General features: G+C 66.5%; 57 protein-coding genes and 1 other RNA gene (1 of these 58 running past the window's edge). 38 read left to right on the top strand and 20 right to left on the bottom strand.

The window, feature by feature from the left end; translation table 11 throughout:
* The 4 genes from lpxC to IP69_RS16135 form a co-directional block, all read left to right on the top strand.
* Positions 1–940, top strand: the 3' portion of a protein-coding gene (lpxC, locus tag IP69_RS16150; RefSeq protein WP_054143861.1) for a UDP-3-O-acyl-N-acetylglucosamine deacetylase. It extends 8 nt beyond the left edge of the window; the window shows 940 of its 948 coding nt (coding positions 9–948); its start codon lies beyond the left edge, outside the window; it ends in the stop codon at positions 938–940.
* Positions 941–1,180: 240 nt separating this feature from the next.
* Positions 1,181–2,059, top strand: a complete 879-nt coding sequence (locus IP69_RS16145) for an outer membrane protein assembly factor BamD (RefSeq protein ID WP_054143891.1) — start codon at positions 1,181–1,183, stop codon at positions 2,057–2,059.
* Positions 2,060–2,119: 60 nt separating this feature from the next.
* The gene (gene recN, locus IP69_RS16140; RefSeq protein ID WP_054143860.1) at positions 2,120–3,805 is read left to right on the top strand and encodes a DNA repair protein RecN; all 1,686 of its coding nucleotides are present in this window, start codon (positions 2,120–2,122) and stop codon (positions 3,803–3,805) included.
* Positions 3,806–3,980: 175 nt separating this feature from the next.
* Positions 3,981–6,188: a DEAD/DEAH box helicase gene (locus IP69_RS16135; RefSeq protein ID WP_082359388.1), complete on the top strand. Its 2,208-nt coding sequence runs from the start codon at positions 3,981–3,983 to the stop codon at positions 6,186–6,188.
* Between the two features lie 237 nt (positions 6,189–6,425).
* Here the strand turns inward: IP69_RS16135 and IP69_RS16130 are convergent, their stop codons facing one another.
* Positions 6,426–7,229, bottom strand: a complete 804-nt coding sequence (locus IP69_RS16130) for a DUF2189 domain-containing protein (RefSeq protein ID WP_054143859.1) — start codon at positions 7,227–7,229, stop codon at positions 6,426–6,428.
* 218 nt (positions 7,230–7,447) lie between these two features.
* Between IP69_RS16130 and ligA the strand changes: the two genes are divergently transcribed.
* Genes ligA through IP69_RS16110 form a run of 4 tightly spaced genes read left to right on the top strand, consistent with a single transcriptional unit; the run spans position 7,448 to position 11,588 of the window.
* Positions 7,448–9,637, top strand: a complete 2,190-nt coding sequence (gene ligA, locus IP69_RS16125; RefSeq protein ID WP_054143858.1) for an NAD-dependent DNA ligase LigA — start codon at positions 7,448–7,450, stop codon at positions 9,635–9,637.
* Positions 9,638–9,695: 58 nt separating this feature from the next.
* Positions 9,696–10,559, top strand: a complete 864-nt coding sequence (locus IP69_RS16120; protein WP_054143857.1) for an AraC family transcriptional regulator — start codon at positions 9,696–9,698, stop codon at positions 10,557–10,559.
* Between the two features lie 13 nt (positions 10,560–10,572).
* On the top strand, positions 10,573–11,292 hold the full coding sequence (locus IP69_RS16115) for an AzlC family ABC transporter permease (protein WP_054143856.1): 720 nt from the start codon (positions 10,573–10,575) through the stop codon (positions 11,290–11,292).
* Positions 11,289–11,588 carry an AzlD domain-containing protein gene (locus tag IP69_RS16110; protein WP_054143855.1) on the top strand — a complete coding sequence of 100 codons (300 nt, stop codon included), beginning with the start codon at positions 11,289–11,291 and terminating at the stop codon, positions 11,586–11,588. Before IP69_RS16115 ends, IP69_RS16110 begins: the two co-directional genes overlap by 4 nt.
* 233 nt (positions 11,589–11,821) lie before the next feature.
* On the opposite strand, the gene IP69_RS16105 is transcribed toward IP69_RS16110, so the two are convergent.
* Positions 11,822–13,663 carry an aminopeptidase P family protein gene (locus IP69_RS16105; RefSeq protein WP_054143854.1) on the bottom strand — a complete coding sequence of 614 codons (1,842 nt, stop codon included), beginning with the start codon at positions 13,661–13,663 and terminating at the stop codon, positions 11,822–11,824.
* A gap of 284 nt (positions 13,664–13,947) precedes the next feature.
* On the opposite strand from IP69_RS16105, the gene IP69_RS16100 reads away from it, so the two are divergent.
* Together IP69_RS16100 and IP69_RS22530 are read left to right on the top strand one after the other, a co-directional pair.
* Positions 13,948–14,190 (top strand): hypothetical protein, encoded by a 243-nt coding sequence (locus IP69_RS16100; RefSeq protein WP_054143853.1) that lies wholly within the window; start codon positions 13,948–13,950, stop codon positions 14,188–14,190.
* Positions 14,191–14,276: 86 nt separating this feature from the next.
* Positions 14,277–14,405 carry a hypothetical protein gene (locus IP69_RS22530; protein WP_282568244.1) on the top strand — a complete coding sequence of 43 codons (129 nt, stop codon included), beginning with the start codon at positions 14,277–14,279 and terminating at the stop codon, positions 14,403–14,405.
* Positions 14,406–14,572: 167 nt separating this feature from the next.
* On the opposite strand, the gene IP69_RS16095 is transcribed toward IP69_RS22530, so the two are convergent.
* Both IP69_RS16095 and IP69_RS16090 read right to left on the bottom strand, forming a co-directional pair.
* Complete coding sequence (locus IP69_RS16095) at positions 14,573–15,520, bottom strand: 50S ribosomal protein L11 methyltransferase (RefSeq protein WP_054143852.1); 948 nt, start codon at positions 15,518–15,520, stop codon at positions 14,573–14,575.
* Between the two features lie 155 nt (positions 15,521–15,675).
* Positions 15,676–16,419 carry an SDR family oxidoreductase gene (locus tag IP69_RS16090; RefSeq protein WP_054143851.1) on the bottom strand — a complete coding sequence of 248 codons (744 nt, stop codon included), beginning with the start codon at positions 16,417–16,419 and terminating at the stop codon, positions 15,676–15,678.
* Positions 16,420–16,569: 150 nt separating this feature from the next.
* On the opposite strand from IP69_RS16090, the gene IP69_RS16085 reads away from it, so the two are divergent.
* The gene (locus IP69_RS16085) at positions 16,570–16,959 is read left to right on the top strand and encodes a helix-turn-helix domain-containing protein (protein WP_054143890.1); all 390 of its coding nucleotides are present in this window, start codon (positions 16,570–16,572) and stop codon (positions 16,957–16,959) included.
* Between the two features lie 160 nt (positions 16,960–17,119).
* Here IP69_RS16085 and IP69_RS16080 read toward each other — a convergent pair whose 3' ends face one another.
* The 4 genes from IP69_RS16080 to msrB form a co-directional block, all read right to left on the bottom strand.
* A complete protein-coding gene (locus IP69_RS16080) occupies positions 17,120–17,413 on the bottom strand; it encodes a type II toxin-antitoxin system HicB family antitoxin (RefSeq protein ID WP_054143850.1) in 294 nt (97 codons plus the stop codon).
* 1 nt (position 17,414) lies between these two features.
* The gene (locus tag IP69_RS16075) at positions 17,415–17,609 is read right to left on the bottom strand and encodes a type II toxin-antitoxin system HicA family toxin (protein ID WP_054143849.1); all 195 of its coding nucleotides are present in this window, start codon (positions 17,607–17,609) and stop codon (positions 17,415–17,417) included.
* 235 nt (positions 17,610–17,844) lie between these two features.
* Entirely contained in the window at positions 17,845–20,226 is a 2,382-nt protein-coding gene (locus IP69_RS16070; RefSeq protein ID WP_054143848.1) for a UvrD-helicase domain-containing protein, read from the bottom strand.
* Positions 20,227–20,426: 200 nt separating this feature from the next.
* Positions 20,427–20,858 (bottom strand): peptide-methionine (R)-S-oxide reductase MsrB, encoded by a 432-nt coding sequence (gene msrB, locus IP69_RS16065; RefSeq protein ID WP_248306865.1) that lies wholly within the window; start codon positions 20,856–20,858, stop codon positions 20,427–20,429.
* Positions 20,859–21,093: 235 nt separating this feature from the next.
* Here msrB and IP69_RS16060 point away from each other — a divergent pair, with 235 nt between their 5' ends.
* Positions 21,094–22,362, top strand: a complete 1,269-nt coding sequence (locus IP69_RS16060) for a DUF3419 family protein (RefSeq protein WP_248306862.1) — start codon at positions 21,094–21,096, stop codon at positions 22,360–22,362.
* 44 nt (positions 22,363–22,406) lie between these two features.
* Positions 22,407–23,024 (top strand): class I SAM-dependent methyltransferase, encoded by a 618-nt coding sequence (locus tag IP69_RS16055; protein ID WP_082359391.1) that lies wholly within the window; start codon positions 22,407–22,409, stop codon positions 23,022–23,024.
* 6 nt (positions 23,025–23,030) lie between these two features.
* Here the strand turns inward: IP69_RS16055 and IP69_RS16050 are convergent, their stop codons facing one another.
* The gene (locus tag IP69_RS16050; protein WP_054143846.1) at positions 23,031–23,312 is read right to left on the bottom strand and encodes a DUF427 domain-containing protein; all 282 of its coding nucleotides are present in this window, start codon (positions 23,310–23,312) and stop codon (positions 23,031–23,033) included.
* Positions 23,313–23,421: 109 nt separating this feature from the next.
* Here IP69_RS16050 and IP69_RS16045 point away from each other — a divergent pair, with 109 nt between their 5' ends.
* On the top strand, positions 23,422–24,216 hold the full coding sequence (locus tag IP69_RS16045; protein WP_054143845.1) for an ion channel: 795 nt from the start codon (positions 23,422–23,424) through the stop codon (positions 24,214–24,216).
* 15 nt (positions 24,217–24,231) lie between these two features.
* Here the strand turns inward: IP69_RS16045 and IP69_RS16040 are convergent, their stop codons facing one another.
* A complete protein-coding gene (locus IP69_RS16040) occupies positions 24,232–24,735 on the bottom strand; it encodes a thioesterase family protein (RefSeq protein ID WP_054143887.1) in 504 nt (167 codons plus the stop codon).
* A gap of 287 nt (positions 24,736–25,022) precedes the next feature.
* Between IP69_RS16040 and IP69_RS16035 the strand changes: the two genes are divergently transcribed.
* Entirely contained in the window at positions 25,023–26,462 is a 1,440-nt protein-coding gene (locus tag IP69_RS16035; RefSeq protein ID WP_054143844.1) for an FAD-linked oxidase C-terminal domain-containing protein, read from the top strand.
* A 118-nt stretch (positions 26,463–26,580) separates the two neighbouring features.
* Positions 26,581–30,201: an AsmA family protein gene (locus tag IP69_RS16030; protein ID WP_054143843.1), complete on the top strand. Its 3,621-nt coding sequence runs from the start codon at positions 26,581–26,583 to the stop codon at positions 30,199–30,201.
* A gap of 212 nt (positions 30,202–30,413) precedes the next feature.
* Here the strand turns inward: IP69_RS16030 and IP69_RS16025 are convergent, their stop codons facing one another.
* From IP69_RS16025 to IP69_RS16000, 7 genes are all read right to left on the bottom strand, one after another.
* A complete protein-coding gene (locus IP69_RS16025) occupies positions 30,414–30,638 on the bottom strand; it encodes a ribbon-helix-helix domain-containing protein (RefSeq protein WP_054143842.1) in 225 nt (74 codons plus the stop codon).
* Positions 30,635–30,832 (bottom strand): DUF4169 family protein, encoded by a 198-nt coding sequence (locus IP69_RS16020; RefSeq protein WP_054143841.1) that lies wholly within the window; start codon positions 30,830–30,832, stop codon positions 30,635–30,637. The genes IP69_RS16025 and IP69_RS16020 overlap by 4 nt, the downstream gene beginning before the upstream one ends.
* Positions 30,833–30,847: 15 nt before the next feature.
* The gene (gene fumC, locus IP69_RS16015; protein WP_054143840.1) at positions 30,848–32,242 is read right to left on the bottom strand and encodes a class II fumarate hydratase; all 1,395 of its coding nucleotides are present in this window, start codon (positions 32,240–32,242) and stop codon (positions 30,848–30,850) included.
* A 54-nt stretch (positions 32,243–32,296) separates the two neighbouring features.
* The gene (locus IP69_RS16010) at positions 32,297–32,950 is read right to left on the bottom strand and encodes a ClpXP protease specificity-enhancing factor SspB (protein WP_054143839.1); all 654 of its coding nucleotides are present in this window, start codon (positions 32,948–32,950) and stop codon (positions 32,297–32,299) included.
* A gap of 60 nt (positions 32,951–33,010) precedes the next feature.
* Positions 33,011–33,421, bottom strand: a transfer-messenger RNA (tmRNA) gene (gene ssrA / locus IP69_RS21530).
* A 39-nt stretch (positions 33,422–33,460) separates the two neighbouring features.
* Positions 33,461–33,757 carry a hypothetical protein gene (locus tag IP69_RS16005; RefSeq protein ID WP_156323498.1) on the bottom strand — a complete coding sequence of 99 codons (297 nt, stop codon included), beginning with the start codon at positions 33,755–33,757 and terminating at the stop codon, positions 33,461–33,463.
* Between the two features lie 107 nt (positions 33,758–33,864).
* Entirely contained in the window at positions 33,865–34,182 is a 318-nt protein-coding gene (locus tag IP69_RS16000) for a PepSY domain-containing protein (RefSeq protein ID WP_054143837.1), read from the bottom strand.
* 226 nt (positions 34,183–34,408) lie between these two features.
* On the opposite strand from IP69_RS16000, the gene IP69_RS15995 reads away from it, so the two are divergent.
* The 8 genes from IP69_RS15995 (at position 34,409) to IP69_RS15960 (ending at position 40,932) form a co-directional block, all read left to right on the top strand.
* Positions 34,409–35,218, top strand: a complete 810-nt coding sequence (locus IP69_RS15995; RefSeq protein ID WP_054143836.1) for a thymidylate synthase — start codon at positions 34,409–34,411, stop codon at positions 35,216–35,218.
* A complete protein-coding gene (locus IP69_RS15990; RefSeq protein ID WP_054143835.1) occupies positions 35,215–35,697 on the top strand; it encodes a GNAT family N-acetyltransferase in 483 nt (160 codons plus the stop codon). The genes IP69_RS15995 and IP69_RS15990 overlap by 4 nt, the downstream gene beginning before the upstream one ends.
* 3 nt (positions 35,698–35,700) lie before the next feature.
* A complete protein-coding gene (locus IP69_RS15985; RefSeq protein WP_054143834.1) occupies positions 35,701–36,216 on the top strand; it encodes a dihydrofolate reductase in 516 nt (171 codons plus the stop codon).
* A gap of 152 nt (positions 36,217–36,368) precedes the next feature.
* Positions 36,369–37,547, top strand: coding sequence for an FtsH protease activity modulator HflK (gene hflK, locus IP69_RS15980; RefSeq protein ID WP_054143833.1), 1,179 nt, complete (start codon positions 36,369–36,371; stop codon positions 37,545–37,547).
* Positions 37,544–38,506 (top strand): protease modulator HflC, encoded by a 963-nt coding sequence (locus IP69_RS15975; RefSeq protein WP_054143832.1) that lies wholly within the window; start codon positions 37,544–37,546, stop codon positions 38,504–38,506. Before hflK ends, IP69_RS15975 begins: the two co-directional genes overlap by 4 nt.
* Positions 38,507–38,527: 21 nt before the next feature.
* The gene (locus IP69_RS15970; RefSeq protein WP_054143831.1) at positions 38,528–38,713 is read left to right on the top strand and encodes a DUF2065 domain-containing protein; all 186 of its coding nucleotides are present in this window, start codon (positions 38,528–38,530) and stop codon (positions 38,711–38,713) included.
* Between the two features lie 137 nt (positions 38,714–38,850).
* Positions 38,851–40,440 (top strand): Do family serine endopeptidase, encoded by a 1,590-nt coding sequence (locus tag IP69_RS15965; RefSeq protein ID WP_054143830.1) that lies wholly within the window; start codon positions 38,851–38,853, stop codon positions 40,438–40,440.
* A gap of 150 nt (positions 40,441–40,590) precedes the next feature.
* Complete coding sequence (locus tag IP69_RS15960) at positions 40,591–40,932, top strand: DHCW motif cupin fold protein (RefSeq protein WP_054143829.1); 342 nt, start codon at positions 40,591–40,593, stop codon at positions 40,930–40,932.
* Positions 40,933–41,080: 148 nt separating this feature from the next.
* Here IP69_RS15960 and serB read toward each other — a convergent pair whose 3' ends face one another.
* A complete protein-coding gene (serB, locus tag IP69_RS15955; protein WP_054143886.1) occupies positions 41,081–41,968 on the bottom strand; it encodes a phosphoserine phosphatase SerB in 888 nt (295 codons plus the stop codon).
* A gap of 17 nt (positions 41,969–41,985) precedes the next feature.
* Here serB and miaA point away from each other — a divergent pair, with 17 nt between their 5' ends.
* Positions 41,986–42,924: a tRNA (adenosine(37)-N6)-dimethylallyltransferase MiaA gene (miaA, locus tag IP69_RS15950; protein ID WP_156323497.1), complete on the top strand. Its 939-nt coding sequence runs from the start codon at positions 41,986–41,988 to the stop codon at positions 42,922–42,924.
* Positions 42,925–42,927: 3 nt separating this feature from the next.
* On the opposite strand, the gene IP69_RS15945 is transcribed toward miaA, so the two are convergent.
* On the bottom strand, positions 42,928–44,388 hold the full coding sequence (locus tag IP69_RS15945; protein WP_054143828.1) for a sensor domain-containing diguanylate cyclase: 1,461 nt from the start codon (positions 44,386–44,388) through the stop codon (positions 42,928–42,930).
* A 324-nt stretch (positions 44,389–44,712) separates the two neighbouring features.
* Between IP69_RS15945 and IP69_RS15940 the strand changes: the two genes are divergently transcribed.
* From IP69_RS15940 to IP69_RS15885, 12 genes are all read left to right on the top strand, one after another.
* Positions 44,713–46,479, top strand: coding sequence for an acetolactate synthase 3 large subunit (locus tag IP69_RS15940; RefSeq protein ID WP_054143827.1), 1,767 nt, complete (start codon positions 44,713–44,715; stop codon positions 46,477–46,479).
* A 161-nt stretch (positions 46,480–46,640) separates the two neighbouring features.
* A complete protein-coding gene (locus tag IP69_RS15935; RefSeq protein WP_054143826.1) occupies positions 46,641–47,351 on the top strand; it encodes an aspartate/glutamate racemase family protein in 711 nt (236 codons plus the stop codon).
* Positions 47,352–47,417: 66 nt separating this feature from the next.
* On the top strand, positions 47,418–47,684 hold the full coding sequence (locus IP69_RS15930) for an AbrB/MazE/SpoVT family DNA-binding domain-containing protein (protein WP_054143825.1): 267 nt from the start codon (positions 47,418–47,420) through the stop codon (positions 47,682–47,684).
* A complete protein-coding gene (locus tag IP69_RS15925; RefSeq protein ID WP_054143824.1) occupies positions 47,681–48,073 on the top strand; it encodes a type II toxin-antitoxin system VapC family toxin in 393 nt (130 codons plus the stop codon). Before IP69_RS15930 ends, IP69_RS15925 begins: the two co-directional genes overlap by 4 nt.
* 13 nt (positions 48,074–48,086) lie before the next feature.
* On the top strand, positions 48,087–48,800 hold the full coding sequence (locus IP69_RS15920) for a glutathione S-transferase family protein (RefSeq protein WP_054143823.1): 714 nt from the start codon (positions 48,087–48,089) through the stop codon (positions 48,798–48,800).
* Complete coding sequence (gene ilvN, locus IP69_RS15915; protein ID WP_054143822.1) at positions 48,797–49,336, top strand: acetolactate synthase small subunit; 540 nt, start codon at positions 48,797–48,799, stop codon at positions 49,334–49,336. Before IP69_RS15920 ends, ilvN begins: the two co-directional genes overlap by 4 nt.
* Before the next feature lie 53 nt (positions 49,337–49,389).
* Positions 49,390–49,710 (top strand): AbrB/MazE/SpoVT family DNA-binding domain-containing protein, encoded by a 321-nt coding sequence (locus tag IP69_RS15910; protein WP_082359390.1) that lies wholly within the window; start codon positions 49,390–49,392, stop codon positions 49,708–49,710.
* Between the two features lie 339 nt (positions 49,711–50,049).
* A complete protein-coding gene (locus IP69_RS15905; protein ID WP_054143820.1) occupies positions 50,050–50,271 on the top strand; it encodes a hypothetical protein in 222 nt (73 codons plus the stop codon).
* Positions 50,272–50,404: 133 nt separating this feature from the next.
* Entirely contained in the window at positions 50,405–51,055 is a 651-nt protein-coding gene (locus IP69_RS15900; protein ID WP_054143819.1) for a TetR/AcrR family transcriptional regulator C-terminal domain-containing protein, read from the top strand.
* Between the two features lie 45 nt (positions 51,056–51,100).
* Positions 51,101–52,120: a ketol-acid reductoisomerase gene (gene ilvC, locus IP69_RS15895; protein ID WP_054143818.1), complete on the top strand. Its 1,020-nt coding sequence runs from the start codon at positions 51,101–51,103 to the stop codon at positions 52,118–52,120.
* Between the two features lie 339 nt (positions 52,121–52,459).
* Positions 52,460–52,642 carry a hypothetical protein gene (locus tag IP69_RS15890; protein WP_054143817.1) on the top strand — a complete coding sequence of 61 codons (183 nt, stop codon included), beginning with the start codon at positions 52,460–52,462 and terminating at the stop codon, positions 52,640–52,642.
* Positions 52,643–52,667: 25 nt separating this feature from the next.
* A complete protein-coding gene (locus tag IP69_RS15885; protein ID WP_054143816.1) occupies positions 52,668–52,892 on the top strand; it encodes a hypothetical protein in 225 nt (74 codons plus the stop codon).
* Between the two features lie 161 nt (positions 52,893–53,053).
* Here IP69_RS15885 and IP69_RS15880 read toward each other — a convergent pair whose 3' ends face one another.
* The gene (locus IP69_RS15880) at positions 53,054–53,596 is read right to left on the bottom strand and encodes a DedA family protein (protein ID WP_054143815.1); all 543 of its coding nucleotides are present in this window, start codon (positions 53,594–53,596) and stop codon (positions 53,054–53,056) included.
* Positions 53,597–53,818: 222 nt separating this feature from the next.
* Between IP69_RS15880 and IP69_RS15875 the strand changes: the two genes are divergently transcribed.
* Positions 53,819–54,715 carry an ABC transporter ATP-binding protein gene (locus tag IP69_RS15875; RefSeq protein WP_082359384.1) on the top strand — a complete coding sequence of 299 codons (897 nt, stop codon included), beginning with the start codon at positions 53,819–53,821 and terminating at the stop codon, positions 54,713–54,715.
* The last annotated feature ends 64 nt before the right edge of the window (positions 54,716–54,779 follow it).

Raw genomic sequence — 54,779 nt, 5'->3', positions numbered from 1 at the left:
CGATCGCCAGACGACCCTGCGCGCGCCTGTAACCCTGACCGGGATCGGCGTTCACTCCGGGGCTCCCGCGACGATCTGCCTGAAGCCGTCCAGTGCCAATTCCGGGATCGTGTTTCTCCGCAAAGGGCTCGATGACGCTCCCGCCCAGCTGATCCATGCCAAGCACACCAAGGTCAGCGCGACCGAGCTTTGCACCGTGATCGGGGACAAAGAATCCGCCTCGGTGGCCACCATCGAGCATCTGATGTCGGCCTGCGCGGGGCTGGGCCTCGACAATGCGCTTGTCGAGATCGACGGGCCGGAAATGCCGATCATGGACGGCAGCGCCGCCGAATTCGTCACGGCGATCGAGGCGACCGGGATCGTCAGCCTGTCAGCGGCGCGCCGCTATCTCAAGGTCCTTCAGCCGGTGCGCGTCGAGCATGGCCGTGCCTTCGCCGAGTTGGTTCCGGCCGAGAGCGGCTTCCGCCTCGATGTCGAGATCGATTTCGACACGACGGTGATCGGTCGCCAGCGCAAGGTCTTCGATCTCGAGGCTTCGGCCTATGCCCAGGATATCTCACGCGCCCGCACCTTCGGTTTCATGCGCGATGTCGAGCAGCTCTGGAAGGCCGGTTTTGCGCTCGGCGCCTCGCTCGACAACACCGTCGCGGTCGGCGACGACAAGGTGATCAATCCAGAGGGCCTGCGCTTCGGCGACGAGTTCGTGCGTCACAAGGTGCTCGACGCGATCGGCGATCTGGCGCTGGCCGGCTACCCGATCATCGGCGAATTCCGCTCCTATTGCGGCGGTCACCGCATGAATGTGCGCATTCTCGAGGCGCTGTTCGCCGATCGCGCCAATTACGCAATCGTCGAGGCGCAGCCGGTCTATGCCGCGGCGCGCGCCGTGCAGATGGGCGCGGCGGCGCCAGCTGCGTTTGCCCCCGACGTTCACTGAACGATATGTGTGCGGCCTTGGCGATCTAGGCTGCCTGCTGCGCCTTCCTGTTGCCAGGTTTTTGTCGAATAGACGCGGTTGCGGTCGGGAGCTTGTGCTTTCGGCAGTGGCGCGTCTTCGGCGTCTGAGTTAAGGCATGCATCCCCACGAAGCGGGGGCGATGACAAGAGGACGGACGACGTGAGCGTCATGCGGCTGAACCACCCGGCATCCAAGCGCGCCGATTCGAAGAGCCGATCGATGGCCAAGGGCCCAGCCCTGGCGCTTGGAGCGGCCCTGCTTCTCGGCGGCTGCGACACGGTCTCGTCGCTCAATCCATTCGACCGGCCTGAGGTTTACAAGCCCGAGGTCACCGCGGTCGTCCCGGCCGACAAGCTCTATAATGAGGGACTGGCGCGGCTGCAGAACGGCGACAGCGAAGGTGCGTCAAAGAAGTTCGACGAGATCGACAAGAGCGCGCCGTTCTCGCCCTACGCCCGGCGTGGCCTGATCCTGGCCGCCTACACGAATTACCAGGCGTCGAAATGGGAGGAGACGATCACCGCCTCCAAGCGTTTCATCGCGCAAAATCCTGCAAGCCCGGACGCGGCTTACGCGCAGTATCTGATGGCGATGTCCTATTTCAACCAGATCCCGGACGCGACGCGCGACCAGGAGCGCACCCAGCTCGCCATCGCCGCCTTCGAGCAGCTGATCCAGAAGTATCCGAATTCCGAATATGTGCTCGACGCCAGGGAGAAGCTCCTGGTGGCGCGCGACCAGCTCGCCGGCAAGGAGATGAATGTCGGGCGCTTCTATCTCGAGAAGCGCAACTACACGGGCGCGGTGAACCGCTTCCGCGACGTCATCATCAAGTATCAGACCACTCGCCACGTTGAAGAGGCGCTGATGCGCCTGACCGAGGCATATATGGCGCTGGGCATCACCAACGAGGCGCAGACGGCCGCCGCCGTGCTGGGGCACAACTTCCCCGACAGCCCGTGGTACAAGGACGCCTATGTCCTGCTCGAAAGCGGCGGCCTCCAGCCGCGCGAGGATCGCGGTTCCTATATCAGCCGCGCCTTCCAGGGCTTCCAGCGGGCGGTCGTCGGCATTGTCGGGTTCGGCGGCCGGATCTGATTTCGCCTGACATGAGGGTGGCTCGCGCATGCCCTGCCTCTTGAGTTTGCGCTGAGTGCCATGCTGGTCCAGTTGTCGATACGCGACATCGTCCTGATCGACCGTCTCGACCTGACGTTTCGCGATGGCCTGAGCGTGCTCACCGGCGAGACCGGCGCCGGCAAGTCGATCCTGCTGGACGGGTTTGCGCTGGCGCTTGGCGGGCGCGGCGATGGCGGGCTGGTGCGCCATGGCGAAGCGCAGGGGCAGGTCAGCGCCGTCTTCGACCTGCCGCAGGAGCATGGCGCCCGCAAGCTCGCGCAGGCCCAGGAAATCGACACCGACGGCGACCTCATCCTGCGGCGGGTGCAGTATGCCGACGGGCGCACGCGCGCCTTCGTCAACGACCAACCGGTCAGTGTGCAAATCCTCAGGATGATCGGGGCAGCAATTGTCGAGATCCATGGTCAGCATGACGACCGGGCGCTGACCGACCCCGCCCAGCACCGCATGATCCTCGACGGGTTCGGCGGCTTCGAGGCGCAGGCTGACGGCGTCGCGGCCGCCAGCGAGACGCTGAAGCGCGCCCGGCAGGCCCTGCAGGCGCAGCGCATCCGGGTCGAGGCAGCGCGCAAGGAGGCCGATTTCCTGCGCCATGCCGTCGCCGAACTCGGCAAGCTTTCGCCCAAGCCAGGCGAGGAAGAGGCGCTCGCCGCCCAGCGCCAGGGTATGATGCAGGCCGAGAAGGTCGCGCGCGACCTGATCGACGCCTATGAGGCGGTGGGTGGGCAGGGCTCGCCGATCGCCGCGCTGTCTGCCGTGCTGCGCCGGCTGGAGCGCCGGGCCGGGCAGGCGCCGGCGTTGATCGATCCGTCATTGGCGGCGCTGAACACCGCGATCGTGGCGCTGGAGGAGGCGGGCGAGACCCTGGCGGTCGGCATGCGCGCCGCCGAATATGATCCGCGCGAGCAGGAGCGCGTCGAGGAGCGGCTGTTTGCCCTGCGCGGCGCTGCCCGCAAATACGACGTCCCCGTCGATGGTTTGGTGCCACTCGCCGACAGCATGACGGCCGATCTCGCCGCGCTGGACGACAGCGAGATCTCGCTGGGGCGGCTCGAAGATTCACTCAAGAAGGCCGAGGCGAGCTTTGTTGGGCTTGCCGGCAGGCTTTCCGCCGCGCGCCAGAAGGCGGCAGCGAAGCTCGATGCCGCGGTCAAGGCCGAATTGCCGCCGCTCAAGCTGGAGCGGGCCCGCTTCATCACGCGCATCGACAGCGACGAGACGGCGCGGGGCCCGGAGGGCTTCGACCGCGTCGAATTCTGGGTCGAGACCAATCCGGGCACGCGGCCTGGCCCGATGATGAAGGTCGCGTCCGGCGGCGAGCTCTCGCGTTTCATGCTGGCGCTGAAGGTCGTGCTGGCCGAACGCGGCTCGGCGCCGACGCTGGTCTTCGACGAGATCGACACCGGCGTCGGCGGCGCGGTCGCGGACGCTATCGGCGAGCGGCTGGCGCGGCTTGCCGGCAAGGTCCAGGTGATCTCGGTGACTCATGCCCCGCAGGTCGCGGCCAAGGCGGCCCAGCATTTCCTGATCGCCAAATCGGCGCTCCCGGGCGACGTTGCCTCGCGCACGGTGACGCGGGTGACGGCTCTGGAAGATCAGGCGCGGCGCGAGGAGATCGCGCGGATGCTGGCTGGTGCGAGCATCACGGAAGAGGCGAGGGCAGCCGCCGGGCGGCTGCTGGAGGCGGCGGGGGTGAGGGGGTAGATCGGCTTGTCGCCTGTCGCCGGAAGGCGTTCTCGCCTCCACTTGCCGCAACGGTTTCTTTCCGTCGCCATTTGCGCTATGAGCCGCTGCAGTCGATGGCTGCGCTTCACGCCCATCGCCGACCTCTTGCGCCGTCATTCCGATTCTGCGCCGTAACCTTTAGGCCCTGCTTCTCATGTCCTTTCTGACTTCGAGCCCGCCGCTCGCGCGCGCGCTCGCCGAACGCAATTATTCCGATCCCACGCCGGTGCAGAGCGCCGTGCTGGAGGCCGCAGCCGCCGGCCGCGACCTGCTGGTCTCCTCGCAGACCGGCTCGGGCAAGACCGTCGCCTATGGCCTGGCCATCGGCTCGACGCTGCTCGGCGAAGCGGAAGCCTTCGGGCGCGCCGCCAAGCCTCTCGCCCTGATCATCGCGCCGACGCGTGAACTGGCCCTCCAGGTCCAGCGCGAGCTCGCCTGGCTCTACAAACACGCCAATGCCCGCATCATCGCCTGCGTCGGCGGCATGGACCCGCGCCGCGAGGCTGCGCTTCTGGACGAGGGCGCCCATATCGTCGTCGGCACGCCCGGCCGTCTGCGCGACCATATCGAGCGCCATCGCCTTGATGTGTCGGCGCTGAAGGCCGTCGTGCTCGACGAGGCCGACGAGATGCTCGATCTCGGCTTCCGCGACGATCTCGAATTCATCCTGAAGACGACGCCGGCCGAGCGCCAGAGCCTGCTGTTCTCGGCGACGCTGCCCAAGGCGATCATCCAGCTCGCCAAGAGCTACCAGAACGATGCGCTGCGCATCGAGGTTGCCGCCACGCCGGGCGGCCATGCCGATATCGAGTATCGCGCCATCCGGTGCTACCCGAAGGAAGCCGAGCTCGCGGTCGTCAACCTGCTGCGCTTCCATGATTCGCCGTGCTCGCTGGTGTTCTGCAACACCCGCAACTCGGTGCGCCATCTCGAGGCGATCCTGCTCGAGCGCGGCTTCTCGGCCGTGGCGCTCTCGGGCGAACTCTCGCAGAGCGAGCGCAATTCGGCGCTGCAGGCGCTGCGCGATGGCCGTGCGCGCGTCTGCGTCGCCACCGACGTCGCCGCCCGCGGCATCGATCTGCCGGGCCTGACGCTGGTCATCCATGCCGAGCTGCCCAACGATCCCGAGGTGATGCAGCATCGCTCCGGCCGCACCGGGCGCGCCGGCAACAAGGGCACGAGCGTGCTGCTGGTGCCGCCGTCGCGCCGCCGCAAGGCCGAGATGCTGCTGGCCGAGGCCAAGGTCGAGGCGGTCTGGGCCGGCCCGCCGACGCAGGACGAAATCCGCGAACTCGACAAGGAGCGGCTGCTCAGCGACCCGATTCTGACCGGCGAGCCCGGCGAGGTCGATGCCGCGATGGTCGAGGCGCTGATCGCCGGCCGCACGGTCAACGAGATCGCGGCTGCGCTGGTGCGGATCTATCGCGCCAGACTGCCGGCCTCCGAGGAGGTCGGCGACCCGAACTTCGCCCGCGACGAGCGTCGCCCGGCTCGCGCCCGCGAGGATTACGCGCCGCGCGATGGCGCGCGTTTCGGCGAGAACCGCGACGATAGCCCGCGCTCGGATGCGCCGCGTCACAAGTCCGGTCCGCGTGGCGACACCGTCTGGTTCCGGCTGAACATCGGCCGCAAGGACGGCGCCGATCCGCGCCAGCTGCTGCCGATGATCTGCCGTCGCGGCAAGATCACCCGCGACGAGGTCGGCGCGATCCGCATCTTCGACAAGGAGACCAAGGTCGAGATCGATGCCGATGTCGCCGAGCGCTTCTATGAGCTCGCCAAGGCGGTCGACCGCGACAAGATCGTGATCGAGCCGGTGACCGGCGAGGAGGAGCGCCGCCCGGCCAAGCCCTTCGCGGAGAAGGCGAACCATGCGCCCGCGCCTTACGCCAAGCCGGAGCGCGACGGTGACGAGCGGCCGGCCAGATCGTTCGAGAAGAAGCCTTACGAGAAGAAGCCCTACGAAGGTGGAGACAAGAGGCCTTACACCAAAAAGCCGTATGAGCCAAAGCCCCATGGGGGCGGCGAGGCCAAGCCGTATGAGGGCAAGAAAAAGGCCTATGAGGGCAAGTCGAAGCCCTTCGGCGCGGCCAAGCCCTATGATCCGGTGCGCAGCGAGCGCGATGCGCTGTCGGACCCCAATGTCTCGTTCAGGGACGGTCCGAGGCCGCAGGGCGAACGCCCCGCTGGCGACAAGCCCTATGCGGGCAAGAAGCCTTATGCGGCCAAGCCTTTCGGCGCGGGCAAGTCAGGGGCTGGTAAACCGTTCGCGAGCAAGCCCTTCGCGGGCAAGCCGGCGGGCGAGGGTCGCCCTGCCGGCAAGGCGCCCTTCAAGGGCAAGAAGCCGCGCGATCGCGGCTGACGCAGTCCGTCACCGGCGTCCTGGCCGTTCTCAGCGCAGGCCGAGGAAGGACAGGATGGCCAGGACGACCACGATCAGTCCGATAATGTAAATGATGTTGTTCATGGCAAGGAGCCCCCACAAAAATGGCGGGCCCCCAAGGCCCGCGCGCCGATGAGCCGTTTGCTCACGCCCGAAGAACCGTCTTTTCCGGCGATTGTTCCCGGGGCGCGTCGGGGCGGGACGCGGCTGGTCCTGTCAGCCGTCGACGACCTTGCGGTAGAGATGCCAGGAGGCGTGGCCCAGGACCGGCATGACGACGACGAGCCCGACCAGCAGGGGCAGGCAGCCCAGCACCAGCAGACCGCTCACCAGCAGCCCCCAGATCATCATCACGCGCGGATTGTGCTGGACAGCAGCGATCGAGGTGCGGATGGCAGTGGCGACATCGACTCGCCGGTCGATGATCAGCGGGAAGGCGACGACCGAGATCGAGAAGGCGGCAACGGCGAAGACAAGCCCGACCGCATTGCCCAGGACGATCATCAGCCACCCTTGCGAGGTGGTGAAGACGGCGCGCAGGAAGTCAGCCGTAGGAATATCCGCCGGTAGGCCGAGCAGGCCGCGATAGATCAGCCAGGCCGACAGCAGCCAGGCCACGAAAAGCCCGGTCAGCATCGCGCCCAGAAGCGCGATCTGGCCGATGGCAGGCGAGCGCAGCAGGGCGAAGGCGTGCTCCCAGGAGGAGTCGAGGCCGCGCTCGCGGCGGCGGCTGATCTCGTAGAGCAGGATCGCGGCGAAGGGCCCCAGCAATGCAAAGCCGCCAAGCAGCGGAAACAGCAGCGGAAAGATGTTGAAGCTCACCGTGACCTGCGTCAGCAGCACGCCGATGACCGGGTAAATCAGCGCGACGAAGACGAGATGGCTGGGCTGGGCCTTGAAATCATCCCAGCCGCGGGCGAGCGCCGCGCGCAAATCCTCGACGGTGATGCTGTTGATGCGGGGCAGGCCCAGGGCCGTGTTCCGTTTGCGGGTATCAAGCGAGGTATCGAGATTGGACATGGCGAATCTCCCGGTTGAGGCCCGGTTCGCCTTCGCCCCTTGACGCGATCCTTGGGTCAACGGCCGAAAGGCGTCGAGCTTCCAATTCCCAGCTGGACTGAGGTTAGCCCAAAAGCCGCCGCCTGTCGCTCCGGGCGCGAACACGAATGCGGGAGAGCGCCGTTGAAGGCGCCGCTCCTGCCCTTTTTCGGCGAAGCCTTCTCGCCTAATGAAGGGCCATGAGCGAGCCCGAGACCCCCTCCGAACCGATCCCCGTCGCCGAGTTGACTGCTCGTGAGGCCCGGGCCGAACATAAGCACCTGGCCGCACAGGTGGAGGCGGCCGACATCGCCTATCACCAGAACGATGCGCCGGTGATGGACGACGCCGCGTATGACGCCCTGCGGCGCCGGCTGGTGGCGATCGAGGAGGCCCATCCCCAGCTGAAGGCGAAGGCGTCCGCGAGCGCAAGGGTCGGGGCCAAGCCATCCGCCAGATTCGCCAAGATCCGCCATCGCGTGCCGATGCTCTCGCTCGACAACGCCTTCACCGATGAGGCGGTGGCGGAGTTCGTCCAGCGCGTGCACCGTTTCCTCGGCCGCAAGGACGACGAGCCGATCGCCTTCACCGCCGAGCCCAAGATCGACGGGCTGTCGCTCTCGCTGCGCTATGAGCAGGGCGCGCTCGTCCATGCCGCGACGCGCGGCGATGGCGAGGAGGGCGAGGACGTCACGGTCAATGCCCGCACCATCGCCGACTCCGAGATCCCGAAGACGCTGGCTTGGGACGATGTGCCCGAGGTCGCGGAGGTGCGCGGTGAGGTCTATCTGGGGCATGCCGATTTCGCCGGGATCAACGAGCGCCAGCGCGAGAAGGGGCTCGCCGAATTCGCCAATCCGCGCAATGCGGCGGCCGGATCGCTGCGCCAGCTCGACGCGTCGATCACCGCGTCGCGGCCCTTGCGCTTTTTCGCCTATGCCTGGGGCGAGATGCCCGTGCTGCCGGCGCCGACGCAGTCCGGTGTGGTCGAGGCCTTCGGGCGCTGGGGTTTCCGCACCAATCCGCTGATGGCGCGCTGCGAGACCGTGGACGACCTCATTGCGCAATACCGGCTGATCGAGAGCCGGCGCGCCTCGCTCGGCTACGATATCGACGGCGTGGTCTACAAGGTCGACGATCTCAGCCTGCAGGCCAGGCTCGGCTTCGTCTCGCGCGCGCCGCGCTGGGCGATCGCGCACAAGTTTCCCGCCGAGCTGGCGACGACGGTGCTGGAGGCGATCGAGATTCAGGTCGGGCGCACCGGGGCGCTGTCGCCCGTGGCGCGCCTGCGCCCGGTCACGGTCGGCGGCGTGGTCGTGACCAATGCGACGCTGCACAACGAGGATTATATCCGCGGCTTCGATTCCAAGGGCGAGCGCATCCGCGAGGGCGAACCGCCCGACATCCGCGTCGGCGACACGGTGACGGTCAAGCGCGCCGGCGATGTGATCCCGCGGGTCGCGGCGGTGGATCTGGGCAAGCGGCCGGCAGATGCGAAGCCTTACGCCTTCCCGACGCTTTGCCCCGCCTGCAGCAGCCATGCCACGCGGGAGATCAACCCGCGCTCCGGCAAGGAGGACGCCGTGCGCCGCTGCACCGGCGGGCTGATCTGCCCGGCGCAGGCGGTCGAGCGGCTGAAGCATTTCGTCTCACGCGACGCGCTCGATATCGACGGGCTCGGCGACAAGCAGATCGAGTTCTTCCATGCCGACCCCGACCTGCCGGTGAAAGAGCCGGCCGACATCTTCACGCTGGCGGCGCGGGATGCCGCCGAACCGCTGAAGAAGCTGAAGGCGAAGGAGGGGTTTGGCGCCCAAAGCGTCGCCAAGCTGTTCGAGGCGATCGAGGATCGACGCAAGCCCCCGCTCAACCGTTTCATTTTCGGGCTCGGCATCCGCCATATCGGTGAAACCAATGCCCGGCTGCTGGCGCGGCATTACGGCTCGTTCGAGGCCCTGCGTGCTGCGGGGCTGGCTGCTGCCGACCCGGCCTCGCCCGAGCGGCAGGAACTGGATGCGATCGACGGGGTCGGGCCGACCGTGGTCGAGGCTCTGACCGATTTCTTCGGCGAGCCGCATAATCAGGAGCTGCTCGACCGGCTTTTGGCGCAGGTGACGCCGCAGCCACTGGAGGCGGTGGCCTCCGCCAGCCCGGTCGCCGGCAAGATCGTCGTCTTCACCGGCGCGCTCGAGCGCATGACGCGCGACGAGGCCAAGGCGATGGCGGAGCGGCTCGGCGCCAAGGTCGCCGGCTCTGTGTCGTCCAAAACCGATCTGCTGGTGGCCGGTCCCGGCGCGGGCTCCAAGCTGAAGGACGCCGCCAAGCATGGCATCGAGGTGATCGATGAGGCGGGTTGGTTTGACCTCGTCGGCGGTCCGACAGCGGGCTGATCGTCGCCATCACTTTTCTTCAAGACGGGCCGGCCGCGATCCGGTCTAACCTTGCGCCATGGACAGCGTCAGCCAAGGCGAGACATTGGGGATCAGGCCGCTCCGCGCCGGAGAGCGGGCCGAGCTGTTTCTGGCGCGGCATTTCGACAGCCTCGAATGTCTGAGCGCCACCTTCGCCACCCATGCCTATGCGCCCCATGCCCATGACACCTATGTCGTGGGCACGATCGAGACCGGCTGCGAAGCCTGGAGCGTGCGGGGCGAGCGGCATTATGGCGGCCCCGGCGACGTCACCTTCATCAACCCGCTCGAGGTGCATGACGGCGAACCGATCGGCGGCGGCTACAGCTATCGCATGACCTATCCGGCGGTGGCACTGATGCAGGAGATCGCTTCGTCGCTGGCTGGTTGGACGGGCGACCGGACGCCGTTCTTCCGTCAGGCCTGCGTCCATGATCCCGAAGGCGCATTGCTGCTGTCGCAGGCTCATCGCGCCATGCAGACCGGGCCGGACGGCTTGCATGGCGAGGAATTGCTGCTGCGGGCCTATGCGCATTGTCTCGTCCGGCATGCGGGGCTGCCGGCCAGCGCGCTCGGAAGCGAGGCCGGGCCGGTTGCCCGGGCGCGAGACCTCATGGAGGCCCGCCATGATGAAGATCTCTCGCTGGCCGAGATCGCGCGGATCTGCGGCCTGCCGCGCCACCATCTGATCCGCGCCTTCCGCCGCGAAACGGGGCTGACGCCGCATGCCTGGCTCGTCGATGTGCGGGTGCGGCGGGCCCGCGACCGGCTGCGGCGCGGTGAGGCGCCGGGCGCGGTCGCCGCTGCTACCGGCTTCAGCGACCAGGCCCATCTGACGCGCGCCTTCAAGGCGCGGCTTGGCGTCACGCCAGGCGCCGTCCGCGCCGCGCATCTCTCCTGAAGGCCGATCCCCGATGTCCACCCTCAGCGACGATGCCCGGCGCGGGTTTGGCGACATCTGGCCGGCGATGCTGGCTGCGATCCCCATCGGCCTGCTGCTCGGCGCACTTGCGGCGGGCAAGGGGCTCTCGCCGCTGGAAACGATGGTCATGAGCACCCTCGTCTTCGCCGGCGGGGCGCAGTTCGCTGCGATCGAACTGTGGGCGACGCCGGCGCCGATCGGCGCGCTCGTCTTCTCGACGCTTTTGATCAATGCGCGACATGTGCTGATGAGCGCATCGCTGCTGCCCAAGCTGCAGGGTTTCTCGCGATGGCAGACGCTCGCCGGCCTCTACTATATGGCCGACGAGAACTGGGCGCTGGCCGAGAAGCGGGCCCGCACGCATCGGCTGACGCCGGCCTATTGGTTCGGCATGGTCGTCCCCTTCGTGTCCTGCTGGATCGCGACCTCGACCCTGGGTGCGGTGGTCGGCGCGGCGCTCGGCGATCCGCGCCGCTTCGGCGCCGATTTCGCCTTCACCGCCCTGTTCATTGCGCTGGTGGCCGCGTTCTGGAAGGGGCGCGTGACGTTCTGGACGGTGGCAGCGGCTGGCGCCGCCTCGGCACTGACCTATCGGTTCGCCGGTCCGCCCTGGCATGTGCTGGTGGGCGCGCTGTGCGGGCTCGCCGCCGCGTGGATCGCGGCGGGCTTTGCCGGGGCGGCCGAACCTGCGCCGGAGTCCGCCCCGCCATGACGCTCGATCCCCACAGCCTGCTCGCCATCCTCGGCATGGCGATCGCGACCTATGCCACCCGGATCGCGGGGCTGGCACTGGTTGGCCGGCTTTCGCTTTCGCCGCGCGCGCAGGCCGCCTTCGACGCGATCCCGCCGGCTGTGCTGGTCGCGGTGATCGCGCCGAGCGCGCTCGCCACCGGCTGGCCGGATACGGGCGCAGCGCTGCTGGCGGCGCTGGCCGCGACGCGCCTGCCGCTGCTGGGCGTGGTCGCGGTCGGGGTTGCGGCGGTGGTGGGGTTGCGGGCGCTCTTGTGAGGCGCGAACCGCGTCAGATCATGCCGCCAAGCCAGCACAGCAGGGATGCCGCGGCCGCGGCGAAGGCAAAGAAAAAGAGGCGGGCGTCGCGCGGTAGATCTTGCATTCGGTACCTGCTGTTCGGAGCCGATGCATAGCCGTCGTCATGTGACAGGCGCGCGACAGACGCCCCATTGGATGCCCGCCATTCTCCTTGTGCATGACCTGTCTTCGGCCTCTCACACCGTGATGGCTCACAGCGGCAGGCACGCTATCTCCAGCCAGGCCTTCGCCTCGCCCTCAACCAGGCCTGCAAGATTGCTCCAGACCTGTGCGTGATAGGCGTTGATCCAGGCGATCTCGCCTTCGTCGAGCAGCTTCAACTCGATCATGGCGCGCTCATAGGGGCACCAGGTGATGGTCTCGAAGCCGTAAATCGTACGGTCGCCGCCTGGAATGACGCGCTCCTCGACGACGATGAGGTTCTCGATGCGGATGCCGTATTCGCCCTCCTTGTAGTAGCCGGGCTCGTTGGAGAGGATCATGCCGGGTTCGAGCGGCGTCGTGCCGAGCTTGGAGAGGCGCTGAGGCCCCTCATGCACGGAGAGATAGCTGCCGACGCCGTGCCCGGTGCCGTGGTCGAAATCCAGCCCCGCCTGCCAGAGCGGCAGCCGCGCCAGCGCATCGAGCTGCGCGCCCGAGGTGCCCTTGACGAAGAGCGCGCGCGAGATCGCGATATGGCCCTTGAGCACACGGGTGTAGCGGTCGGCCATCTCGGCGCTGGGTTCGCCGACGACCATCGTCCGGGTGATGTCGGTGGTGCCGTCCTCATACTGCCCGCCGGAATCGACCAGCAGGATGCCGGGCTCGACCCTGCGGTTGCTGGCTTCAGTGACGCGGTAATGCGGCAGCGCCGCATTGGGGCCGGCGCCGGCGATGGTGGTGAAGGAGACGTCCCTGAGCAGCCCCGTCTTCATGCGCTCGGCTTCCAATGCCGCGACGGTGTCGATCTCGGTGAGTTGCCCGCCGGGGGCCTCGCGAGAAAGCCATGACAAGAAGCGCACCATCGCGGCGCCGTCGCGCAGATGGGCGGCCCGGGTGCCGGCTAGCTCTGCTTCGTTCTTGCGCGCCTTCATCAGAGCGATCGGGTCGGTGCCCGCGTCAGGAATGCCGCCGGCCTCGCGGATCAGGGTGGCAAGCGCTGCGGCGGCCGTGGTCGAATCGAGGCGGACCTTGGCGCCGGCCGCGCCCAATGCCGCAAGCTGTGCTTCCAGGGCGGCGGGCGGGGCGATCTCGCCAACTGCGCCGATGGCGTCGCCGGCCTCGTTGGTGACCTTCTCGGGCGCCAGGAAGACGGTCGGACGACCTTCGCGCGGGATGATGGCATAGCCCAGCGGCAGCGGCGTGTGCTCGACATCGCCGCCCCTGATGTTGAAGGTCCAGGCCAGCGCATGCGGGTCCGAGACGACCAGCGCGTCGACCTTTGCTTGCGTCAGTGCTTCCTGGATGCGGGCAAGCTTGGAGGCCGCATCCTCCCCGGCGAACTCGGCGCGATGCACCTTGACGGCCGCAAGCGGCGGCGCGGGGCGGTCGCTCCAAAGCGCGTCGATCGGGTTTTTCTTAAGGGCAACCAGCGTGGCGCCGGCAGCCACCGCCGCCTTTTCGAGCTTGGCGACGCCATCGACGGTGTGCAGCCAGGGATCGTAGCCAAGCCGCCCACCCGCCGGCAGGTTGGCCTCGATCCAGCGGTCCAGCGGCATCTCCTCCATGCGGGTCGGGGTAACGATGGCGGTGTCGGTCTGCTCGGCAGACTGGATGGTGTAGCGGCCGTCGACGATCAGCGCCGCCTTGTCCGCCAGTATGATGGCGTTGCCGGCGGAACCGGTGAAGCCCGTGAGCCAGGCGAGGCGCGCCATATGGGCGGGCACATATTCGCCCTGATGCTCGTCGGCGCGCGGCACGACGAAGCCCGCCAGCCCCTGCTGCGCCAGGGCCGCTCGCAACGCAGCGACCCGCGGCGCGACGTCGCAAGGGCCGCTCGGCTCGGAGAAGGTTTGGAAACGGCAGGCGTGGTGACGGGCGGGCGATGGCAGCATCGGAACGGTCCAGATTCGGCGATGGATGCATCGTTGCGGGTGGAAGCGGCAAAGACCAGCCCGAAACGCCTTGTCCGAGGCGCTTGCAAAACAGGCGAACTGCCTCATCGCTATGCGTTTAGAACGATCATTAACAGAAACCTGCACGTCGTATGCGTCCAGCGCATATCTCGCATCTGCGAAATCATCTTCTCGCAAGTGCGAAAGCGTACCACTTTGGTCGCATAAGAGAACGAGGAAGCGACCGGAACTGTCCTTCGTTTCGATTGAGGAGATGGATCCCCATGACCTATGTGCTGAACGATGCCTCCGTCTTGCCCGCGACCGAGGTGACCAAGATCGTCGCAACGTCGGACGGGCCCGGTTTCTGGCAGCGTCTCTACGCCGCGATGATCGAGAGCCGTCGGCGCTCGGCGCTGCGCGAACTGCGTGCCCACAACTTCCTGATCAACGAATCGGGAATTCTGCTGGGTGGCATTCCGGCCCCGACCGTCTCCAACGACACAGCGCTGCCGTTCAACCGCTGAGCCGTTACCTCGTCTGGCGCGGCACGCGCCAGGGCCTCTTCCGTTTTCCCGCCGCCGCTTTCCTGCGGCTTTCAAGGACCAAGACCATGATCGCCATGATCAAGCATGTTTACGAGACCATCGTCGACGCCGTGAAGTTCACCTCCGCCGTCTGGCACGACGCCCGCTCGATGCAGGCGGAAGCGGAAGCCCGCTACGGCCATATCGGCTTCTGAGCGGCTTCCCTTCGCGATGCTGGCCGCCTGACGCGACATTCTGCGCTTCCGGTGCTCACGGACGATCGTCCGCTCCGCTCCGGTTCTCGAATGTCGCGCCATGCGGCTCAGCCTGGCGAAGGATCTGCAGCCTGTCACCTACAATAAGGTCGGCGCTGTGGGATTACTTATCGAAGGTGGCGTGGCCTTGGGGCTGCGCCGCCTTTTTTCATGACCAGCGTCGCCCAGCCTTCGCGCAGCGACTGGCGGGCGAGATGGAGCCCTTGATGCCGGTAGGTCGAGACGACGCCGGCGACATCCATCGCCAGCAGGCCCGAGAGGATGACGGTCCCGTCATCTGACAGAACCCGCGCGATCGACGGCGCGAGGCGCTTCAGGGGGCCGGCCAGGATATTGGCGAAGACCAGGTCAAAATGGCCCGGCCGGTTCGCCTTGGCATGACGAAGCCCCGGCGCGACATAGAGATCGAGCGCAAGCGGTGCGTGGTTGACGCGGGCATTATGCGCGGCGACCTCGACCGCGATCGCGTCGATGTCCCCAGCGACGACCTTGCGCCTGACCTGCTTTGCCAGGGCGAGGGCCAGGATGCCGGTGCCCGTGCCGACATCGATGGCGTGGCGGGGGCGGCGGCGCTTCAGTTCGGCATCGAGCGCGAGCAGGCAGCCGGCCGTGGTGCCGTGATGGCCGGTGCCGAAGGCGAGCGCGGCGGGAATTTCGATGCCGACATCGTTGATGCGCACCGCGTCGCGATCATGCGCGCCATGGACGAGAACGCGCCCGGCCCGCACGGGCTTGAGTCCATCGAGGCTGGCGGCGACCCAGTCCTGCTGGTTCACGGTTTCGAAGAGCGTGGTGTCGATGACATCGCCGACGATGGGCCGCAGCATGTCGCGCACGGCCTCCTCGTCGGGATGGGTGGCGAAGTAGATCTCGACCTTCCAGGGCGCGTTGAGCGACAGCGTGGTGACGCCGGTCTCGATTTCGAAGGCCGAGATCGCGGTCTCGGTGGGGTCGAAGACCTCGCCCAGCAGCTCGGTGAGCGCGCGCGCCTTTTCACCGCTGGTCGAGAGTTCGAGGACGGTCGCGACCGTCGATGGCAGAAGACCTTCACGCATGGCGCGGGGGATAGCAGGCCCGACTGAAGTTGTCATGGCCCGCCATGTCGGACGCTGCGTCATGGTCGGGCTTGACCCGACCATCTCGGAAACCAGCGACGTCTGGGTCGGGAGATTCTCGGGTCAAGCCCGAGAATGACGCCGGATCCTTGCCGTCAGTGCTGGCCGTTCACCATCGCGAAGACGCCGGCGAAATTCCCGCTTTCCGCCGCGAAGCGCAGCGGCTTGCAGCGCTCGACGATGACCTCACCGGAAGGGGGGGCCGATTCGAGGATCGCCATCACCTCGTTGGTGAAGTCGGCGAGCGGCATCGCCGCGGGATCGGTCAGCTGATGCGCGCCGAGGAGTTCAGTTTGCACATAAGGCGGCGCGATCTCGACGACTTCGACTGACGTGTCCTTGAGCTGATGGCGCAGCGCCATCGACCAGGAATGGATCGCCGCCTTGGTGGCCGAATAGGTCGGGGTCGCGGCCAGTGGCACGAAGGCGAGGCCCGACGAGACGGTGACCACCGATGCACGCGGCTGCGCCAGCAGATGCGGCAGCAGGGCCGCCGTCAGCCGGATCGGCCCGAGCAGATTGGTCTCGATGGTCTCCTCGGCGATGGCGAGGTCCAGCTGCGTTTCCGGCTTCATGATGCCGGCGTTGTTGATGACGACGTTCAGAGCCGGAAAGCGCGCCACCGCATCGCGGGCGAAGCCTTCGATATCCGCCTTGTCCTGGATGTCGAGCAGCATCGACTGCATGCCGGGATTGGCCTGCGTGACCTCATCGAGCACGCGTTCGCGCCGTCCGGCGATGATGACGCTGTTGCCCTTGGCGTGAAGAGCTTCGGCCAGCGCGCGGCCGATGCCCGAGCCGCCGCCGGTGATCAGGATGGTGTTGCCTGTGATGTTCATCGCCTCGTGTCCTTTCGCGATTGCGCCTTTCGTGGTTGCGCGGACCACAATTAGGGCCGATGCTCTCCGAACGAAAGAAGGCACCTGAAAGTTCTATAGGCACCCAAAGGAGAGTGAAGGATGGGCGCGATCCGCGCGGCGGTGGCGGCGATGCAGGAGCGGGGCGGGCTGCAACATCCCGAGGTTCCCCCGGAGGTCGATGCGCTGGTGCGCGACGTCATCGGCCAGATCGCCGATAAGTGGACGATGCTGATCCTCGAGGCGCTGGAGGAGCACGGCACGCTGCGCTTCACGCAGGTCGGGCGGCTGGTCGGCGGTATCAGCCAGAAGATGCTGACCAAGACGCTGCGGCAGATGGAATGCGACGGACTGATCACCCGCAAGGTCCATCCGGTGATCCCGCCGCATGTCGAGTACACGATGACGGAGATCGGCGGCGAACTAACGGCAGCGTTCTGCGGGGTCTGGGTCTGGGCGGAGACGTATCACGCGCAGGTCGAAGCGGCGCGTAGGGCGTTCAAGGCAAGGGAGGGGCGGTGAGCCCGGTGAGTGCGTCCGGAAGCACGCCGTCATCCCGGGCGCAGCGAAGCGGAGACCCGGGATTCCAGGCCGGAAATTTTCTCGGAAAGGCTCCGGAATGGATCCCGGATCGGCGCCGCTTTCGCGGCTTGTCCGGGATGACGGGAGGTTCGTTCGCCTACTAGGCTGCCGGCTGCAGCTCCACATCCGGCGCTGGAATCAGCGCGATGACGTATTTGGCCATCTCCGCCGCGATCTCGGGATCGGCCTTGAGCTCGCTTGGGGTGCGGGCGCGCGGCACGCTGCGCCCTTCTTCTTCGATGTCCTCGAACCAGAGCGCAACGGCCTCGGGTGCGTTCGCCAGCGCTTCGTCGAGCGTGTCGCCGGCCGAGAAGCAGCCGGGCAGATCAGGAAACCAGACGCCGACGGCGAAGTCAGGGCCTGCGTCCTCGATGAAGGCGACGTAGTGGGTCATGTCAGTCGCGGGGCCAGCCTGCCAGCTTGTAGATTTTCAACACGAGGCCGGGACCGAAATTCTTCTTCGGATGCGGCACTGTGATGATGTCACAGACGCCGGGCTTTTTGAAGACGTGGTGTGAGCCGGTGATGCGCATGCATCTCCAGCCCTCGCGTTCGAGGCGGCGAATGATGTCGCTGCTGTTGTTGAGCATGGGTGCCTCGGGTTAACGGAGAAGCACCCAACTATTTATATGCATTTGTATTGCCGCGCTCAAAACGAGCGGGCATGTCCACGTAATTCTTCTAACATGCTGTAAATGCGTGCTTTTTCAATTCTTTGATATCGGTACCTCTTAGGTTGATTCTCTGTTCCGCGTTCCTTTGGCCGCTAACCGACTGAAAATTAACGTAATTCACTGCGCGGTATAAAAATCAGTTCCAGAACATTCAGGATGTTGATTGTACGAACGAGTCAAGCACCATCTTCCGCCCGGCCTTGTCGAAATCGACCGTCAGCTTGTTGCCGTCGACGCTGGCGACCGAGCCGTTGCCGAACTTGACGTGGAAGACGCGGGCGCCTTCGTCATAGGCCGATGTGCCCGATGATTTGGCGGTGAGTTCGCCCTCGATCAGGAGCGGGCCGCCGCGCTGGCGCGAGCCACCAAAGGTGCCCTGGCCGAAGCCGCCGCTGTCGGAGAAGCCCGAGCCCCCGCCGGCGTTGCCCTTGGCCTTGTTCTCCTGCGCCCGCTGCCAGCCCGGCGTGTTGTAGCTGGAGCCGAAGCTCTCCATGCGGTCGAAGCGCGAGGCGCCGTAGCCGCCCTGGCTGTAGTTGGACGCCGCCTGGACGACCTCGACATGTTCCTCGGGCAGTTCGTCGATGAAGCGCGAGGGCAGGTTGGACTGCCAGAGGCCATGGATGCGGCGGTTGGAAGCAAAATAGAGCTTCAGGCGCTTGCGGGCGCGGGTCAGGCCGACATGGGCGAGGCGGCGTTCCTCTTCCAGCCCGGCCCGACCGCTCTCGTCGAGCGCGCGCTGGTTGGGGAACAGGCCTTCCTCCCAGCCGGGCAGGAAGACGGTGTCGAACTCCAGCCCCTTGGCGCCGTGAAGCGTCATGATCGAGACGCGCTCGGCCGCGTCACCGGAATCGGTGTCCATCACCAGCGAGACATGTTCGAGGAAGGACGGCAGGTCTGGAAATTCGTCGAGCGAGCGCACCAGCTCCTTCAGGTTTTCGAGCCTGCCGGCGGCGTCGGCCGAGCGGTCCTTCTGCCACATCTCGGTGTAGCCGCTCTCTTCCAGCACCAGTTCGGCGAGTTCGCCCTGCGGCATGTGCTCGGCTCGCGCGCTCCAGCGGCCGAAGGCCTCGACCAGTTCGCGTAAGGAGGTGCGGGCCTTCGGTTTGAGTTCGTCGCTCTCGACGATGGCGCGGGCCGATTGCAGCAGCGAAAGCTGGCTGGCGCGGGCGTGGTTGTGCAGGATCTGGATGGTGGCGTCGCCCAGGCCGCGCTTGGGCTGGTTGACGATGCGCTCGAAGGCGAGATCGTCGGTCGGGGAGACGACGCAGCGCAGATAGGCCATGGCGTCGCGGATTTCGGCGCGCTCGTAGAAGCGCGGGCCGCCGATGACGCGATAAGGCACGCCGGTCTGGACGAAACGTTCTTCCAACTCGCGCATCTGGGCGGAGATCCGCACCAGCACGGCGATCTGCGAAAGGTTGTCGCCCTTCGACTGCATCGCCTCGATCTCGTCGGTGATCAGCTGCGCCTCTTCCTGGCTGTCCCAGGCGCCGGTGATGGTGACCTTCTCGCCGAGCTCGTCCTCGGTGCGCAGGGTCTTGCCGAGACGGGTTTCGTTACGGGCGATCAGCTTGGAGGCGGTGGCGAGGATATGGCCGGTCGAGCGGTAGTTGCGCTCCAGCCGGACCACGGTGGCGCCGGGAAAATCGTGCTCGAAGCGTAGGATGTTGTCGACCTCGGCGCCGCGCCAGCCATAGATCGACTGGTCGTCGTCGCCGACGCAGGCGATGTTGCGGCGGCCCTGGGCGAGCAGGCGCAGCCAGAGATATTGCGCGGTGTTGGTGTCCTGATACTCGTCGACGAGGATGTAGCGGAAGCGCTCGTGATAGGTGGCGAGCACATCGGCATGGTCGCGAAACAGCGTCAGGCAGTGCAGCAGCAGGTCGCCGAAATCGACCGCGTTCAGCGTCTTCAGCCGGTCCTGATAGGCGGCATAGAGCTTGCCGCCCTTGCCATTGGCGAAGACGGCGGCCTCGCCCGGCGCAACGTCCTTGGGCGCGAGGCCCCGGTTCTTCCAGGAATCGATGAAGCCCGCCAGCATGCGGCCGGGCCAGCGCTTCTCGTCGATGCCCTCTGCCGCGATCACCTGCTTCATCAGGCGGATCTGGTCGTCGGTGTCGAGGATGGTGAAGTCGCTGCGCAGATCGAGCAGCTCGGCGTGGCGACGCAGGATCTTGGCCGAGATCGAGTGGAAGGTGCCGAGCCACGGCATGCCCTCGGCGACTGCGCCGACAAGATGACCGATGCGCTCCTTCATCTCGCGCGCGGCCTTGTTGGTGAAGGTCACCGAGAGGATCTGCGAGGGAAAGGCGCGGTTGGTCGCGATCAGATGGGCGATGCGGGTGGTGAGCACGCGGGTCTTGCCGGTGCCGGCGCCCGCCAGAACCAGCACGGGACCGTCGGTCGCCTCGACCGCCTGACGCTGCTCGGGGTTGAGGCCCGCGAGATAGCCAGCGCTCGGCGCTGCCTGCGCGCGCGCGGCGAGGCCGCCGGGGCGGGGCAGGGGGGCGGAGGTGAGGCTGTGGTCGGACAAGGCGGCGCCGTTCGATCGTGATTCGTTCACGGTCAATATAGGGCGAGGCGGGGCGGATTGCGCCCCTTCCGCTGCTTCGCCCTCGACGTTCACGCTACCGCCGTCATTGCGAGGAGCGCAGTGACGAAGCAATCCAGGGGGACGTCGAGCACTACGACACTGGATTGCTTCGCTACGCTCGCAATGACGGGTGGGGTGCCTCAGTCCTCCGCCGGAGCGAAGTCCATCGCGACGCCGTTGATGCAGTAGCGCAGGCCAGTGGGCGGCGGGCCGTCGGGGAAGACATGGCCGAGATGGCCGCCGCAATTGGCGCAGTGGACTTCGGTGCGGACCATGCCGAACTTGCGGTCCTCGGTGACGCCGACAGCGCCCTCCAGCGGCTCGTTGAAGCTCGGCCAGCCGGTGCCGCTCTCGAACTTCGTGCCGTTGCGGAACAGCGCCTGGCCGCAGCCGACGCAGGAGAAGGTGCCGGCCCGCTTCTCGAAATTCAGCGCGCAGGAGCCGGGCCGTTCGGTGCCGTGGCCGCGCAGCACGCGGTACTGTTCCGGGGTCAGCTTCGCACGCCACTCGGCGTCGGTCAGTTCGAAGGGGAAGGTCTCCTTGGGTGCCTCGGCGCCGCCGAACATGCTCATCAGTCCCATCGTCGTCTCCTCCGCGCCAAAATGTCTGTACTGCTCTATCGCGCTGATATGGGGAGTGTGAGGGCCGATTTCAGCCGCCGACCCGTCGCTGGTGTTCACAATCCGGTGGCCGCTTCTTGTCGACAAGACCCGGCAACGACATCTCGGATCGCGAAGGTGAGGCGTCACCCAACCGTCACGCGACTCCTCTAGTCGGCTCGCCATTCCCACGGCGCGCGAGGATCAGGTGACGCAGACAGCACGCACGGTTCGGCGCACGACCAGCATGGGGCTGACCAGCGCAGTCCATCGCAGCAAGCCCCTGTCCAAGGCGGGTGTGCTGGAGCGGATGTTCACCCTGGCCTTTTCCGGCCTGGTCTATCCGCAGATCTGGGAAGATCCGGTCGTCGATATGGAGGCGCTGCGCCTTCAGCCAGACGACCATGTCGTGGCGATCGCGTCCGGCTCCTGCAACGTCTTGTCCTATCTGACCGCCGATCCGGCCAAGATCAGCGCGATCGATCTCAACGGGGCGCATATCGCCCTGGGCAAGCTGAAGCTCGCCGCTCTGGCGCGGATGACCCACCATGACGATTTCCTGCGTTTTTTCGGGCAGGCCCAGTCACCGGCCAATGTCGCCTTCTACGAGCGCGAGATCGCTCCGCATCTCGATGCGACCTCGCGCAGCTATTGGGAGGGCCGGGGGCTGAACGGGCGGCGCCGGATCGGCATGTTCGCCCGCAATGTCTACCGCTTCGGGCTGCTCGGGCGCTTCATCGGAACCGGGCATCTGCTCGGCCGGGCGCTCGGCTGCGATCCGCGCAAGATGCTGGAGGCGCGCGACCTCGCCGAACAGCGCGTCCTGTTCGAGCGGCATGTCGCGCCGGTCTTCGACAAGCCCTTCGTGCGCTGGTTGATCCGCCAGCCGGCCTCGCTTTACGGGCTCGGCATCCCCCCGGCGCAATACAAGGCGCTCGCCGCCGACGGCTCGGACGGCATCCGTGGCGCGCTCCATGACCGGATGGAGCGGCTCGCCTGCGGCTTCGACCTCAAGACGAATTATTTCGCGCGGCAGGCTTTCGGTCGCGGCTATGAGCAGAGCCCCGACGCGGCGCTGCCGCCCTATCTGCAGCGCGAGAATTTCGAGCGCGTCAAGGCGCGCGCAGGCCGGGTGTCCTATCACCAGAGCGCCATCACGGCCTTCCTCGAGGCCCAGCCGGCCAAGAGCTGCGATGCCTATGTGCTGCTCGATGCGCAGGACTGGATGAACGATGCCGATCTGACGGCGCTGTGGTCGCAGATCACCCGCACAGCCAAGCCCGGCGCACGGGTGATCTTCCGCACCGCGGCCGATGAGCGCCTGCTGCCCGGCCGCGTGCCGGCCGCGATCCTCGACCAGTGGCGCTATGAGGAGGCGACCAGCCGCGAGCTCTGCGCGCGCGACCGCTCCTCGATTTATGGGGGCTTTCATCTCTATATGCTGCCCGGCACCGAGCGCCTGGAGGCCGCGGCGTGAGCGCGGCTCCGCGCAGGGACGGCGCGGCGTCGCTGATGGATGCGATGTACCGCCATCAGCGCCATGTCTACGATGCCAGCCGGAAGTTCTACCTGCTCGGGCGCGATCGGCTGATCGCCGAACTCGCACCGCCGCCTGGCGGGACGATCCTGGAGATCGGCTGCGGCACCGGCCGCAACCTGATCAAGATCGCGCAGGCCTATCCGGGCCGGCCCTGTTTCGGGCTTGACGTGTCTTCCGCCATGCTGGCGACCGCGCGTAAGTCGGTGGCGCGGGCGGGGCTGTCGGACCGCATCGTGCTCAGACAGGCGGATGCGACCGCTTTCGACCCACAGGCCTTGTTCGGGCAGGCCGGTTTCGACCGGATCGTGATTTCCTATGCGCTGTCGATGATCCCGCCCTGGCGCGGCGTGATCGAGGAGGCGGCCCGGCGGTTGTCACCTGGCGGCGAGCTGCACATCGTCGATTTCGGCGACCAGCGGGATCTGCCGGCGCCGTTCCGGGCCGTGCTCAACCGCTGGCTTGCGCTGTTTCACGTCACGCCGCGCGGCGACCTCGAAGCCGTGGTCGAAGCTGTCGCGCAGGCTTCCGGGGCGACCGCCGCGACGCAGGCGCTGCATCGCGGTTACGCCACGCATGCGACGTTGCGCCGCGCCACCTGACACGCTTCAGGCGACTTTGACACCCTTCCAGAAGGCGATCCGACCCTTGATCTCGGCGGCGGCGGATTTCGGTTCCGCATAATACCAGGCCGCGTCACGGTTCTCTTTGCCGTCGACGACGAGGGAATGGTAGTTGGCAGTACCCTTCCACCCGCAAACGGTGGTCGTGGCGCTGGGCCGCAACAGCTCCGGCTTGACCGCATCGGCCGGGAAGTAGTGGTTGCCCTCGACGATAACGGTATCGTTGGATTCGGCGACGACCATGTCGTTCCAGATCGCTTTGACCATGATGCTCTCCTGAGCCTGGGTTGGACACCCGCGACAGCGGGGACATCGCATTGAACGCACCGGCGACCGTGCTGGACGCTACGCCGGATGCCATGCTAGCGCCGATGGCATGAACGCACAGGCCGACATCCCGCCGCAGGGCCCATCCGGGCGCTTTCGCAACCGCCTGCGCCAGCTCTATCACGGTCGTTCCCCCGCCGCGCTGCGCTTCCAGATGGCGACCGCGATCGTCGATATCGTGATCATCGTCTTTTTCATCGTCACGCCGCTGATCCGCGATCGGCCGTCCTTCCTATGGATCGACTATTCGATCGCCGCGATCCTGGCAGTCGAGATCCTGGCGCGGTTCCTCGCCGCCTCGGATGTCGTGCGACTGCTGCGGCAGCCGACGATGCTGCTCGATCTGTTCATCCTGGCGACGCTGCTTGTGCCGGAGTCGCTCGATAATTTCGGCTTCCTGCGCATCCTCAGGCTTTGGTCCCTGTCGAACCGCGGCGCGATCTGGATGCAGCTGCGCCGGTCGAACCTGCGCGAATGGGAGGATGCCGCACGTGCGGTGATCAACCTCACGACCTTCCTCTTCGTGGTGACCGGCTTCATCTACACCTTCTTCTTCGCCGGCCGGCCCGGGATCGAAGGCTATGTCGATGCCTTCTATTTCACGGTCACGACGATGACGACGACCGGCTTCGGCGACATCACCTTGCCCGGGGTCTCCGGCAAGCTGACCTCGATCGTGGTGATGATCGTCGGCATCTCGCTGTTCGTGCGGCTGGCTCAGGCGGTGTTTCGGCCCAACAAGGTGACGTTTCCCTGCCCGCAATGCGGGCTGCAGCGTCACGAGCCCGATGCCGTACACTGCAAGGCCTGCGGCATCATGCTGTGCATCCCCGATCCGGACTGAAGGGCGCGGGCGCCGTTAGTGCCGGGTCTCGGGCTCGCGCTCGCCGGTCATGCCTTCGACGGTGATCGCCGTCTTCTCGGGCATGCCGATGATCCGGCCGATCGTCGCCGGAAGCGCCATCATGCTGTGGGCCGCCTTCATCAGCGCGACGCTGGCGAGAATGTCGGGCGGGAAGGGGCAGACCTTGCGGTTGGTGAGATCGACATGCAGCGACATGTTCTCGCTGGTGGCGGCGAGCCAGCCCTCGGTGGCATGCCGCATCTCGAGATAATAATGCAGCCGCTTGTCGTCGAAGGCGATCAGCTGGGCCGTGACCCGGACCTGGTCGCTCTCGGTCAGTTCGCGCTTGTAGAGGATGTGGCATTCGGCCGCGAAGGTCGAGGCGTGACGCGTGTCGACATAGTCCTGGTTGAGGCCGACCAGCGAAAACACCTCGTCGGCCGCGCGGTCGAACAGGACGTGATAATAGGCCATGTTGAGATGGCCATTATGGTCGATCCATTGCGGCTCGACCCGCATCGTCGAGGACACGAAGGGCGCGAAGAACAGAACGGGGTTGCGGCTTTCGTCTTTGATCGTCACCTGCCGTCCTCGAACCTCTTCCGATCGCGGCTGTAACCCGCGAGCCATGCGTGGCGACGGACCCGAGCCCGCGTGTCTGCGCCTGCCCGTTGCCTGCCGCGACGGTCTATCCTACTGCCTCTTCGCCGGCCGTCAGACAGTGTCATGTCGGCAGACCCCGATCCGGATCGCGAATTCGCGATGTCGAACCGTTCAAGTGTAAACGCCAGAGTCGGATGTTGACAATGAATTTGCCCGCCACTGCCCTGCATGAGGCTCCCGTGTCCGCAGCCGTGCTGCCGCCCTCGCCGGGCGCGATCGCCGCCGTCACGCAGGCGCTGGCGGCCGCGTTCGGCAACCGGCTGGTGACGAGCCTGGCGGTGCGCCAGCAGCACGGCCATACCCTGACCTGGATCCCCAACCAGGCGCCCGATGCGGTGGTGTTCCCGCAGAGCACGCAGGAGGTCTCGCAGATCGTTGCGCTGTGCGCGCAGCATGGCGTGCCGGTGATCGCGTTCGGGACCGGCACCTCGCTGGAAGGGCATGTGAACGCCCCCTTCGGCGGAGTCTGCATCGATTTAAGCCAGATGAAGGGCATCCTCGCGGTCCATGCCGAGGATCTCGACTGCGTCGTCGAGGCCGGCGTCACACGCAAGGAGCTCAACGAGCATCTGCGCGATCAGGGCCTGATGTTCCCGATCGATCCCGGTGCGGATGCCTCGATCGGCGGCATGGCGGCGACGCGGGCCTCGGGCACCAATGCCGTGCGCTACGGCACGATGAAGGACAATGTCCTGGCGCTAACGGCCGTGATGGCCGATGGCGCGATCGTGAAGACCTCGACGCGGGCCCGCAAGACCTCGGCCGGCTACGATCTGACCCGCCTCCTCATCGGCTCGGAAGGGACGCTGGGCATCATCACCGAGATCACGCTGAAGCTGCATGGCATCCCCGAGGCGATCTCGGCGGGGATCTGCCCCTTCCCCTCAGTGAAGGCGGCCTGCGATGCGACCATCATCACCATCCAGTCCGGCCTGCCGGTGGCGCGCATCGAGCTGCTCGACGAGGTGATGATCCGCGGCGTCAACCTCCACTCCAAACTTGGCCTGCCCGAGACCGTGATGCTCTTCGTCGAGTTCCACGGCACGGAAGCCGGGGTGAAGGAACAGTCCGAGCGTTTCGGCGAGATCGCGGCCGAGTATGGCGGCGGGCCGTTCGAATGGGCGACCAAGGCGGAGGATCGCAGCAAGCTGTGGCAGGCGCGGCATGATGCGTATTGGGCGGCGCGGGCGCTGCGGCCCGGCGTCGATTCGGTGGCGACCGACGTCTGCGTGCCAATCTCGCAGCTGGCGGATTGCGTCGAGGAGACCAAGCGCGACATCGAGGCGAGCGGGCTGATTGCACCGATCGCGGGACATGTCGGCGACGGGAATTTCCACACGCAGCCGCTGGTCGATCTGAACGATCCCGAAGAGGTCGCCCGCGCCGAGGCCTTCATCGAGCGGCTGGTCAAGCGGGCGCTGGCCATGGGCGGCACCTGCACGGGCGAGCACGGCGTCGGCCAGAAGAAGATCAAATATCTCGAGGCCGAGCATGGCGCGCCTGCGATGGTGGTGATGCGCCAGCTCAAGCGCGCGCTTGACCCGCAGAACATCCTCAACCCGGGCAAGATTTTCGTGCTCTGAGGTCGCATTCCGCATCGGAGCCCGGCGAAATCTGCGGCACGTTCCGAAAATGTCGTGATCTTGCCGCGACTTGCCTGCATGATCGCGGCTTCCCGAGCGACGAGGATCGTACTGGACGTTGCGTGAGACCCTGACAGTTCTGGCCGGCCTTTTGGTGCTGGCGCTTCTGACGGCCCTGATCGGGCCGGGCTTTGTCGACTGGCGCAGCTACCGGCCCCAGTTCGAAGCCCGACTGGCGGGCGCGCTCGGCGTCGAGACCAATATCGGCGGCGGCATCGGGCTGCGCCTGCTGCCGTCGCCGCGGCTGACGCTGCAGGATGTGCGCTTCGGATCGGGCGAGGGCGCCAGCACGGCGGCGGTCGAGCTTTTGACGGTCGAGCTGGCGCTGTCGGCGCTGGCGCGCGGCGAGTTCCGCATCGCCGAGGCGCGAGCGGAAGGCGCCGCCCTCTCGGTTCTCGTCGACGAGACGGGTGCGATTCGGTTGCCGGCGCGCACGGGCACCGGCCTGCCGACGCAGACCAGCCTCGACCGCCTTTCCATCAGCCGCTCGTTTTTGACCTGGCATGAGGCCGGCCGCGAACCCGTGACGATCGCGCCGATCGCCGCGGAGATCTCCGCCGTCAGCCTGGCGGGACCTTGGCGCATCGAAGGCGAGGCGGCGGGGTCGTCGCTGAGGGTCACCACCGGTGCCATCGAGCCCGATGGACGCCTGCGGGCCAAGGCCTTCATCACCGGCGAAGACCTCCAGTTCAGCTTCGACGGTCACTTCCTCTTGCCAGGGGGGAACGCCGCCGCTGCGCCGGGGCTGGACGGGTCCTTCACGCTGTCGCCGGGCGGGGCCTTGGCTTTGGCCGGAAAAGTCAGTGGCGGCAGCCGACAGCTCGATCTCGCGGGGCTGACGCTCGATCTCGCCGGAGGGGCGGCCCGGCTCGAAGGCGAGGGGCAGTTTCTGCCAGGGGCAGGCACGGGCTCGCTGGCGCTGCGGGCGCGCCGGCTTGACGCCGATGCTCTGACCGGCGCGCTTTCGGAGCGAGCTGGCTTCGAGCGGGCCCTGCAAGGGCTGCCGGGGCAGTTTGATTTCTCGCTCGACCTGGACCAGGTGATCTGGCGCGGGGAAGACCTCTCCGCTTTCGGCCTCCGCGGCCGCCTCGACGGGAACGGCCTCGCCAACGCCACGGCTTCGCTGCGGTTCGCCGGCGCCTTGCTCGGCGCGTCCGGCGCTATCGACGCGCAGGGGGCGGCCGGCCAGCTCAATCTCAAGGCGGAGGATGCGCGGCGCATCGGGCTCGTGCTGGGGCGCGCGGGCCTCGACCCGGCCCTGGCCGAACTCATCGCGGGCCTTGGGCAGATCGATGCCGAGCTCATCGGCGGCTGGGACGGCGGGCGCATCGCGCTGCAGCGCCTGATGATGACCGGTTCCTCCGGCGTCCGGCTGGAGATGTCGGGCGATCTGACGGCGCAGCGGCTCGTCGCCAAGGCTTCGCTGCATGGCTTCGATCTCAACACCCTGCCGCCGGGCGAGAGCTTTGCCGGGCTGCTCGGTTCGCGCGATCTCGCGCTCGATCTGAATTTAAGCGAGGCCCGCTTCCGCAACGCGCCGCCGGGTTCGGCCAGCCTCGACCTGCGGCGCGAAGGCGCGATCTGGCGGCTCAGCCGGCTCTCCATCGCTGGGTTCGGCGGCGTCAGCGCCACAGGCTCGGGCGCGCTGCTGGCCGAGGGCGGCGAAATTGCCGGCCGCATCCGCGCGCCGCGCTTCGAGACGGTGGCCGCGCTTGCCGGGCCGCTCCTCCCCGATGCGGCACGCCAGGTCCTGACACGCGTCGGCGACAGCCTGTCGCGGCTCGATGCCGGTTTTCGCCTGACGCGGGCCCCGTCGGGCGAGACGGCGCTGTCGATCGACGGCTCGGCCCAGGCCGGGCGCCTGTCGCTGGCGGGCCAGCTGGATGGAGCCGGTGTCTGGACGGGGACTGCCCTGCGCTTTGCGCTGGGAGATCGGCGCCAGGTTTTTCAGGCGCTGGGCCTGCCTGCGCCGCGCCATGGCGGGGCCGGCGATCTTGTGATCGAGCAGGGGCCGGGCCGGCTGGTGGGAACACTGGCGGGGCCGGGCCTTTCGGTCGTGATGGAGCATGAGGGTGCGGCGCCGCCACGGCTGACGGTCCAGGCCGACGGGATCGGCCAGATCCTGCCCGAGGGCGCGTCACGGCTTCTGCCCGACGGACTGGTGGATGCCCATGCACGGGTGGGCTTCGCGCCCGAGACCGTCACGCTCGACGCCCTCGTGGTCAATCTCGGCGGTGCCGCCGCGAGCGGCGCAGTTGCTTTCTCGCGGGAGGGCGGGCTGACCGGGCGTCTGGCCGTGCCCAGCGCCGATCTGCGCGGCCTCCTCGGCGCGGCGCTGGGGGCGGGGCCGGCCGGAGCCTCGACCTGGTCAACGACGCGCTTTGGTCCAGCGGCCGGCCTGCCGGATTTTCAACTTGCGATCGAAGCCGGTGCCTTGACCGCAGGGGACGGCATCACGCTGCGCGATGCGCGCTTCGGTTTGCGCTCGGACCAGGATGGGCTGCGGCTCGACGATCTCAGCGCAAGCTTCGGCGGCGGGCGTGTCGGAGGCCGCTTGGCGACGCGGCGTGAGGGCGGGCTTGCCCAGCTATCGGGGCGTCTCGACCTCGACGCCGTCGATCTCGCGCCGCTCACAGGCGGCGCGATCGGCGGTAAGGTCTCCGGCCGGTTCGAGGCCGGCGGTTCGGGCGAGAGCCCGGCCCGGCTGATCGCCGGGCTCGGCGGCGCGGGGAGCCTGAGCTTCGCCGAGGCGCGGCTGAGCCGCTTCGACCCTGCCGCCTATGCGCGCGTCATCGCCGCGACCGGCGAGGATGCGTCGGAGAGCGATGCCGCGCGGCTGCAGGAACGGTTGAACCAGGCGCTCGACCGCGATTCGTTCGCGCTCGGCAACGTCACAGTGCCCTTCACGCTGGCGGGCGGGTTGATCCGGCTGCAGCCGCTGAGCTTTGAACGCGCCGGCCTGCGCACGGAGGCCAGTGGCATTGTCGATCTGCGCGCGTTGACGCTTGATCTGCGGCTCGGGCTGAAGCCGCTGGGCGCTTTGCCGAAGGGCTGGCCGGCGGATGCGCCCCAGGTCGGTGTCGCCTGGCGCGGACCGCTTCTGGCGCCGCGCCGCGAGACGGATGTGAACGCCTTGTCGAACATGGTGGCGGCCCGGGCGCTGGCTCGTGAGATCGAGCGTGTCGAGGCCTTCGAGGCCGACGCGCGCGAACGTGCCGCCCATGCACGCCGGCTGCGGGCCGAGCGGGAGATGCGTGAGAACGAGCGCAAGCTTGGCGAATTCCTCAAGGCGGAAGAAGAACGCAAGCTCGCCGAAGCGAAACGGGCCGAGGAGGAGCAGCGGATCGAGGACGCGCGACGTGCGGCCGAAGAGGCGCGACGCGCGGCAGAAGAACGCCGGGCCGAGGAGATCCGCCGCGTCGAGCAGGCGCGGATGGAGCAGGAAATGCGCCGCCGCCTCGAGGCGGAAGAGCGGGCCGAGCGTGCGCGTGCGGCTGCAGAACGGGCCGCGGCCGAGCGCGCGGCGACGCAGATCCCGCAGCCCGGTCCGTTGGTCCTGCCGAGCGCCCCGCGGGCGAATTTCCCCGATGCCGTCCTGCAGCAAGCCCCGCCGCTGGCGCCGCCCATCGACATCGAGTCCGTGCCGCGCCCATTGTCGCGGGGTGGGCAACTCAACTGACGAGCGTCTTGCCAAATTGATTCAGGTGGTTGCGGGCGTGATTCAGGTCGTTGGGTTAAGCGCCTGGTCTGGAAGTCTTTTCGCTGGTTTCGAGAGAGCGTCATCCCGGGCTCCATCATGGGGGCGCGACGGAGCTCTATGATGGATCCCGGATTTGCGTCGTTTCGCGTTCGCGGCTTGTCCAGGGGCGGTCCGAGATAACAGCGCAAGCGCTACGCTTCTTCCGCCAGTCGCTTGTAATGCGCCAGCACATGCAGCCGCAGCGCCGAGGAGAGGTTCACGCCGTCCCGCCCCGAATCGATCGTCGCAATCAGCGTCGCCACGGTAAGCCCGCGTATCGCGGCGATCTCCTTCAGCCCTTCCCAGAAGGGCTCTTCCAACGAGACGCTGGTGCGGTGACCGGCGATGGTGAGCGAGCGCTTGCGCTCGGCACTCACGGATTGGACTCGTCGTCTGCACCCGGCAGGCGGTGCCCTTCGAGCGCGCGCTCAGCCTTGCTTTGCTCGGCCTGCGTCAAGCTGCGTTCGGCCTTTGTGCGGCCAAAAGCGATCCGGTTCTGCTGCGCCTGTTTTTCGGCATCCTGCCTGACGCGCTGCTTGCGGGCGCGGCGGAGATTGACGATCTCGGCCATGGGCTTCGCTTCCGCTCAGGCGGGGCCGAGCATCAGCTCGGGCCTGACGGTGGCGTCGAACAGGTCGCCATCGACACCGGCGCGCAGAGCCTCTTCGCGAAGCGTCGTGCCATTGTGATGGGCCGCCTTGGCGATGGACGAGGCCTTGTCATAGCCGATCGCCGGTGCCAGAGCGGTCACCAGCATCAGCGAACGCGACAGCAGGTCCTTGAGCTGGCTCTCATTGGCTACGATCCCCTCGACGCAGTTGGTGCGGAAACTCCCGGCCGCATCGGCCAGCAGCCGGACCGACTGCAGGAAGGCAGCCGCGATCACCGGCTTGAAGACGTTGAGCTCGAAATGGCCCTGGGACGCGGCAAAGCCGATCGTGGTCTGGTTGCCGAGCACCTGCGTGGCGACCATGGTCAGGGCCTCTGCCTGGGTCGGATTGACCTTGCCGGGCATGATCGAGGAACCGGGTTCGTTTTCGGGCAGGCTGATTTCGCCGAGCCCGGAGCGTGGGCCCGAGCCCATCAGCCGGATATCGTTGGCGATCTTGAAGAGATCGGCGGCGAGCGCGGCGAGCGCGCCGTGCGCCGCGGCCAGCGCGCCATGGCTCGCCAGCGCCTCGAACTTGTTTTCCGCGGAGCGGAAGGGCAGGCCGGTCAGCGCTGTCACCTCCTTGGCGAAGAGGACCGCGAAATCCGGATGGGTGTTGAGCCCGGTGCCGACGGCGGTGCCGCCCTGCGCCAGCGCGTATAGCCCGCCAAGCGAGGCCTCGATCCGGCTGATGCCGAGATGGAGCTGCATCGCATAGCCGGAGAATTCCTGGCCGAGCGTGACCGGGGTGGCGTCCTGCAGATGGGTGCGGCCGATCTTGACCAGGCCCCGGAAGGTTTCGGCCTTGTCCGAGAGCGCTTTTTCCAGGCCGCGCAGCGCCGGCAGCAGCAGGCGCGAGACCTCCAGCGCGGCGGAGATGTGCATGGCCGTGGGAAAGCAGTCGTTCGAAGACTGGCCGCGATTGACGTGATCATTGGGGTGAACCGGGCTTTTGGCGCCGAGGCCTGTGCCGAGGATCTCGTTGGCGCGGTTGGCCAGCACCTCGTTGGCGTTCATGTTCGACTGCGTTCCAGAACCGGTCTGCCAGATCACCAGCGGAAAATGCCCGTCGAATTTGCCCGACAGAACCTCGTCTGCCGCCTGCCCGATGGCCCCGGCGACACGCTGGTCGATCAGGCCGAGCCTCGCATTGACGTGGGCGGCAGATTTCTTGACCAGGACGAGCGCATGGATCAACGGCAGCGGCATACGCTCGCGCTCGCCGCCGATCTTGAAATTCTCCAACGAACGCTGCGTCTGCGCACCCCAATAGCGGTCCGCCGGCACGGCGATCGGGCCGAAGGAGTCGGTTTCGGTGCGGATGTCGGACATGGCTGGCTCAGCTGGTTCGGGGGGGATACGCCGACACAGGTGCCGCAGCGCCCGTCAGGTCTTCTTGCGGAAGGCATCGAGGCTGACGACCTGGGCGCCGCCTTCTTCGCTGCCTGCGGCGTTCGGTTCCGGCGAGCCGGCGTCGCCGCCGGGTTGCGATTTTGCAACCTTGGTGCCCTTGCCTGACGACGCCGCGTCACGATCCACCTTGCCCTTGAGCGCGGGCAGGCCGGCCGGCTGGGCCTTGACCGGCAGCGCGATGGGGGCAGGGGAGGCCTCGCTCGGCTCCGAGCCCGCCCCGCGCGGTTTGGGGCCTGCCGTCTGGTCATTGGCCGAGCTGTTGTCCGCCGCCTCCTGCGTTTCGAATTTCAGCCCGAACTGGACCGACGGATCGAAGAAGGTGGTGATCGCGTCAAACGGGACCAGGAGACGTTCGGGAACGCCGGAAAACGACAGTCCGACCTCGAAAGCGTGCTCGCCGACGCTCAGGTCCCAGAATTGATGCTGGAGCACGATCGTCATCTCTTCCGGGTGCTTGTCGCGCAACCGCTGGGAGACGCGAACGCCAGGCGCCGTGGTGCGAAAGGTGACATAGAAATGATGGTCGCCCGGAAGGCCGTCGCGCCCCGCCTCGGTGAGAATCTTGCGTACGACCCCCTTGAGTGCGTCCTGCACCATCAGATCGTAGCGAAGAACATCCTTTGACATCAGGTCGTGGCTTCCGCTTCCAGTATCGCGCCGCAATAGCCGGGCAGGCCATCAGAAAAAAGTGGAGGCTTCTGTTGCCAGGCGCCTCCGAGCCCCGCCTTACGTCGCTAAACGGAAGGACTTAGGTTTGGGAACCAGCACCGCTTACGCGGCGACAGCGACCCGAGCATTGTTGTCATTGGCAACTATGCGTTAGCCCTATAACGGCGGAACCATACCGGGCAAAAGAACGGCCTTTACACTCTCGTCGATCCTATTTCGCCCCCGCCGCAACCCTGCCTGAGTGGCCGGGCCAGCCCGCGGTCCAAAGATCCCGCAAGCCGCCCCATGGCTTGCGCCGCAGGGCTGTGGTGGAGGCGCCGGGTACCGCCCCCGGGTCCGAAAAGCTTATTCCGACGCTCGTTTATCGCCATAGCCGATCTTGCGAACGGCAAAGTCAATATAGGGGCACGAGCGCTCCGGGGAAAGAGCGGAAGGGCACCTCGCCGGCTTATTTCCGGTGAGGTGCCCTCAGTTCAGAATGCGGCCGTCATAAGCATGGATATCGAGCAGCTTTTCGTGGCCGGCGCGGTCGCGGCCGGCGATCTCCCAGCGGTCACCCGCCAGGACGATCTCCTCAATGTGGTCAAAGCCGAAACGCCAGGCGATGCGTCGTGCAGCTTGTTCCGAGACGTGCAGCGCCTGGGCGGGGTTTTGCTTGATATGAAGGGTTGGCTTCAGCGGCATCGAAACGCCGGCCGCAGCTGTTAAGGGCACCATCGAGCCGAACACGGCCCAAAGAGTTACCGCCAAAGCGAAGTTCCGCATCGATTCCTCCCGCCGCTGCACTGCGGCAAGGAGGCATTCCGATTGTGGCAGCCATGACGGCGGCCGTTGCGCCGCCGCGTCACATCCTGTCGCGATCGCGTGATCGATCAGGGTCGCGCACGCGCCGCAGCGGGCCGATCCCGCTCCATCTTGATGATCATGCCGTCCGTGGCGCGCAGGTCGATCTCGATCTCGGCGCCGGCGGCATCGCGGCCCTCGATCTCCCATTTGCCATCATCGAGTTCGATCTCCTCGATCCGAACCACGCCGTTGTCGTTTGCGATACGCCGTGCGTCGTCCATCGAAATGGCCGTTTGCCCCGGCCTGATCGGTGCGGGCGATGGCGCCTGGGCGTTGACGACAGTCGCAGGCAGGGCGAGCAGCGCCGACAACAGCAGTGCGCGGGTGGTGGTTTGAAGGTTCATGAACAAATCTCCCCATCTCTTGAGGCTTGGGTGGGCTCGTTGGGACAACGGTGCGGCTTCGTATCGGTTCCGGCTGCTGACATCGGCGGGCAGCGGTCAAGCGTAGGAACGGCTTAAGAAACAGCGCCCAAGACGGAGCCAAGAAATCGGGGGAAGGCGGGCCACTGGGCGCGCCATCAACGCGCTTTTGCCGTTATGGTGGCGCCGTTTCGACCGGGATTTTTTCATGCGCCAGTATCACGACCTGCTTCGACGCGTCCTGGACGAGGGCATCCGCAAGGACGACCGCACCGGCACGGGCACTATCGCGGTGTTCGGCCACCAGATGCGTTTCGATCTGAGCGAGGGCTTCCCGCTCGTCACGACCAAGAAGCTGCATCTGAAATCGATCATCCACGAGCTGATCTGGTTCCTGCGCGGCGACACCAATGTGCGCTACCTGCAGGAGAACGGCGTCACGATCTGGGACGAATGGGCCGATGCGAATGGCGATCTCGGCCCGGTCTATGGCCGGCAGTGGCGCTCCTGGCCTTCGCCCGACGGCTCCACGATCGACCAGATCGCCTGGCTGGTGAACGAGATCCAGCGCAATCCGGATTCGCGCCGGCTGATCGTCTCGGCCTGGAACCCGGCCGATATCCCGAAGATGGCGCTGGCGCCGTGTCACTGTCTGTTTCAGTTCTTCGTGCAGCCCTCGGCGGAGGGGCCGGGCAAACTCTCCTGCCAGCTCTATCAGCGCTCGGCCGACGTCTTCCTCGGCGTGCCCTTCAACATCGCGAGCTACGCACTGCTGACGCATATGGTGGCGCAGGTGACGGGGCTGACTGTGGGCGACTTCGTCCATTCCTTCGGCGACACGCATCTCTACGTGAACCATCTCGACCAGGCGAAGCTGCAACTGAGCCGGGAGTTCAGGCCGCTGCCGAAGTTGACGCTCAATCCGGCTGTCACGCGACTGGAGGACTTCAACTTCGCCGATGTGACGATCGAGGGCTACGATCCGCACCCGGCGATCAAGGCGCCGATCGCGGTATGACCCTCACGATCCGCCCCGCCCGGCCCGACGAGGCCGGCCTTGTCCTTGATTTCATCAAGGCGCTCGCCGCGTACGAAAAGCTCGCCGATCACGTCGTCGCGACGCAGGCCGAGATCGCCGCGGCGATCTTCGGGCCGAACCCACGCGCCTTCTGCGACATCGCCGAATGGGAGGGCGAGCCCGCGGGTTTCGCCGTCTGGTTCTACACCTACTCCACCTTCAGCGGCCGGCACGGCATCTGGCTGGAGGATCTGTTCGTGCATCCGCAGTATCGTGGGCGCGGCATCGGCAAGGCGCTGATCGCGGCGCTGGCCAAGCGCTGTGTCGCGGAGGGGCTGCCGCGCCTGGCTTGGTGGGTTTTGAACTGGAACGAGCCGTCGCGCGTGTTCTACCGCTCGCTGGGCGCTCAGGCGCAGGACGAGTGGACCGTCAAGCGGCTCGACGGCGAGGCGCTGGCAAAGCTGGCGGGCGAGGCCTGAGCGATGGCGGCTCTTCCCATCGTCCTCATTGCGGCCATCGCCGACAATGGCGTCATCGGCGACGACAACCGGCTGATCTGGCGGCTGAAAACTGATCTGCGCCGCTTCCGGAGCCTGACGCTCTCACGCCCCGTCGTGATGGGCCGCAAGACGTTTCTTTCGATCGGCAAGCCCTTGCCAGGTCGCGAGACGGTGGTCTTGACACGCGATCCCGATTTCCGGCCCGAGGGCGTTCATGTCGCGCATTCGCTGGCGGAGGCGCTGAGGCTCGCGCAGACGCTGGGGGCCGGCATGGAGGCCGACAGTGTCACGGTGGCGGGTGGTGCGGATGTCTATCGCCAGGCCCTGCCGCTCGCGCAGCGGCTCGAACTGACCCTGGTCCACGCGATGCCGGAGGGCGATGCGATCTTCCCGGATTGGGACCGCTCGGCCTTCGTCCCGGGGAGGAGCGAGCACCATGGCGCGGACGCCGACAACGAGCATCCCTTCACCTTCGCGACGTTTCGCCGCCGCGCCTGACCGCCTTTCCGTTGACGATGAATGCCTTGCGTCGTTGACGAATCCATGGCCCATGCCCAATTCAGCCAGGCACGCCCAGCAAGGGGCGCTGACAAATGACCGCCATTCGCTTAATGCACGGCAGGTCGGCAGAGGAAGGGAACGGCGCGAGTATGCCTTGGAGCAACCAGAGCGGCGGTGGCAATAACGGGGGCGGACCCTGGGGCCAGCGCGGGGGAAGCGGCGGCGGCGGTGGTGGCGGCGGCCCCTGGGGCGGCGGCTCCGGCGGTGGCGGCGGCGGCAATAGCGGCCCGCCCGATCTTGAGGACATCCTGCGTCGGGGTCAGGACAGGCTGAAAAACCTGCTCCCCGGAGGCAATCTCGGCGGGCGTGGGTTGATCTTCGGCCTGCTTGGACTGGTTGTGATCTGGCTTCTGACAGGCTGGTACATTGTCCGACCCAACGAGGTCGGCCTGAACCTGCGCTTCGGCCAGTTCATCGGCAAGACCGGCGAAGGCCTGAACTATAACTGGCCTTATCCGATCGGCAGCGTGATCAAGCCGCAGGTGACCAACGTTATCACTACCGAGGTCGGTTTCCGGACCGTCGAATCTGTGCGCGCCTCGCGCCAGTCCGACGTGATCGAGGAAAGCCTGATGCTCACCGGCGACGAGAACATCGTCGACATCGACGTGATCGTGCAGTGGCAGATCGACCCGGCCGCGCCCGAGAACTACGTCTTCAACATCCAGGATCCGCCGGGCACGGTGAAAGCCGTCGCCGAGAGCGCGATGCGCGAGATCATCGGCCGGCGCAACATCCAGCCCGTGCTGACGACCGACCGCGCCGCGATCGAGACCGAGGTGCGCCAGCTCATGCAGGAGACGCTCAACGGTTATAATGCCGGAGTGCAGATCCGCCTCGTGCAGCTGCAGAAGGTCGATCCGCCGCAGCAGGTCATCGATGCGTTCCGCGACGTTCAGGCGGCGCGTGCCGACCAGGAGCGCCTGCGCAACGAGGCCGAAACCTATGCCAACCGGGTCGTGCCGGAATCGCGCGGTCGCGCGGCCCAGTTGATCCAGTCGGCGGAAGCCTTCAGGGAGCAGACCGTCGCCGAGGCGCTCGGCCAGGCCAGCCGCTTCAACGCGGTCTATGAGCAGTACAAGCTCGCGCCTGCCGTCACCCGCGAACGCCTCTTCCTCGAGACCATGGAGCGTGTCCTGGGCGGCGCCGACAAGATCATCCTCGATAGCGCGGCCGGCGGCCAGGGGGTCGTGCCCTATCTTCCGCTCGACCAGCTGCAGCAGAGGCGCCCCGTTCCGGGCGCTCCCCAGACGGGAGCCGTCCGATGAACAGTGGCATCATCCGCATCGGCCTGCTCGTCGTTCTCGGCGTCGTGGCCATCGTCTTCTACGCCATGACCTTCGTGGTGCAGCAGACGCAATCGGCCCTCGTGCTGCGCTTTGGCGCCGTGCGCAGCGTCGTCACCGAGCCGGGCCTCTACTTCAAGCTGCCGGCCCCGTTCGAACAGGTCACCCTGCTCGACAACCGCATCCTCGATCTCGATCTGCCGGCGCAGGAAATCATCGCCTCGGACCAGAAGCGTCTCGTCGTGGATGCGTTCACGCGCTACCGGATCTCCGATCCGCTGCGCTTCTACCAGGCGGTCAACAACATCCCGCGCGCCAATTCGCAGCTCGCATCGATCGTCAACGGCACGGTCCGTTCGGTGCTGGCGGAAGCGAGCTTCATCTCCATGGTCCGCAACGACCGGGCCCGGCTGATGAACCGGATTCGCGACGAGGTGAATCGCGAGGCTGCCCGCTTCGGCATGACCGTCGTCGATGTCCGCTTGCGGCGCGTCGATCTGCCGGCCGCCAACTCGGCGGCGGTGTTCCAGCGCATGCAGACGGAACGTCAGCGCGAGGCGGCTGAAGCACGCGCGCTCGGTGCCCAGCAGGCCCAGGAGATCAGGGCCCGCGCCGACAGGGACTCGACCGTGATCGTCGCCGAGGCGCAGCGTCGCTCCGACGAGGTGCGCGGTCAGGGTGAAGGCGAGCGTAACCGCGTCTTCGCTGAGGCCTTCGGTCAGGATCAGGAGTTCTTCGCGTTCTACCGCTCGATGCAGGCCTATGAGGCCAGCATCAAGCCGGGCGACACGCGGATGGTCCTGTCGCCCGACTCGCCGTTCTTCCGCTTCTTCAACGGCCCCAACGCGCCGCGGCGCGAGGGTGGCCCGGCGACGCCGGCGGCCGCTCCGGCAGCCGCACCCGCTTCGCCTGCCGTGCCGGCTGCGCCGGCGCAGCCCTGACATTACCAATAGGCGTCGCGAATGCTTGATTTCATCGCGGCGCTGGGCCTTGTTTTCGCGATTGAAGGTATCCTGTTCGCAGCGGTGCCCAACTTCGCCAAGGAGGCGCTGCGCAGTGCCGCCGAAACGCCGCCGGAGAGGATGAGGCTGATTGGCCTCGCCTCTGCGGCGGTCGGCGTGGTTCTGGTCTGGCTCGTTCGGGGCTGACAGCCGACACGGGCCACGCGATCGTGTTCGCGTGCCGATGCAGGGCGGTCGACCTTCCGCCGCAATTCATGGTTCAACTGAGGCTTGGGTTCTTCGCAGCGCGCGGCTCGCCCGAAATCTGATTCACGAGGACACTGATGGCAACCAACCCCACCCTTGCTCCCGCCTTTGCGACGTTTGCCTCCCGGGCCCCGACCGTCACGGCGCGCCGCGCAGGGCGGGGTTTCCTGGTGGCTGGCGTTGCAGGGTTGTCCCTGCTCGCGTCTCCCCTGACGGCCCCGGCCCAGACGGCGTCCGCGCCCATTATTCAGGGTCAGATGTCGCTGGCCGATCTCGCCGAGCGCGTCATGCCGGCCGTGGTCAATATCGCGGCGGTGACGACCAGCGACACGCGCGGCCGCACCCTGCCGCAAATTCCGCAGCTCGGACCGGACACGCCGTTCGGCGATCTGTTCGAGGAGTTCTTCAACCGTCGCGGCCAGGGCCAGCAGGGCCAGGGCGGGCGACCAGGGCAGCAGGGGGAAAATCAGGGTCCCCAGCAGCGCCGCTCGCAGTCGGCGGGTTCTGGCTTCGTGATCGACGCATCTGGAATCGTCGTGACGAACAGTCATGTCATCGGCGATGCGAACGACATCACCGTGATCTTCAACAACGGATTGCGTCTCAAGGCCGAGGTGGTTGGCAAGGACGCCAAGGTCGATCTCGCCGTTCTGCGGGTGAAGCACGACAAGCCTCTCCCAGCGGTCAAGCTCGGTGATTCCGACAAGATGCGCATCGGCGATCCTGTGATGGCGATCGGCAATCCGTTCGGGCTTGGCGGGTCGGTGTCTTCTGGCATCGTCTCGGCGCGCAACCGCGACATCCAGCAGGGCCCCTACGACACCTATATCCAGACCGATGCCGCCATCAACAAGGGCAATTCGGGCGGGCCGCTGTTCAACATGGCGGGCGAGGTGATCGGCATCAACACCGCCATCCTGTCGCCCACGGGTGGGTCGGTCGGCATCGGCTTTGCCGTGCCGTCTTCGCTCGCCAGCAACATCATCGATCAGCTCAAGGAATTCGGCGAGACCCGTCGCGGCTGGCTCGGCGTGCGCATCCAGAGCGTCGACGACGCGACCGCCGAGGCGCTCGGTCTGGGCACGGCGCGCGGCGCGTTGGTGGCCGGCGTCGACGAGAAGGGCCCCGGCAAGCCCGCCGGCCTCGATGTGGGTGACGTCATCACCAAGTTCGACGGCAAGGACGTGAAGGATTCCCGCGACCTGCCGCGCATCGTCGCAGCCACGCCGGTTGGCAAGGACGTGCCGGTCACGATCATGCGCAAGGGCAAGGAAGAGGTGAAGACGGTCAAGCTCGGCCGTCTGGAGGATGGCGAGAAGGTGCAGCCGGCCTCGGCGCGTACCCCGGCTGAACCGGCCAAGCCCGCCGTCACCGCCGCGCTCGGCCTCGAATTCTCGCCCCAGACCGAAGAGCTCCGCAAGCGCCATTCGATCAAGGACGGCGTCAAGGGTGTGGTGATCACCCGGGTCGACCCCAATTCGAACGCCGCCGACAAGCGCATCCAGGTCGGCGAACTCGTGGTCGAGATTGGCCAGGAGGCGGTGAATTCGCCCGAGGACGTCACCCGGCGCATCGACGCGCTGAAGAAGGAGGGCAAGAAGTCGGCCCTGCTTCTGGTGGCCAACGCCCAGGGCGAGGTCCGCTTCGTCGCCATCTCGATGAACTGATCTCGACTTTGCGCGAACGATCTGAAGGGCGGTCCCACGGGGCCGCCCTTTTTCGTGATCGGCCGTCGGTTGGTCGGACCGCAAATGTCTGCATTGTCCTACGCCGTGCGAAGATGGCAGGGTCGGCAGACCGACCGACGGAGATCTGCGATGAAGCTGAGCGACATTCCCTTCGTGACGACCGACTGGTCGACGATCCCTGCCGAGCGGCATGCCGGCGATGTCGGCGAGGCGTTCTGGCGCACGCAATATTTCGGACCGGAGGAGAACCGCGTCCGGGTGCGCATGGTCGAGTATACGCCGGGCTATGTCGCCGACCATTGGTGCTCCAAGGGCCATATCATCCTGTGTCTCGAGGGCGAGATGGAGACGAGGCTGGAGGATGGCCGCGTCATGCCGCTCAAGGCGGGCATGAGCTATCAGGTGGCGGACGGTGCCGAGGCGCATCGCTCCAGCACCATGACGGGCGCGAAGCTGTTCATCGTGGATTGAGGGGCTCGCTGCCAGGCGTCATCCTGGGCGGCCGAAGACCGTCCGGGATCCATCGTAGAGCGCGGTCGAGCCTTATGACGGATTCCGGCCTGCGCGGCTTTGCCGCTGGTCCAGGATGACGGCGCGCCTTTTCACCCAGGGTTGGGAATTAATCCCGGACGATCTCTTCACCCGTATACCCCTGCGCATAGAGCAGGGCGGTGAGATCGGCATGGTCGAGCCGCGCGTGAGCCGCCGCGGCGACCGCCGGCTTGGCGCGGAAGGCGACGCCGAGCCCGGCCTCGCCGAGCATGGCGAGATCATTGGCCCCGTCGCCGACGGCGAGGGTCTGTTCGGGGCGTAGACCGAAACGGGCCCGCAACTCGCACAGCGCATCGAGCTTCGCTTGCTTGCCGAGGATCGGCTCCGCGACCTCGCCGCGCAGAATGCCGTCATCGGCGAGAAGGATGTTCGAGCGGTGCTCTTCGAAACCGATCGTCGCGGAGATCGGGCCGGTGAAGACGGTAAAGCCGCCCGAGACCAGGGCGGTATGGGCGCCCTGGCCGCGCATCGTCATGACAAGTTCGCGGCCGCCGGGCGTCAGGGTGATGCGCTGCCCGATGATCTCGTCGACCACGGAGAGGGAGACTCCCTTCAGCAGCGCGACGCGCTCGCGAAGCGCCGGCTCGAAGGCGATCTCGCCGCGCATGGCGCGTTCGGTGATGCCGGAGACCTTGTCCTTGAGCCCGACATAAGCCGCGAGCTCGTCGATGCATTCCTGACCGATCAAGGTCGAATCCATGTCGGCGAGGAACAGCGCCTTGCGCCGGGTCGCGGCCGGCTGGACGATGATGTCGATCGCAGCCCCCGCCAGCGCCTCGCGCAAAGCCGCTTCGAGCTTGCCTGCGTCGCCCGCTTCCGCGAAGAGGTCGGCAGCGATTTCGCCGTCGAGGCGCCGGCAGTGCGAGATGCCGGGCAGGCCCGTTTCGAGACGCTTGAGCAAACCGTTATCGAGCAGGGCCTGACCATGGGCGGAAACCAGTGTCGCGACGAGCATGGAAGGGGCCGGGTCTGGTGACGAGGGGACAAGCGGACGGGGTCAGGGCGGTGCTCATCGCAGGTCCGACCGCGAGCGGCAAGTCCGCACTGGCGATCGACATCGCCCGACACTGGGGCGGCGCTGTCGTCAACGCCGATTCGATGCAGGTCTATGCCGATTTGCGGATCCTCACGGCCCGGCCGAGCCCCCAAGAGGAGACGATGGCAACCCATCGTCTCTATGGCCATGTCGACGGCGCCATCAATTATTCGGCGATGCGCTATGCGGCCGATGTCGCGAGCACGCTCGAATCGCTGAGCCAGGCGGGCGTGCTGCCGGTGATCGTCGGCGGCACGGGCCTCTATTTCAAGGCGCTGACCGAAGGCTTCTCGGCGATCCCGCCCGTGCCGGATGCCGTGCGCAGCGCCTTTCGCGCGCGCGTTGCGGATATCGAGACAGACCAGCTCCATGCCGAGCTCAGCCGTCGCGATCCCGGTATGGCGGAGCGGCTGAAACCGGCCGACCGGATGCGGATCATGCGCGCGCTCGAGGTGCAAGAGGCGACGGGGCGCTCGATCGCCAGCTTCCAGGGCGAGCGCCATCCGGGGCCGCTCGACGGTCTGCCGCTGCTGAAGCTCTTCGTCGATCCGGTGCGTGAAGAGGTCCGCCGGCGCATCGACGCGCGCTTCGAGGCGATGATCGCGCAGGGCGCGCTGGAGGAGGTCGCGGCCTTGCGCGAGCGCCGTCTCGACCCGCTGCTGCCGGTGATGCGCGCCCATGGCGTGCCGGGGCTGATCGCCCATCTCGACGGGGCGCTGCGGCTGGAGGAGGCGATCGCGCGGGGGCAGTCGGATACGCGCGCTTATGCCAAGCGGCAGGTCACCTGGTTCCGGCACCAGATGGCGGGGTGGCAGGCGGTGGCGCCTGAAGCCGCGCGCGAGGTTGCCTGGCGCGCACTGGCTGAGCGGCGATAGGTTTCAGGCGGCGACCGAGAGATCGGGATCGGCGATGCGGATGCAGCCGCGGCCTTCGTTCTTGGCGCGATACAGGGCCCTGTCGGCCCGCTCCACCAGCCCCGAAAAGGTCAGCGGGTGGTCGCAGGTGGCGATCCCGAGGCTGGCCGAGACCTGCAGCGACAGCGTCTCGGAGACCGGCAGGCGGCGTCCGGCCAGGAGGTTCTGAATACGCAAGGCGATCCGCATGGCGCAGTCGAGATTGGCTCCCGGCAGCAGGATGGCGAACTCCTCGCCGCCGAAGCGGCCGACAAGATCGCGCTCGCTGCGCACGACGCCGAGCAGCAGATCGGCGAAGGCGCGGATGACGGCGTCGCCGGCCGGATGCCCATAGCTGTCATTGACCGCCTTGAAGTGGTCGAGATCGACCATGATCAGCGCGATCGCCGAGCCATTGTCACGCGCTGCCCCAATCTCCGCATTGGCCTTTTCGGTGAAGGAGCGGCGGTTGAGCAGGGCCGTCAGCGGATCGGTTTCGGCAAGGCGGCGCAGCTCCTGCTCGCGCTCCTCGCGCTGCCCGATCTCCTGGGAGAGGGCGCGGCGGGTCGCGCGTTCGCGGCCGATCTCGAGGGCCAGCGTCGCGGCCCGGCTCTGAAGCGCCTGATTGGCGAGAATCAGGTCGGAGATGTCGGTGATCGTCAGGACGAGACCGTCTCCGAGCAGGGCTACCGATATCTGAAGCCAGATTGTCTGGCCGTTTGCAGCGAAAGCGGTCTCGATCATGTCGGGACGGCGCAGTTCAATGGCGTAGAGGCAGCGTCGCCAGACCGCGGCATCGGCCAGGAACGGCAGGCTGACCTGAGCGTCGGTATCGACGAGGTCCTCCCCCTCGCGTCCCGCGATCGTCGCCGCGCGGCGGTTTGCGGTGATGATGACCGTGCGCTCGATGGTGCCTTCATCGTCGCGCACGACGCGCAGGGCGACAATGCCGGCCGGAGAGGTGTCGAGGACGGTCGTCAGCAGCTCCTCGCGGAACTGCAGGGGCCGGCTGAAGACGATCAGAAGGCGGCTGCCATCGCGAGCCGTCGCCGGCATGATCAGCCGTTCCCAGAGGCTGACCCGGACGGTCTTCAGCGCGCGATGGACGGTGTATCTGGGCATGCCGTCGGCAAGGGCGTGGTCGCAGCAGGCAATGGTGAAACGGGCAACCTGTGGCGTCATCGTCGAGACGCGCTCGCCGATACGGCTGCCGCCCACCAGCCGGATGATCTCGCGCCCGTAATGGAGATGAACATAATCGCCATCTTCGGTCGGGGCGAGCACCATCAGGTCGGCCCCGAATTCAGGCATCACCTCGTCGCGAAAGGCCTCATAGGAGACGCCGAATTCGCCCTGGGCGGACAGCCTGAAGCGGCGCAACAGCTCCGCCACCTCGGGTGCATGCGCCCTAACCGCGATGTTCTCGGTGTGAACTTCTTGATACATGGCGATCCTGGAGCACGGATGCGGCAGGTTAGACAGGGCTGGTTGACAAAGTGTTCCGCTGGGGAACCCAGTGATCTTCAGCAGGCTCGGCGGCGGCCGTCGCCGGCTTAATGCTTGACCGGCGCGCGTGCGTCGATTAGCGTTCCGCAATATCTGCAAAGGGTCGAGGCGCAATGCGCAAGCCTATTATCGTACGGGTGCGCTGGTAGGGACCGGTTCTTGATTGAACCGCGTCGTCCCGACGCCAGCGCATGTTCAGGCCCCTTCGAGGGCCTTTTTTATTGCCCAGCATCTCCCACAGACAAAAACAAGCCGCAGGAGACTATGATGAGCGAGATGATGACCGGCGCCGAGATGGTCGTCCGCGCGCTGCAGGATCAGGGTGTCGAACATCTGTTCGGCTATCCCGGTGGCGCGGTGCTGCCGATCTATGACGCGCTGTTCCAGCAGGACAAGGTCAAGCATGTCCTCGTGCGCCACGAGCAAGGCGCGGTCCATGCCGCCGAGGGCTACGCCCGCTCAACCGCCGGCAAGGTCGGCTGCGTGCTCGTCACCTCCGGCCCCGGCGCGACCAATGCGGTGACGGGCTTGACCGATGCGCTGCTGGATTCGATCCCGCTCGTCGTCATCACCGGCCAGGTCCCGACGCATCTGATCGGCTCGGATGCCTTTCAGGAATGCGACACGGTCGGCATCACGCGCTCCTGCACCAAGCACAATTATCTCGTGAAGAGCATCGCGGATCTGCCGCGCATCCTGCACGAGGCCTTCTTCGTCGCCGCCAATGGCCGCCCCGGCCCGGTCGTCATCGACATCCCCAAGGACATCCAGTTCGCGACGGGGCTCTACAGCCGCCCGCGCGACAACCAGCACAAGACCTATCGCCCTACCGTCAAGGGCGACCTGAACAAGATCAAGGCGGCCGTCGAACTGATGGCGCGGGCGAAGAAGCCGGTGTTCTACACCGGCGGCGGCGTCATCAATGCCGGCCCGCATGCCTCGGCGCTGCTGCGCGAGCTCGCGCGGCTGACCGGCTTCCCGGTGACCTCGACGCTGATGGGGCTCGGCGCCTATCCGGCTGCCGACAAGCAGTGGCTCGGCATGCTGGGCATGCACGGCACCTATGAGGCCAACCTCGCGATGCATGACTGCGACGTCATGATCAATATCGGCGCGCGCTTCGACGACCGCATCACGGGGCGGCTCGACGGCTTCTCGCCGCGTTCGAAGAAGATCCACATCGACATCGACCCATCCTCGATCAACAAGACGGTCAAGGTCGATATCGGGATCATCGGCGACTGTGCCCATGTGCTGGAAGACATGGTCCGCATCTGGCGCGAGACCTCGCCGCAGATCGACAAGACCGCGCTGACGGCGTGGTGGACGCAGATCGACGGCTGGCGGGCGCGCAAGAGCCTCGCCTACAAGCAGTCGGGCTCGGTCATCAAGCCGCAATACGCCATCGAGCGGCTCTATGAACTGACCAGGAACCGCGACACCTACATCACCACCGAGGTTGGTCAGCACCAGATGTGGGCGGCGCAGTATTACCGCTTCGAGGAGCCCAACCGCTGGATGACGTCGGGCGGTCTCGGCACGATGGGCTACGGTCTGCCGGCGGCCATTGGCGTGCAGATGAAGCATCCCAAGGCGCTCGTCATCGACATCGCGGGCGAAGCCTCGATCCTGATGAACATGCAGGAGATGTCGACGGCGGTGCAGTACCGCCTGCCGGTCAAGATCTTCATCCTCAACAACGAGTACATGGGCATGGTGCGCCAGTGGCAGGAGCTGCTGCATGGCGGGCGCTATTCGGAGAGCTACTCGCAATCGCTGCCCGATTTCGTGAAGCTGGCCGAAGCCTATGGCGGACACGGCATCCGCTGCGACGATCCCGCTTCGCTGGACGATGCGATCATGGAGATGATCGAGACGCCCAAGCCCGTGATCTTCGACTGCCTCGTCGCCAAGCAGGAGAACTGCTTCCCGATGATCCCCTCGGGCAAGGCCCATAACGAGATGATCCTGCCCGATTTCGAGGGCGACACCGGCGAGATCATCGACGCCAAGGGCAAGCAGCTGGTCTGAGGAGGCGTCGTCCAGATGTCTCAGCCCTCATCCTGAGAGCGCCGCAGGCGCGTCTCGAAGGATGCGCGAGGAGGCTCGGGAGACTGATGGACCATCCTTCGAGACACGGGCTTGCGCCCGCTCCTCAGGATGAGGGCTGAGAGAGGAGCGGGGGACACGACATGACGACCATCGGCCTGATCGGCGGGATGAGCTGGGAATCGACTGCAGTCTATTACCGCCTGCTCAATGAGGGCGTGCGGGCGCGGCAGGGCGGGCTTCATTCTGCCGACATCCTGCTGCATTCGCTGGATTTCTCAGCCATCGCGGAGATGCAGGCGCGGGGCGACTGGGAAGCCGCCGGCGATATCCTGGCCGATAGCGCGCTGCGTCTGGAGCGGGCCGGGGCGGGGTGCATCGTGCTGTGCACCAACACCATGCACAAGCTCGCCGACAGGATCACCGGCGCAACCCGCGTGCCCTTCCTGCATCTCGCCGATGTCACCGCCCAGGCGATCAAACGCAGTGCGTCGCGGCGGCCGCTGCTGCTGGCGACGCGCTTCACGATGGAGCAGCGCTTCTATCTTGGCAGGCTCGCCGCTTTCGGCATCGAGGCGGTCGTGCCCGGCGAGGCGGAGCGCGGCGACGTCCATCGCATCATCTATGAAGAGCTCTGCCGCGGCCGGATCGAGCCTGCCTCCAAGGCACGCTATCTGGAGATCATCGGCGCGGCCTTGGCCGGGCAGGGCGCCGACGGCGTCATCCTCGGCTGCACCGAGATCGGCCTGCTGATCGGGCCGGGCGATGTCGACCTGCCGGTGTTCGACACGACGGCGCTGCACGTCGAGGCGGCGCTCGACTTTGCGCTGGCGGCCGAGAGCCGGGCGGCGTGAACGACGCCATCGCGCGGAACCCATCGTCATGTTATCTTACCTTTCGTCTTACTTGTGAGGTGCGCAATGGCCACCACCCGGCTCTCCACCAAAGGCCAGATCATTCTGCCCAAGAGTGTTCGGGATGCCGGCCGCTGGGCTCCGGGCACGGAGTTCGAGGTCGTGGCCCGCGATGGCGGGGTATTCCTGCGGCCGAAGCCGGCGGAGAAGCGCTACACGATCGACGATCTGATCGGATGCCTCCCCTATGAGGGGCCGCCCAAGTCGCTCGAGGACATGCAAAAGGGTATCGATGATGCGATGCGCGAGCGGTGGGAGCGCAAGAAGGGATGATCGCGCTCGATACCAATATCGTCGTGCGATTGATCACCGAGGATGACCCTCGGCAGGTGGCGCGCGCGCGCGCTTTGATCCTGGCGCGCGGCGGGCTGGTGCAGACCACGGTCGTCATGGAGACAGAATGGGTGCTTCGGTCCGTCTACGGATTTTCGCGCGCGCAGATCGTCGCTGCCTTCTCGCTTCTGGGTGCGACGGATCAGCTATCCGTGGAGGCCCCCGAACGATTTGCCATGTCGCTCGAAGCCTATCGGGGCGGGATGGATTTCGCCGATGCGGTTCATCTTGCCGCCTGCGACGACGTTGCCGGCTTCGGCACATTCGATGCGGCACTGGTCGCTGGTGCCGCGCGGGCTTTTCCGATGACCAACGTCATCATTCCATGAGAGCCAGCGCCCCATGAAACTCGTCATCGCCAACAAGAACTATTCCTCCTGGTCGCTGCGGCCCTGGCTGCTGCTGACGGAATTCGGGATCCCTTTCGAGGAAGTGCTGGTGCCCTTCGGGCAGACCTTCGACGATCCGGAATGGAAGCGCTCGATCTCGGCGTTCACGCCGGCCGGCAAGGTGCCGGCGCTGGTCGATGGCGAGATCAGGGTCTGGGAATCGCTTGCGATCATGGACCATGTCGCCGATACGCGCCCCGACCTCGCGATCTGGCCGCGCGAGCCGGCCGCCCGGGCGATGGCCCGCTCGATCGCCGCCGAGATGCATGCCGGCTTTCAGGCCTTGCGCGGCGCCTGTCCGATGAATCTCGCCTGGGTGCATCCACCGCGTGATCGCGGCGCGAAGGTTGCCGTCGATGTGGCGCGGATCAGCGCGATCTGGCGCGAGGCTCGCGAGCGCTTCGGCGGGGAGGGTCCCTTCCTGTTCGGCGCCTTCACGGCAGCCGATGCGATGTTTGCGCCGGTGACAGCGCGCTTCACGGGCTATTCCGTCGCGCTCGACCCCGTCAGTGCCGCCTATTGCGACGCCGTGCAGGCGACGCAAGGGTTCCGATCCTGGCGACTCGGTGCGCTTGCTGAACCCTGGATCATTGCCGAGGACGAGGCAGACGAGCCCGTCCTGACCGATTTCCGTCCCTCCCTCAGTCGCAGCCGAGCGTCCTCATGAACACGTCATCGCATTATCCCAACGCGCCCGTCGCCCAGCCCGTCGCGCGCCATACGCTGGCGGTGATCGTCGACAACGAGCCAGGCGTGCTGGCGCGGATTGCCGGGCTGTTCTCGGGCCGTGGCTACAATATCGAGAGCCTGACCGTGTCGGAGACCGAGCACGACGCGCATATCTCGCGGATCACGGTCGTGACCTCGGGAACGGCCCACATCATTGACCAGATCAAGGCGCATCTCGACCGGCTGGTGCCGGTGCATCGCGTCGTCGATCTGACGCTGCAGGGCGAGGCGCTGGAGCGCGAACTCGCGCTGGTCAAGGTCGTCGGCAAGGGCGACCACCGCGTCGAGGCGATGCGGCTGGCCGCCGCCTTCGGCGCGCGCACGCTCGACGCCTCCCTGACCTCCTTCGTCTTCGAACTGACCGGTTCGACCGAGGAGATCGAACGCTTCATCAAGCTGATGACGGCGGTAGGACTGACCGAGGTGTCGCGCACCGGCATCGCCGCGATGAGCCGAGGCCCCGAGGCGATGTGATTTTGCGGATATCCGGGCCGGATGCTATGGATATCCGGCAGAGGAGGCGCGCCATGAAGGTCCAGGTCGCGAAATGGGGCAACAGCACGGCGGTGCGATTGCCGAAGGCGGTGGTGAAGCAGCTTGGACTCATCAGCGGCACGACGCTCGATGTCAGCGTCGACGGCGAAGAGGTCAGACTTAAGCGCGTCACATCGGACAAGGCGGGCCATGACGTCCTCCCGACGCCTGAACCGTATCCGGTGACCGCTGAATGGCTTCTGGCAGAGGCCGAAAGGCTTGGCGGATTGGCCAATGCACCCGTAGACGACTGGGATTGGGGTCCCGACAGAGGGTCGGAGATCATTTATGACGACTACAACCCCCGCCGCTGACTGCCGGACCGGGGACGTTTACTGGGTCGATCTCGATCCGGTCATCGGTTCCGAGCAAGGCGGGAGACGTCCTGCTCTGATCATCTCCAATGAGACATTGCATGGGATATCGGGGCGGATCCTGGTCTGTCCCATCACTTCGAATCCCGGAAACTGGCCCACTAAAATCGTCATTCCAGCCGGCTCCATCGTTTCGGGAGCGCTGTTGACGGATCAAGTCCGAATGGTGGATCGCGAACGGCTCCGGCGTCGGATCGGGTCTCTCTCCGACGAACTTGTCTCACGCGTCGCACACAGGCTTGCAGCCTATGTGGGAATCCGGTTGGAACCCATTTTAAAATGACACCGCCAAGCCTGGAATACATCGCTCTCGGGCTTGGCATCCTCGGCCTCGGCTGCTTTGCCTGGCCGATCATGCAGCGGCTGAACGGCAAGGCGCCGGCCGAGGCGCCCGGCAGCGGCTCGAGCCTGCGCTCGCCTTTATGGTGGGCCGGCTTTATCCTCACGGTTGCCGCGATCTTCCTGCAGCGGATCGCGAGCCAGCAGACGGCGGGCCTGTAGAAAGTTCACTCGGGCCAGTGGGGACCCAGCGGCCCGCTTTTAGCGAGGAAAGCCTCTTGCGATGGCGTGCAGGTCGCGCTAGAGAGCCGAACCGTAACGTACGGTACGGCATATTCTCCTGGCCTGGACCCTCATGGCGGCGACACAGACCATCGCGGACACGGACGAGCCGACGGCGCGCCAGCGGGCGGTGCTGGACGCTGTCCTGTCGCTGATGGTGGAGGAAGGCGACCAGCTCACCATGACGGCCGTGGCGCGCCGGGCGAGTTGCTCGAAGGAAACGCTGTACAAATGGTTCGGTGATCGCGAAGGGCTGCTCGCCGCGACCGTGCGCTGGCAGGCGGCGCGGGTGCGGGCCGGGCGCTATGACCGCCCGACGCTCGACATTGCGACGCTGCGCGACAGCCTCAAGGGTTTCGCCGCCACATGGCTCGCGGTGATCTCCAGCCCGACCTCGATCGCGCTCAACCGCCTGGCGATCGGCCATGCGGCGTCGCGCAAGAGCAATCTCGGCGGCATTGTGCTGGAGAACGGGCGCTTCGCCATCGGCGAACGGCTGCGGCCAGTGCTGGAGGCAGGGCGCGATGCGGGATTGCTCGCTTTCGAGGATTCCGAGACGGCGTTTCGCAGCTTCTTCGGCCTGGTCGGGCGCGATGTGCAGATCCGGCTCCTGCTCGGCGACAGCCTCACGCTGGGCCAGGACGAAATCGCGCGCGATGCCGCCCGGGCGACAGACCAGTTCCTCACCCTCTACGGGCGGAAGCCCTCCGCACCGCAGGCCTGAAGAAACCACCCGTTCCCAAAACCAACCCAAGGAAGGACCAATCCCATGCGCGTCTATTATGATCGTGATGCCGACATCAACCTGATCAAGGGCAAGAAGGTCTGCATCGTCGGCTACGGCTCCCAGGGCCATGCCCATGCGCTCAATCTGCGCGATTCTGGCGTCAAGGACGTCGTCATCGCGCTCAAGGCCGGCTCGCCGACGCGCAAGAAGGCCGAAGAGGCCGGCTTTGCCGTGATGACCCCGACCGAGGCCGCCAAGGTCTCCGACATCATGATGATGCTGACCCCCGACGAGCTGCAGGGCGACATCTATCGCGACGAGCTGCACGGCAACATGAAGGAGGGCGCTGCCCTTCTGTTTGCCCACGGCCTCAACGTCCATTTCAACCTGATCGAGCCGCGTAAGGATCTCGACGTGCTGATGGTTGCCCCCAAGGGCCCCGGCCATACCGTGCGCTCGGAATATCAGCGCGGCGGCGGCGTGCCGACCCTGATCGCGATCCATCAGGATGCCACCGGCAACGCCCATGACCTCGGCCTGTCCTATGCCAGCGCCAATGGCGGTGGCCGCGCCGGCATCATCGAGACCACCTTCAAGGAAGAGTGCGAGACCGATCTGTTCGGCGAGCAGGTCGTGCTCTGCGGCGGCCTCGTCGAGCTGATCAAGGCCGGCTACGAGACGCTGACCGAGGCCGGCTACGCCCCCGAGATGGCCTATTTCGAGTGTCTGCACGAGGTGAAGCTGATCGTCGACCTGATCTATGAGGGCGGCATCGCCAACATGAACTACTCGATCTCCAACACGGCCGAATATGGCGAGTATGTCACCGGCCCGCGTATCATCACGTCCGAGACCAAGGCCGAGATGAAGCGCGTGCTGACCGACATCCAGTCGGGCAAGTTTACCCGCGACTGGATGCTTGAAAACAAGGTCAACCAGACCTCGTTCAAGGCGACGCGCGCCCGCTATGCCGCCCATCCGATCGAGGAAGTCGGCGCGAAGCTGCGCGACATGATGCCCTGGATCAAGGCCAAGGCCCTGGTCGACAAGACGAAGAACTGACGACGGTCAGTGGTTCATGGAAGGCCCGGCCGGTGCCGGGCCTTCGCCATCAGGTGAAAGCGCTCGTCGCCATGTCGAAACGTCGCAGTGAAACCGGCGATGATGCGGCGGACTTCGGAACCTGGTGCCAGCTCCAGCTTTCGCCGCCTTAACCCCTCGCGGAATCCGGGTCGCATCATTGCAATACCCTGAACACAAACGATCTTGCAGAAGTCTGGAGGGCGGGCGCAGCGATGCTCCCGCCCTCGTTCGTTCCGCTGCCGGCCGCCTGTTAACGAATCAGGAACCGATGCGGCTACCGCGCGTTTGACCGGCACAGAACCTGTTGGGAGATGCGGTATGGCGCGCGATGATGAGGCCTTCGAACGGCGCATGCGGGATGACGCCATGCGAGCAAAGCAAAGCCGCAGCAAAGCTGCCGAGCACGACCCGATCGAGGAGTCGTGGTTTCTCAGTGCTCTGTTGGGTGGGTTGGCGGTGGCGCTGCTGTTCAACACCTTTCTAGGTTTAATTCCCGGCTAACGGCCCCCGGGTCAGGAGAGCGATCATGGTTGACGATGCGAAGCTGCGCGCTGAGACGCAGACCGAGAGCACCGTGCAGGGCACTGCGGCGCCCGCGATGCGGGCCGACGATCACAGCAATGCCAGCCCGGCGGTGGAAACTCCGGTCGAGGGCCGCCAGGGCTTTCTTGGGGCTCCCGTTCTGATGGTGCTTGTCGGTGGCCTTGTCCTGGCGATCATTGCCTGGTTCGTCGTCGAGGCCATTGCCTAGGGCTGCCGGCTCGGCCGCGGCAGATGCTTGATGGCACAGGAGGGGTTGCGATGACGGTGTCCAAACTGACAAATCCGACAACCATGTCCGGGTTGGCCATGGCGGTATCGCTGATGTTGCTGCTCGCCGTGGTTCTGGGGCTGGCGTAAGTCGGCGCGGGCCTAGCGCGGAAGCCAACCGCCCTGCTTCACCATTTCGGCCAGGGTGCCGCCGCCATAGATCAGCGCAAAGCCCCAGGCCATCGAGGCCAGCCAGTTGGCGATCTGGAACGGCCAGAACGGCATCCTAACAATGCCGGCGACGATGGCCACGACGGCGCGCAGGGGCCCGAAGAAGTGGCCGATGAGAATGCTGGCAACACCCCACTTCTCGAAGAAGGCATGGCCCCGTACCAGCATCTGCGGGTTCTTGTTGAACGGCCAGTAATCGTCGATGCGCGGGCCGAGCACCAGACCGGCCCAGTACGAGACCCAGAAGCCAAAACCCGCTCCAGCGGCTGCCGCGATCGCGAGCGGGACCAAATTGAGCCCTGATACGCCGGCCACCGCACCAAACGCGGTAAAGAAAACGGTGGCTGGAACGAGCCAGGACAGGATCGCGACGCACTCGCAAAACGCGATCAGGAAAACGATCGGGACCGCCCATTCCTGATTGGCCTGCATGAATGCGACCAGCGCCTGCATCCAGAGTTCGAGTTGGGCCATGGTCGTTCGGGTCGCTCGCGTTGCAGGCTGGCGGCTTATCGCTGCCTTGCCGGGCCAATGCAACCGCGCGCTGCCTTCAGGCTTAAAGCGACGACCCCTCCTCTGCCTGCGGACAGAGGGTTTGCCTTGCGCCCATGATCGCCTAGTCTGGCGACAGCGATGCCAATCAAGCTTCGGCCAGCGCCGCCAAGAGCGCCGGATGCCGACGGGGAAACGGGTTTCATGGAGTTGCAGCACAGCCCGCATGGCCATGCGGGGCCAGCGGATTTGTCGCTTGAGGCGGCGGTCACCGGTTCACAGACCGCCGTCGCCCTCACGGGACTCGACATCACCTTTCATATCGATGGCGGCCAGCGCTACCAGGCAGTGACGGGGATCGACCTCGCGGTATCCGCCGGCGAGTTCGTCTCGGTGGTCGGGCCGACCGGCTGCGGCAAGTCGACCTTGCTGAACGCCGCGGCGGGGCTGCTGGTGCCTTCCGCCGGCACGGTGTCGATCTTCGACAAGCCGCTATCGGGCCTCAACCGCCGCGCCGGCTACCTCTTCCAGGCCGATGCGCTGATGCCGTGGAAGACCGCGCTCGACAACGTCAAGGTCGCGCTCGAACCCATGGGCGTCTCCGATGCGGAGGCCGACAAGCGGGCGCGGGACTGGCTGGCTCGCGTCGGCTTGCGCGCCTTCGTCGACCGCTATCCGCATATGCTCTCGGGCGGGCAGCGCAAGCGCGTGGCGCTGGCGCAGGTGCTGATCCGCGACCCCGAGATCCTGCTGATGGACGAGCCCTTCGGGCCGCTCGATGCGCAGACGCGGCAAATCATGGGCAATCTCCTGCTCGATCTCTGGTCGAAGGACAAAAAGGCGCTGATCTTCGTCACCCATGATCTGGAGGAGGCGATCGCCCTGTCCGACCGCGTCGTGGTGATGTCGGCGGGGCCTGCGGCGGGCATCGTCGCCGATTACCGGGTCAGCCTGCCGCGCCCGCGCGACATCGCCGAGATCAGGCTGGAGAAGGCCTTCCACGAGATCCACCGCGATATCTGGGCCTCGCTGCGCGTCGAGGTGCAGAAGGCCTATGCGATGGGCGATGGGCGCGAACTGGTCGAGGGAGCGACGCCATGAAGCGCCGTGCAAGATTCCCTTCCCCCCGCTTGCGGTGGGGAAGGGTTAGGGATGGGGGGGCGCA

This window comes from Allobosea sp. AAP35 (assembly GCF_001295925.1).
Lineage (GTDB): Bacteria > Pseudomonadota > Alphaproteobacteria > Rhizobiales > Beijerinckiaceae > Allobosea.
Note: the sequence above shows the minus strand (reverse complement) of the source record. Positions and strands in the feature narration are given on the sequence as shown.

Bases quoted from the DNA above. Each gene is read 5' to 3' on its own strand.
- IP69_RS16145 (WP_054143891.1), top strand. From the start codon at position 1,181: ATGGCCAAGGGCCCAGCCCTGGCGCTTGGAGCGGCCCTGCTTCTCGGC.
- recN (WP_054143860.1), top strand. From the start codon at position 2,120: ATGCTGGTCCAGTTGTCGATACGCGACATCGTCCTGATCGACCGTCTC.
- IP69_RS16135 (WP_082359388.1), top strand. From the start codon at position 3,981: ATGTCCTTTCTGACTTCGAGCCCGCCGCTCGCGCGCGCGCTCGCCGAA.
- IP69_RS16130 (WP_054143859.1), bottom strand. From the start codon at position 7,229: ATGTCCAATCTCGATACCTCGCTTGATACCCGCAAACGGAACACGGCC.
- ligA (WP_054143858.1), top strand. From the start codon at position 7,448: ATGAGCGAGCCCGAGACCCCCTCCGAACCGATCCCCGTCGCCGAGTTG.
- IP69_RS16120 (WP_054143857.1), top strand. From the start codon at position 9,696: ATGGACAGCGTCAGCCAAGGCGAGACATTGGGGATCAGGCCGCTCCGC.
- IP69_RS16115 (WP_054143856.1), top strand. From the start codon at position 10,573: ATGTCCACCCTCAGCGACGATGCCCGGCGCGGGTTTGGCGACATCTGG.
- IP69_RS16110 (WP_054143855.1), top strand. From the start codon at position 11,289: ATGACGCTCGATCCCCACAGCCTGCTCGCCATCCTCGGCATGGCGATC.
- IP69_RS16105 (WP_054143854.1), bottom strand. From the start codon at position 13,663: ATGCTGCCATCGCCCGCCCGTCACCACGCCTGCCGTTTCCAAACCTTC.
- IP69_RS16100 (WP_054143853.1), top strand. From the start codon at position 13,948: ATGACCTATGTGCTGAACGATGCCTCCGTCTTGCCCGCGACCGAGGTG.
- IP69_RS22530 (WP_282568244.1), top strand. From the start codon at position 14,277: ATGATCGCCATGATCAAGCATGTTTACGAGACCATCGTCGACGCCGTG.
- IP69_RS16095 (WP_054143852.1), bottom strand. From the start codon at position 15,520: ATGCGTGAAGGTCTTCTGCCATCGACGGTCGCGACCGTCCTCGAACTC.
- IP69_RS16090 (WP_054143851.1), bottom strand. From the start codon at position 16,419: ATGAACATCACAGGCAACACCATCCTGATCACCGGCGGCGGCTCGGGC.
- IP69_RS16085 (WP_054143890.1), top strand. From the start codon at position 16,570: ATGCAGGAGCGGGGCGGGCTGCAACATCCCGAGGTTCCCCCGGAGGTC.
- IP69_RS16080 (WP_054143850.1), bottom strand. From the start codon at position 17,413: ATGACCCACTACGTCGCCTTCATCGAGGACGCAGGCCCTGACTTCGCC.
- IP69_RS16075 (WP_054143849.1), bottom strand. From the start codon at position 17,609: ATGCTCAACAACAGCAGCGACATCATTCGCCGCCTCGAACGCGAGGGC.
- msrB (WP_248306865.1), bottom strand. From the start codon at position 20,858: ATGAGCATGTTCGGCGGCGCCGAGGCACCCAAGGAGACCTTCCCCTTC.
- IP69_RS16055 (WP_082359391.1), top strand. From the start codon at position 22,407: ATGTACCGCCATCAGCGCCATGTCTACGATGCCAGCCGGAAGTTCTAC.
- IP69_RS16050 (WP_054143846.1), bottom strand. From the start codon at position 23,312: ATGGTCAAAGCGATCTGGAACGACATGGTCGTCGCCGAATCCAACGAT.
- IP69_RS16045 (WP_054143845.1), top strand. From the start codon at position 23,422: ATGAACGCACAGGCCGACATCCCGCCGCAGGGCCCATCCGGGCGCTTT.
- IP69_RS16040 (WP_054143887.1), bottom strand. From the start codon at position 24,735: ATGCGGGTCGAGCCGCAATGGATCGACCATAATGGCCATCTCAACATG.
- IP69_RS16035 (WP_054143844.1), top strand. From the start codon at position 25,023: ATGAATTTGCCCGCCACTGCCCTGCATGAGGCTCCCGTGTCCGCAGCC.
- IP69_RS16020 (WP_054143841.1), bottom strand. From the start codon at position 30,832: ATGGCCGAGATCGTCAATCTCCGCCGCGCCCGCAAGCAGCGCGTCAGG.
- fumC (WP_054143840.1), bottom strand. From the start codon at position 32,242: ATGTCCGACATCCGCACCGAAACCGACTCCTTCGGCCCGATCGCCGTG.
- IP69_RS16010 (WP_054143839.1), bottom strand. From the start codon at position 32,950: ATGTCAAAGGATGTTCTTCGCTACGATCTGATGGTGCAGGACGCACTC.
- IP69_RS16005 (WP_156323498.1), bottom strand. From the start codon at position 33,757: ATGCGGAACTTCGCTTTGGCGGTAACTCTTTGGGCCGTGTTCGGCTCG.
- IP69_RS16000 (WP_054143837.1), bottom strand. From the start codon at position 34,182: ATGAACCTTCAAACCACCACCCGCGCACTGCTGTTGTCGGCGCTGCTC.
- IP69_RS15995 (WP_054143836.1), top strand. From the start codon at position 34,409: ATGCGCCAGTATCACGACCTGCTTCGACGCGTCCTGGACGAGGGCATC.
- IP69_RS15990 (WP_054143835.1), top strand. From the start codon at position 35,215: ATGACCCTCACGATCCGCCCCGCCCGGCCCGACGAGGCCGGCCTTGTC.
- IP69_RS15985 (WP_054143834.1), top strand. From the start codon at position 35,701: ATGGCGGCTCTTCCCATCGTCCTCATTGCGGCCATCGCCGACAATGGC.
- hflK (WP_054143833.1), top strand. From the start codon at position 36,369: ATGCCTTGGAGCAACCAGAGCGGCGGTGGCAATAACGGGGGCGGACCC.
- IP69_RS15975 (WP_054143832.1), top strand. From the start codon at position 37,544: ATGAACAGTGGCATCATCCGCATCGGCCTGCTCGTCGTTCTCGGCGTC.
- IP69_RS15970 (WP_054143831.1), top strand. From the start codon at position 38,528: ATGCTTGATTTCATCGCGGCGCTGGGCCTTGTTTTCGCGATTGAAGGT.
- IP69_RS15965 (WP_054143830.1), top strand. From the start codon at position 38,851: ATGGCAACCAACCCCACCCTTGCTCCCGCCTTTGCGACGTTTGCCTCC.
- IP69_RS15960 (WP_054143829.1), top strand. From the start codon at position 40,591: ATGAAGCTGAGCGACATTCCCTTCGTGACGACCGACTGGTCGACGATC.
- serB (WP_054143886.1), bottom strand. From the start codon at position 41,968: ATGCTCGTCGCGACACTGGTTTCCGCCCATGGTCAGGCCCTGCTCGAT.
- IP69_RS15945 (WP_054143828.1), bottom strand. From the start codon at position 44,388: ATGTATCAAGAAGTTCACACCGAGAACATCGCGGTTAGGGCGCATGCA.
- IP69_RS15940 (WP_054143827.1), top strand. From the start codon at position 44,713: ATGATGAGCGAGATGATGACCGGCGCCGAGATGGTCGTCCGCGCGCTG.
- IP69_RS15935 (WP_054143826.1), top strand. From the start codon at position 46,641: ATGACGACCATCGGCCTGATCGGCGGGATGAGCTGGGAATCGACTGCA.
- IP69_RS15930 (WP_054143825.1), top strand. From the start codon at position 47,418: ATGGCCACCACCCGGCTCTCCACCAAAGGCCAGATCATTCTGCCCAAG.
- IP69_RS15925 (WP_054143824.1), top strand. From the start codon at position 47,681: ATGATCGCGCTCGATACCAATATCGTCGTGCGATTGATCACCGAGGAT.
- IP69_RS15920 (WP_054143823.1), top strand. From the start codon at position 48,087: ATGAAACTCGTCATCGCCAACAAGAACTATTCCTCCTGGTCGCTGCGG.
- ilvN (WP_054143822.1), top strand. From the start codon at position 48,797: ATGAACACGTCATCGCATTATCCCAACGCGCCCGTCGCCCAGCCCGTC.
- IP69_RS15910 (WP_082359390.1), top strand. From the start codon at position 49,390: ATGAAGGTCCAGGTCGCGAAATGGGGCAACAGCACGGCGGTGCGATTG.
- IP69_RS15905 (WP_054143820.1), top strand. From the start codon at position 50,050: ATGACACCGCCAAGCCTGGAATACATCGCTCTCGGGCTTGGCATCCTC.
- IP69_RS15900 (WP_054143819.1), top strand. From the start codon at position 50,405: ATGGCGGCGACACAGACCATCGCGGACACGGACGAGCCGACGGCGCGC.
- ilvC (WP_054143818.1), top strand. From the start codon at position 51,101: ATGCGCGTCTATTATGATCGTGATGCCGACATCAACCTGATCAAGGGC.
- IP69_RS15890 (WP_054143817.1), top strand. From the start codon at position 52,460: ATGGCGCGCGATGATGAGGCCTTCGAACGGCGCATGCGGGATGACGCC.
- IP69_RS15885 (WP_054143816.1), top strand. From the start codon at position 52,668: ATGGTTGACGATGCGAAGCTGCGCGCTGAGACGCAGACCGAGAGCACC.
- IP69_RS15880 (WP_054143815.1), bottom strand. From the start codon at position 53,596: ATGGCCCAACTCGAACTCTGGATGCAGGCGCTGGTCGCATTCATGCAG.
- IP69_RS15875 (WP_082359384.1), top strand. From the start codon at position 53,819: ATGGAGTTGCAGCACAGCCCGCATGGCCATGCGGGGCCAGCGGATTTG.